Source organism: Enterobacter sp. SM3 (assembly GCF_009811935.2).
Classification (GTDB): Bacteria; Pseudomonadota; Gammaproteobacteria; order Enterobacterales; family Enterobacteriaceae; genus Enterobacter; species Enterobacter asburiae_D.
Genome location: NZ_CP099971.1, coordinates 3669198 through 3725320, shown reverse-complemented (window position 1 = coordinate 3725320; position 56123 = coordinate 3669198). Strand labels below are relative to the sequence as shown.

Annotated in this window: 54 protein-coding genes and 4 pseudogenes (2 of these 58 cut by a window edge); 26 read left to right on the top strand and 32 right to left on the bottom strand. The window is 53.2% G+C overall.

Features of this window, described 5'->3' with window-relative positions; all coding sequences use genetic code 11:
- Positions 1-74, bottom strand: partial view of a DUF883 domain-containing protein gene (locus GVO84_RS17415; protein ID WP_023333166.1) — the beginning only. It extends 253 nt beyond the left edge of the window; 74 of the gene's 327 nt are visible here — the first part of the coding sequence; its start codon is at positions 72-74; its stop codon lies off the left edge, out of view.
- A 160-nt stretch (positions 75-234) separates the two neighbouring features.
- Between GVO84_RS17415 and GVO84_RS17410 the strand changes: the two genes are divergently transcribed.
- Entirely contained in the window at positions 235-579 is a 345-nt protein-coding gene (locus GVO84_RS17410) for a DUF2002 family protein (RefSeq protein ID WP_023333165.1), read from the top strand.
- A gap of 32 nt (positions 580-611) precedes the next feature.
- Here GVO84_RS17410 and alaE read toward each other — a convergent pair whose 3' ends face one another.
- The gene (alaE, locus tag GVO84_RS17405) at positions 612-1061 is read right to left on the bottom strand and encodes an L-alanine exporter AlaE (protein ID WP_121424489.1); all 450 of its coding nucleotides are present in this window, start codon (positions 1059-1061) and stop codon (positions 612-614) included.
- A gap of 494 nt (positions 1062-1555) precedes the next feature.
- On the opposite strand from alaE, the gene stpA reads away from it, so the two are divergent.
- The gene (stpA, locus tag GVO84_RS17400; RefSeq protein ID WP_159514763.1) at positions 1556-1960 is read left to right on the top strand and encodes a DNA-binding protein StpA; all 405 of its coding nucleotides are present in this window, start codon (positions 1556-1558) and stop codon (positions 1958-1960) included.
- Between the two features lie 38 nt (positions 1961-1998).
- Here stpA and GVO84_RS17395 read toward each other — a convergent pair whose 3' ends face one another.
- The 4 genes from GVO84_RS17395 to GVO84_RS17380 all read right to left on the bottom strand — a co-directional run bounded on the left by GVO84_RS17395 (position 1999) and on the right by GVO84_RS17380 (position 4064).
- Positions 1999-2178 (bottom strand): hypothetical protein, encoded by a 180-nt coding sequence (locus GVO84_RS17395; protein WP_121424487.1) that lies wholly within the window; start codon positions 2176-2178, stop codon positions 1999-2001.
- Between the two features lie 79 nt (positions 2179-2257).
- Entirely contained in the window at positions 2258-2779 is a 522-nt protein-coding gene (locus GVO84_RS17390; RefSeq protein ID WP_159514762.1) for a rhodanese family protein, read from the bottom strand.
- A 9-nt stretch (positions 2780-2788) separates the two neighbouring features.
- Positions 2789-3088: an ArsR/SmtB family transcription factor gene (locus tag GVO84_RS17385; protein WP_121424485.1), complete on the bottom strand. Its 300-nt coding sequence runs from the start codon at positions 3086-3088 to the stop codon at positions 2789-2791.
- A gap of 37 nt (positions 3089-3125) precedes the next feature.
- Positions 3126-4064: a LysR substrate-binding domain-containing protein gene (locus GVO84_RS17380; protein ID WP_121424484.1), complete on the bottom strand. Its 939-nt coding sequence runs from the start codon at positions 4062-4064 to the stop codon at positions 3126-3128.
- Positions 4065-4384: 320 nt separating this feature from the next.
- Between GVO84_RS17380 and GVO84_RS17375 the strand changes: the two genes are divergently transcribed.
- The 7 genes from GVO84_RS17375 to GVO84_RS17345 all read left to right on the top strand — a co-directional run bounded on the left by GVO84_RS17375 (position 4385) and on the right by GVO84_RS17345 (position 12928).
- Positions 4385-4990 (top strand): ankyrin repeat domain-containing protein, encoded by a 606-nt coding sequence (locus GVO84_RS17375; protein ID WP_121424483.1) that lies wholly within the window; start codon positions 4385-4387, stop codon positions 4988-4990.
- Between the two features lie 107 nt (positions 4991-5097).
- Positions 5098-6639 (top strand): acyl-CoA synthetase FdrA, encoded by a 1542-nt coding sequence (gene fdrA, locus GVO84_RS17370; protein ID WP_159514761.1) that lies wholly within the window; start codon positions 5098-5100, stop codon positions 6637-6639.
- Positions 6639-8054: a DUF1116 domain-containing protein gene (locus GVO84_RS17365; RefSeq protein ID WP_201283072.1), complete on the top strand. Its 1416-nt coding sequence runs from the start codon at positions 6639-6641 to the stop codon at positions 8052-8054. Before fdrA ends, GVO84_RS17365 begins: the two co-directional genes overlap by 1 nt.
- 11 nt (positions 8055-8065) lie before the next feature.
- Positions 8066-9610 carry a xanthine permease gene (locus GVO84_RS17360; RefSeq protein WP_159514760.1) on the top strand — a complete coding sequence of 515 codons (1545 nt, stop codon included), beginning with the start codon at positions 8066-8068 and terminating at the stop codon, positions 9608-9610.
- 119 nt (positions 9611-9729) lie between these two features.
- Entirely contained in the window at positions 9730-10686 is a 957-nt protein-coding gene (locus GVO84_RS17355; protein WP_159514759.1) for a carbamate kinase family protein, read from the top strand.
- A 1-nt stretch (position 10687) separates the two neighbouring features.
- On the top strand, positions 10688-12067 hold the full coding sequence (locus GVO84_RS17350; protein ID WP_159514758.1) for an amidohydrolase family protein: 1380 nt from the start codon (positions 10688-10690) through the stop codon (positions 12065-12067).
- Positions 12068-12193: 126 nt separating this feature from the next.
- The gene (locus GVO84_RS17345) at positions 12194-12928 is read left to right on the top strand and encodes a class I SAM-dependent methyltransferase (protein ID WP_159514757.1); all 735 of its coding nucleotides are present in this window, start codon (positions 12194-12196) and stop codon (positions 12926-12928) included.
- On the opposite strand, the gene GVO84_RS17340 is transcribed toward GVO84_RS17345, so the two are convergent.
- A complete protein-coding gene (locus tag GVO84_RS17340) occupies positions 12922-13524 on the bottom strand; it encodes a short chain dehydrogenase (protein WP_159514756.1) in 603 nt (200 codons plus the stop codon). The genes GVO84_RS17345 and GVO84_RS17340 overlap by 7 nt on opposite strands.
- A 97-nt stretch (positions 13525-13621) precedes the next feature.
- Here GVO84_RS17340 and GVO84_RS17335 point away from each other — a divergent pair, with 97 nt between their 5' ends.
- The 3 genes from GVO84_RS17335 to GVO84_RS17325 all read left to right on the top strand — a co-directional run bounded on the left by GVO84_RS17335 (position 13622) and on the right by GVO84_RS17325 (position 16315).
- Positions 13622-14509 (top strand): LysR family transcriptional regulator, encoded by an 888-nt coding sequence (locus tag GVO84_RS17335; RefSeq protein WP_159514755.1) that lies wholly within the window; start codon positions 13622-13624, stop codon positions 14507-14509.
- Between the two features lie 20 nt (positions 14510-14529).
- Positions 14530-15711, top strand: a complete 1182-nt coding sequence (locus GVO84_RS17330) for a PLP-dependent aminotransferase family protein (RefSeq protein WP_159514754.1) — start codon at positions 14530-14532, stop codon at positions 15709-15711.
- Between the two features lie 85 nt (positions 15712-15796).
- Positions 15797-16315 carry a DUF6622 family protein gene (locus GVO84_RS17325; protein WP_159514753.1) on the top strand — a complete coding sequence of 173 codons (519 nt, stop codon included), beginning with the start codon at positions 15797-15799 and terminating at the stop codon, positions 16313-16315.
- A 2-nt stretch (positions 16316-16317) separates the two neighbouring features.
- On the opposite strand, the gene GVO84_RS17320 is transcribed toward GVO84_RS17325, so the two are convergent.
- Complete coding sequence (locus GVO84_RS17320; RefSeq protein ID WP_121424473.1) at positions 16318-16737, bottom strand: nuclear transport factor 2 family protein; 420 nt, start codon at positions 16735-16737, stop codon at positions 16318-16320.
- 97 nt (positions 16738-16834) lie between these two features.
- Between GVO84_RS17320 and GVO84_RS17315 the strand changes: the two genes are divergently transcribed.
- Positions 16835-17566 carry an AraC family transcriptional regulator gene (locus GVO84_RS17315; RefSeq protein WP_159514752.1) on the top strand — a complete coding sequence of 244 codons (732 nt, stop codon included), beginning with the start codon at positions 16835-16837 and terminating at the stop codon, positions 17564-17566.
- On the opposite strand, the gene nudI is transcribed toward GVO84_RS17315, so the two are convergent.
- From nudI to GVO84_RS17290, 5 genes are all read right to left on the bottom strand, one after another.
- Entirely contained in the window at positions 17538-17963 is a 426-nt protein-coding gene (gene nudI / locus GVO84_RS17310) for a nucleoside triphosphatase NudI (protein ID WP_121424471.1), read from the bottom strand. The two genes, GVO84_RS17315 and nudI, sit on opposite strands and share 29 nt — an antisense overlap.
- A 731-nt stretch (positions 17964-18694) precedes the next feature.
- Positions 18695-19864: an HlyD family efflux transporter periplasmic adaptor subunit gene (locus GVO84_RS17305; RefSeq protein WP_121424815.1), complete on the bottom strand. Its 1170-nt coding sequence runs from the start codon at positions 19862-19864 to the stop codon at positions 18695-18697.
- 10 nt (positions 19865-19874) lie between these two features.
- Positions 19875-22073, bottom strand: a complete 2199-nt coding sequence (locus tag GVO84_RS17300) for a type I secretion system permease/ATPase (protein WP_159514751.1) — start codon at positions 22071-22073, stop codon at positions 19875-19877.
- The gene (locus GVO84_RS17295; RefSeq protein ID WP_121424469.1) at positions 22070-23473 is read right to left on the bottom strand and encodes a TolC family outer membrane protein; all 1404 of its coding nucleotides are present in this window, start codon (positions 23471-23473) and stop codon (positions 22070-22072) included. Before GVO84_RS17295 ends, GVO84_RS17300 begins: the two co-directional genes overlap by 4 nt.
- An 80-nt stretch (positions 23474-23553) precedes the next feature.
- Complete coding sequence (locus GVO84_RS17290; RefSeq protein WP_159514750.1) at positions 23554-33642, bottom strand: BapA/Bap/LapF family large adhesin; 10089 nt, start codon at positions 33640-33642, stop codon at positions 23554-23556.
- A 760-nt stretch (positions 33643-34402) separates the two neighbouring features.
- Here GVO84_RS17290 and GVO84_RS17285 point away from each other — a divergent pair.
- Genes GVO84_RS17285 through GVO84_RS17275 form a run of 3 tightly spaced genes read left to right on the top strand, consistent with a single transcriptional unit; the run spans position 34403 to position 36256 of the window.
- Positions 34403-34930, top strand: coding sequence for a tetratricopeptide repeat protein (locus GVO84_RS17285; protein WP_159514749.1), 528 nt, complete (start codon positions 34403-34405; stop codon positions 34928-34930).
- Positions 34931-34937: 7 nt separating this feature from the next.
- Positions 34938-35468 (top strand): sigma-70 family RNA polymerase sigma factor, encoded by a 531-nt coding sequence (locus GVO84_RS17280; protein ID WP_159514748.1) that lies wholly within the window; start codon positions 34938-34940, stop codon positions 35466-35468.
- Positions 35465-36256 carry an anti-sigma factor family protein gene (locus tag GVO84_RS17275; RefSeq protein ID WP_159514747.1) on the top strand — a complete coding sequence of 264 codons (792 nt, stop codon included), beginning with the start codon at positions 35465-35467 and terminating at the stop codon, positions 36254-36256. The genes GVO84_RS17280 and GVO84_RS17275 overlap by 4 nt, the downstream gene beginning before the upstream one ends.
- On the opposite strand, the gene GVO84_RS17270 is transcribed toward GVO84_RS17275, so the two are convergent.
- From GVO84_RS17270 to GVO84_RS17240, 7 genes and pseudogenes are all read right to left on the bottom strand, one after another.
- Positions 36248-36805 carry a YceI family protein gene (locus GVO84_RS17270; protein WP_159514746.1) on the bottom strand — a complete coding sequence of 186 codons (558 nt, stop codon included), beginning with the start codon at positions 36803-36805 and terminating at the stop codon, positions 36248-36250. The genes GVO84_RS17275 and GVO84_RS17270 overlap by 9 nt on opposite strands.
- A gap of 174 nt (positions 36806-36979) precedes the next feature.
- Positions 36980-37336, bottom strand: coding sequence for a hypothetical protein (locus GVO84_RS17265; RefSeq protein WP_029740047.1), 357 nt, complete (start codon positions 37334-37336; stop codon positions 36980-36982).
- Positions 37337-37831: 495 nt separating this feature from the next.
- Entirely contained in the window at positions 37832-38299 is a 468-nt protein-coding gene (locus GVO84_RS17260) for a hypothetical protein (RefSeq protein ID WP_159514745.1), read from the bottom strand.
- 2 nt (positions 38300-38301) lie between these two features.
- Positions 38302-38487 (bottom strand): hypothetical protein, encoded by a 186-nt coding sequence (locus GVO84_RS17255; protein ID WP_045370413.1) that lies wholly within the window; start codon positions 38485-38487, stop codon positions 38302-38304.
- A gap of 61 nt (positions 38488-38548) precedes the next feature.
- Positions 38549-39157: a hypothetical protein gene (locus GVO84_RS17250; protein WP_233465277.1), complete on the bottom strand. Its 609-nt coding sequence runs from the start codon at positions 39155-39157 to the stop codon at positions 38549-38551.
- 67 nt (positions 39158-39224) lie between these two features.
- A pseudogene (locus tag GVO84_RS17245) lies at positions 39225-39486 on the bottom strand (integrase arm-type DNA-binding domain-containing protein); the annotation flags it as partial.
- Positions 39487-39907: 421 nt separating this feature from the next.
- Positions 39908-40135, bottom strand: a pseudogene (locus GVO84_RS17240) (LysE family translocator); the annotation flags it as partial.
- Between the two features lie 344 nt (positions 40136-40479).
- Here GVO84_RS17240 and GVO84_RS17235 point away from each other — a divergent pair.
- The 3 genes from GVO84_RS17235 to GVO84_RS17225 are packed head-to-tail and all read left to right on the top strand — an operon-like array spanning position 40480 to position 42896.
- Complete coding sequence (locus GVO84_RS17235) at positions 40480-41127, top strand: hypothetical protein (protein WP_159514743.1); 648 nt, start codon at positions 40480-40482, stop codon at positions 41125-41127.
- Positions 41124-42347, top strand: a complete 1224-nt coding sequence (locus tag GVO84_RS17230; protein ID WP_159514742.1) for a helix-turn-helix domain-containing protein — start codon at positions 41124-41126, stop codon at positions 42345-42347. The genes GVO84_RS17235 and GVO84_RS17230 overlap by 4 nt, the downstream gene beginning before the upstream one ends.
- Positions 42348-42401: 54 nt before the next feature.
- The gene (locus GVO84_RS17225) at positions 42402-42896 is read left to right on the top strand and encodes a hypothetical protein (RefSeq protein WP_159514741.1); all 495 of its coding nucleotides are present in this window, start codon (positions 42402-42404) and stop codon (positions 42894-42896) included.
- Positions 42897-43256: 360 nt separating this feature from the next.
- Here GVO84_RS17225 and GVO84_RS17220 read toward each other — a convergent pair whose 3' ends face one another.
- The gene (locus GVO84_RS17220) at positions 43257-44249 is read right to left on the bottom strand and encodes an ankyrin repeat domain-containing protein (protein WP_159514740.1); all 993 of its coding nucleotides are present in this window, start codon (positions 44247-44249) and stop codon (positions 43257-43259) included.
- A gap of 174 nt (positions 44250-44423) precedes the next feature.
- On the opposite strand from GVO84_RS17220, the pseudogene GVO84_RS17215 reads away from it, so the two are divergent.
- Positions 44424-44571: pseudogene (locus GVO84_RS17215) on the top strand (ATP-binding protein); the annotation flags it as partial.
- A 65-nt stretch (positions 44572-44636) separates the two neighbouring features.
- Here the strand turns inward: GVO84_RS17215 and GVO84_RS17210 are convergent.
- Positions 44637-44765: pseudogene (locus tag GVO84_RS17210) on the bottom strand (IS3 family transposase); the annotation flags it as partial.
- Positions 44766-44991: 226 nt separating this feature from the next.
- Here GVO84_RS17210 and GVO84_RS17205 point away from each other — a divergent pair.
- The 3 genes from GVO84_RS17205 (at position 44992) to GVO84_RS17195 (ending at position 46653) form a co-directional block, all read left to right on the top strand.
- Positions 44992-45846: a DUF6387 family protein gene (locus tag GVO84_RS17205; RefSeq protein ID WP_159514738.1), complete on the top strand. Its 855-nt coding sequence runs from the start codon at positions 44992-44994 to the stop codon at positions 45844-45846.
- Positions 45847-45968: 122 nt separating this feature from the next.
- The gene (locus GVO84_RS17200) at positions 45969-46175 is read left to right on the top strand and encodes a helix-turn-helix transcriptional regulator (protein ID WP_159514737.1); all 207 of its coding nucleotides are present in this window, start codon (positions 45969-45971) and stop codon (positions 46173-46175) included.
- A gap of 202 nt (positions 46176-46377) precedes the next feature.
- Complete coding sequence (locus GVO84_RS17195) at positions 46378-46653, top strand: hypothetical protein (protein ID WP_159514736.1); 276 nt, start codon at positions 46378-46380, stop codon at positions 46651-46653.
- A gap of 173 nt (positions 46654-46826) precedes the next feature.
- Here GVO84_RS17195 and GVO84_RS17190 read toward each other — a convergent pair whose 3' ends face one another.
- On the bottom strand, positions 46827-47132 hold the full coding sequence (locus GVO84_RS17190; protein WP_159514735.1) for a hypothetical protein: 306 nt from the start codon (positions 47130-47132) through the stop codon (positions 46827-46829).
- Between the two features lie 68 nt (positions 47133-47200).
- On the bottom strand, positions 47201-47764 hold the full coding sequence (locus tag GVO84_RS17185) for a helix-turn-helix domain-containing protein (RefSeq protein ID WP_159514734.1): 564 nt from the start codon (positions 47762-47764) through the stop codon (positions 47201-47203).
- A gap of 1037 nt (positions 47765-48801) precedes the next feature.
- Here GVO84_RS17185 and GVO84_RS17180 point away from each other — a divergent pair.
- On the top strand, positions 48802-49227 hold the full coding sequence (locus tag GVO84_RS17180; RefSeq protein ID WP_159514733.1) for a hypothetical protein: 426 nt from the start codon (positions 48802-48804) through the stop codon (positions 49225-49227).
- 136 nt (positions 49228-49363) lie between these two features.
- On the opposite strand, the gene GVO84_RS17175 is transcribed toward GVO84_RS17180, so the two are convergent.
- From GVO84_RS17175 to arsH, 8 genes are all read right to left on the bottom strand, one after another.
- Positions 49364-49684 carry a cell wall-binding protein gene (locus GVO84_RS17175; protein WP_159514732.1) on the bottom strand — a complete coding sequence of 107 codons (321 nt, stop codon included), beginning with the start codon at positions 49682-49684 and terminating at the stop codon, positions 49364-49366.
- 26 nt (positions 49685-49710) lie between these two features.
- A complete protein-coding gene (locus GVO84_RS17170) occupies positions 49711-50097 on the bottom strand; it encodes a hypothetical protein (RefSeq protein ID WP_159514731.1) in 387 nt (128 codons plus the stop codon).
- Between the two features lie 36 nt (positions 50098-50133).
- The gene (locus tag GVO84_RS17165) at positions 50134-50412 is read right to left on the bottom strand and encodes a hypothetical protein (RefSeq protein ID WP_159514730.1); all 279 of its coding nucleotides are present in this window, start codon (positions 50410-50412) and stop codon (positions 50134-50136) included.
- A 189-nt stretch (positions 50413-50601) separates the two neighbouring features.
- Positions 50602-51879, bottom strand: a complete 1278-nt coding sequence (locus GVO84_RS17160; RefSeq protein ID WP_423297023.1) for a relaxase/mobilization nuclease domain-containing protein — start codon at positions 51877-51879, stop codon at positions 50602-50604.
- Positions 51876-52283: an ATP-binding protein gene (locus GVO84_RS17155; RefSeq protein WP_159514728.1), complete on the bottom strand. Its 408-nt coding sequence runs from the start codon at positions 52281-52283 to the stop codon at positions 51876-51878. The genes GVO84_RS17160 and GVO84_RS17155 overlap by 4 nt, the downstream gene beginning before the upstream one ends.
- A gap of 201 nt (positions 52284-52484) precedes the next feature.
- Complete coding sequence (locus GVO84_RS17150) at positions 52485-53435, bottom strand: ankyrin repeat domain-containing protein (RefSeq protein ID WP_159514727.1); 951 nt, start codon at positions 53433-53435, stop codon at positions 52485-52487.
- 13 nt (positions 53436-53448) lie between these two features.
- The gene (locus GVO84_RS17145) at positions 53449-53889 is read right to left on the bottom strand and encodes a hypothetical protein (RefSeq protein ID WP_159514726.1); all 441 of its coding nucleotides are present in this window, start codon (positions 53887-53889) and stop codon (positions 53449-53451) included.
- Between the two features lie 949 nt (positions 53890-54838).
- Positions 54839-55537 (bottom strand): arsenical resistance protein ArsH, encoded by a 699-nt coding sequence (arsH, locus tag GVO84_RS17140; RefSeq protein ID WP_023479795.1) that lies wholly within the window; start codon positions 55535-55537, stop codon positions 54839-54841.
- Positions 55538-55622: 85 nt separating this feature from the next.
- On the opposite strand from arsH, the gene GVO84_RS17135 reads away from it, so the two are divergent.
- Both GVO84_RS17135 and GVO84_RS17130 read left to right on the top strand, forming a co-directional pair.
- Positions 55623-55943 (top strand): transcriptional regulator, encoded by a 321-nt coding sequence (locus GVO84_RS17135; protein ID WP_023479906.1) that lies wholly within the window; start codon positions 55623-55625, stop codon positions 55941-55943.
- A 42-nt stretch (positions 55944-55985) separates the two neighbouring features.
- On the top strand, positions 55986-56123 hold the start of the coding sequence (locus GVO84_RS17130; protein ID WP_159514725.1) for an arsenic transporter. The gene runs 1152 nt beyond the window's last position; the window shows 138 of its 1290 coding nt (coding positions 1-138); the start codon lies at positions 55986-55988; the stop codon falls past the right edge of the window.

Here is a 56123-nt window from a genome sequence, read left to right as displayed (position 1 = left end):
GCTAATTGGCTGACATCATTACGAATATCCTGAGCGTCGTCATTAATATCGTTTCGGTTCGGTCTGTTAAACATACGATCCTCCGTAATTTTGTGTTCCCGTTCAGTTTAGTTCAGAAATTTAATATCTGAAGCGCGTCACGCGTTATCTGGCAGTTTATGGATTATTCTGAAAGCCCTGCTAATGCTGAATACTGTAAGGTGGCCGGGCAGGAAAAGATAACGAGGAAGAGATATGTATTTACGACCTGATGAGGTGGCGCGCGTTCTTGAAAAAGAGGGATTCACCATGGATGAGGTGACATCAAAAGCGTATGGATATCGCCGTGGCGAGAATTATGTTTACGTTAATCGCGAAGCAAGAATGGGACGTACCGCTCTCATTATTCACCCGACGCTGAAAGACAGAAGTCTGTCATTTGCTGAGCCTGCCTCGGATATTAAAACCTGCGATCATTATCAGCAATTTCCGCTCTATTTAGGCGGCGAACGGCATGAGCATTATGGTATTCCGCATGGCTTCAGCTCACGCATGGCGCTGGAGCGGTTTTTGAAGGGACTGTTTGGCGACGTACAGTAAATTCGCGACTGGCTTTCGCCAGTCGCTTCACATCACGCTTTTGCCTGGCTGTACTGGCTGACCTTAAACAGGCGGCGGCAGTAGTCGAGGAAATAGCCGTATACCGCACCCATCAGCATTGAAATCACAATATTCGAACTGACCGCCGCTGCGATCTGGTGCCAGTCTGCACCCACTGTCAGCAGTATGGCCACGTAAACCGGCGACTGGAACGTCACATACGCCAGGACGTCCGCCAGGTTTTTCGCCCAGCCTGCGGGGCTGATACGACGCGCGAAACGCATTACCGCATCGCGGTATAACCCGTAAGGCCATGCAATAATAATATTGACCGGGATTGCCACCAGACGAGAGGAAAGTGACTGCTCGAAGGACATTCCGGAGAGGAATATTTCGATCAGCATGTTCACAACGGAACAGTAGACAACCATCGCGAAAGTATCCGCCACGGCATGGCGAAGGCGTGATTGCGGTGAGAACATGTCTGAACTCCTTGAGAAGAACACAAAAGAAACGATTTTCCTGAAGCGGTCAGTGCTTTAGGTTGGTTTGTTTGACGTGTATAGCGTATATCTCTGGGTTTGAACTAACAACTAGTGATTAATTTTTATTTAATCGCCTTTTGTCCACAAAATTCTCTAAAGTTGGTTGTTTTTTGCCCGGTTCGTTATAATCTGTCTCGTTTGGTAATTTTTGCATGAAAATCAGCAGGTTGATGTTTATGGCGTCGAGGTGGGATTTGCTGCTTTTGCGTGTAGCGTAGGATGCTGAAATTTTGATTAAGGTTGACCATTTATATTGATGTGATGATTGAATCTTTGCGTATTCCACATTCGTCATAAGTTAATATTCACGGTGGAGTTTAACTATATTTACACTACTGGCAGAACGGCCTCGCGGGTAGATATTTCTATGGAAATGAATTATTCTGTCGGCGATTTATCTATTTACCCTAAAGAGAAGGTTTGCAAATAATATGTCTTTGACGTTACAGAATCTTAATAATATCCGAACTCTGCGCGCCATGGCGCGTGAATTAACCCTGGACGTTCTTGAGGAAACGCTGGAAAAGGTCAGGGTCGTTACTGAAGAGAAACGGAGTGAACAGACGGAATTAGAGCAGCAGCGTGCTGAGCAGCAGGAAAAAATTAATGCCCTGCTGGAGCTGATGAAAGCCGATGGTATTTCACCGACTGACCTGCTGGGCTCTGAACTGGCGCAGACGGGTAAGCCCGCGAAAAAGCGCAAGCCGCGTGAAGCAAAATATCGTTTTATTGACCAGAACGGTGAAGAGAAAACGTGGACCGGCCAGGGCCGCACGCCGAAGCCTATTGCCAGCGCGCTGGCAGACGGTAAATCACTGGATGATTTTCTGATCTAACAGGTTAGCCGGGCGGAACACGCCGCCCGGCTGGCTGTTCAGCAGACGCCGAAATCGCCTTCTTCGGTATACGGCGCCAGTTCGGCAGCTTTCAGGGTATATTTCTCGCCTTGCTCATTGCTGGCCTGGACCGCCACAATGCTGTCACCGTTCACTTCGAGCACTTTCAGTTTCGGGCCGCCTTTACGCGGTTGCACATAATCACCGACAGAAAACATATTACCTCCTCATCGTTTTAGCGATCTTCACCTTAGCCCACGCGTGACGCCGGGTACAGCGTATTTCACCGATTACTGCTTATGAGGTACGCCGGTTCCAGGGCATCACCTTGAGCAGTCGCGCCATACCGCAAAAGCCCGTCACACCGGCGAACAACAGCCCGGCGCCGACAAAACCGCTGAGCAGGAAAAAGCCGCTGGAGACGCTATAGCCCAGCACTACGCCACAGAGTATCAAGAGCCCGGCGGCAATTTGCACCTGACGCATCAGCGGCAGCGGCTGGGATTTGTCTTCGACGGTCGGCAGCCCGGCCTGCTTCCAGCCCTGAATGCCCCCTTCGACCACAAAAGCCTGCGCGGGCGCGGCGGCCTGAGCAAGGCGGTCAGCATTCCCCGACGTCCGGGCGCCGGACTGGCAGTGAAAAATCACCGTATCCCCCGCCTGCGCGTTAAGTCCGCCGGGTAAGGTATCCAGCGGCACGGAGCGCGCGGCGGGAATATGCTCGCGGGCGTACTCATCGGCATCACGAATATCAATCAGTTTTGCGCCTTCAGCGACGCGGGCACTGGCCTGGCGTGGTGAAAGAAGAGGAAGAGACATGGCGGCTCCTTACGGGCAATAAAGGGTTTTCAGGGTGCTGATCAGCTGATGTACCGCATCGTTTTTGATGAAATAGAGAATGCGCTGCGCGTCGCGGGTGCTGTCGATAAGCCCTTCCTCACGCATGCGCGCCAGATGCTGCGACGTGGCGGAAGGGCTTAGCCCCGTGGCTCGCGCCAGTTCCCCCGCGCTGGTGCCGGGCGCTCCGCACAGGGTGCAGAGGATCAGCAGGCGACGCGGGTTGCTCATCGCCTTTAAGAGTGTGGCGGCCTGTTCGGCGCTGGCCTGAAGTTGTTCAAGTTCGGTCATAATAGTTTAGCATTTGCTTAATTAAGAAAATGCTAAACTAATTTGTGGCCTCGCGCCAGAGGAGATCGCTATAGATGTGGGTCAGCACCCCTGCAGGGCCAAACTGCTGTTTGATCCACCGCGTGACCTGGCCGGTTGCGGCATGCTGCGTGGCGAGCAGCATACGCGAGTCCTGACGCGGGTTATTAATACGTCGGGTAACCAGCAGCCCCGCGTCTACCGCCTCGCGGGTCATATATTCCGGTAAAAAACCTATCCCTTCGCCCAGGATCTGACACTGACATTTGGTGTTAAAGTCCGGCACCAGAATAGCCTCCTGCCCATGCAGCAGCCAGCCGACCTTTTTGTTAATGGTGTGCGCGGTATCTTCCACCATGATGTTGGGATACAGGCGCAGCTGGCTTTCCGCTATCGGCTCCGGGGCGAACGCCAGCGGGTGTTCCGGCGCGATGGCAAAGACCCAGCGGATGGCGCCGATCTCGGTGTAATCAATCCCGCCGCCGTCGAGCAGCGTGTCCGGCGCGCCAATCGCGATATTGGCCTGGTTGTTGATGATGGAGTCCCAGACGCCGTTGTACACCTCTGTGGTCACGGTGATCTGACAGGTCGGAAACTGTTTTTTCAGCACCTGCAGCAGCCTGGCGGTGTGGCGCGGCGTGTATAAAAGCTGATTAATACAGATGCGTACTCGCGCCTCGATGCCCTGCGAAATGGTATCTATCCCGCGCTTGATGGCGTGGAAGTCGTTTAGCAGGTCGGTGGCCTTACGGTAAAAGTAAAACCCGGACTCGGTCAGCTCAATGCTGCGCGTGCTGCGGACAAACAGCACCACGTCCAGCCCTGTCTCCATACGCTTAATGGTGTAACTGATGGCGGAGGTCGTCACGCCCAGCTCGGCGGCGGCTTTGCTGAAGCTGCCGAAGCGTGCGGCGGTAGTAAAGGCCAGCAGGTTCTCTTCGGTAAAGATGGAATTCATATCTCACTCCCTTCAGCCATCAGTTTTGAACATATTTTAACAGCGTTGTTACAACACATTTGAAGCCGATCACAGTTCTGACTCTTTGTCGAAAGCCGCACGCAGTAAGGCTTCGTCAGGCATAAGCATAATGCAGTCTCGAGCGCTAAAACGTGGGGAAACATAAGAAAAAGGTTGCACAGACGCACGTTTTGGCCGGTTTGTTGAATTTAACTCAACAATGAATTGACTGTCGATGAATCATTTTTAAGCGGATTCTTTTATGACCAGGCTGTTGCTATTCTCAGGTCAACAGAAATAAAAACATCGGGAGTCTGAATATGTCTGCGAACGAACTCGTTACTGAATTTCTGCTGGCGGCAGAAGAGGGCAATAGCGATGCGTTAAAAGCCTGCCTGGAAAAAGGCGTGGATATTAACGCCACCAACCGCCAGAAAAGAACCGCCGTTATTATTGCCAGCCTGAAAAAACATTATGCCTGCGTGGAGTTATTAATTGCCGCCGGAGCGGATATTGATAAACAGGATCAGACCTGCTTTAACCCTTTCCTCATCAGCTGCCTGACCAACGATATTACCCTGCTGCGCATTGTCCTTCCGGCAAATCCGGATCTCGACCGCCTGACGCGTTTTGGCGGCGTGGGCATTACGCCAGCCAGTGAAAAAGGGCACGTGGAGATCGTGCGCGAGCTGCTGGAAAAAACCGATATCAACGTCAACCACACCAACTTTGTCGGCTGGACGCCGCTACTGGAAGCGATCGTGCTCAACGACGGCGGCGCGAAGCAGCAGGAGATCGTCAAGCTGCTTCTGGATCACGGCGCAAACCCGCACATGACCGATAAATACGGCAAAACCCCGCTCGAACTGGCGCGGGAAAAAGGCTTCGATGCGATAGCTGACCTGCTGCTGGCGGCGGGCGCATAACGTATTCGGCCAGCCTTTTCCGGCTGGCCGTTAATTCAAAAATATTTTTTACCGACGTGCATTTTGCACGACGGCGGCCCCCTTTTATCCGCTTTCAGGAGAAAATAATGCCAACCAAAATCGTCATAAAAAAGAACACCTATTTTGACTCCGTCTCATTAATGTCCGTTTCCACCAAAGCCAATAAATTGCCGGGCGTCGATCAGGCGTTTGTGGCCATGGCAACGGAAATGAACAAAGGCGTGTTAAAAAACCTCGGGCTATTAACGCCGGAATTAGCCGAAGCCAAAAACGGCGACCTGATGATCGTGATTAAAGGCGACGCGGCGAATGATGAAACGCTGGCCGCTATTGAAGCGCTGTTCACCCGTAAAGAGAGCGCTGGCTCCCATGAGGCGCGCTACGCGACGATTGCCAGCGCCAAAACCCATCGCCCGGACAGCAACCTCGCGGTCATTTCCGTCAACGGTACCTTCGCCGCCCGCGAAGCGCGCCAGGCGCTTGAAAACGATCTTAACGTGATGCTCTTCTCCGATAACGTATCGCTCGACGACGAGCTGGCGCTGAAGCAGCTCGCGCACCGGAAAGGGCTGCTGATGATGGGGCCGGACTGCGGCACCGCCATCATCAACGGCGCGGGGCTGTGCTTTGCTAACGCGGTGCGCCGCGGCTCGATTGGCATCGTCGGCGCATCCGGCACCGGCAGCCAGGAGCTGAGCGTGCGCATTCACGAATTCGGCGGCGGCGTGTCGCAGCTGATTGGCACCGGCGGGCGCGATCTCAGCGAGAAAATCGGCGGCCTGATGATGCTCGACGCCATCGATATGCTCGAAGCCGACGAGGGCACCCAGGTTATCGCGCTGATCTCCAAACCAGCGGCCCCTGCCGTGGCAGAAAAGGTGCTTGCCCGCGCCCGCGCCTGCCGCAAGCCCGTGGTGGTTTGCTTCCTCGGCCGCAGCGAACCGCCCGCCGATGAAGACGGCCTGCAGTTTGCGCGCGGCACTAAAGAGGCGGCCCTGAAGGCGGTCCTGCTCACCGGCGTCAAAAAAGGGTCCCTCGATCTGCATCCGCTCAACTGGCCTTTGATTGAAGAGGTGCGCGCCCGCCTGACGCCGCAGCAGAAGTACATTCGCGGCCTGTTCTGCGGCGGCACCCTGTGCGACGAGGCGATGTTCGCGGCGCTTGCGAAATTCGACGACGTCTACAGCAACATCCAGCCGGATCCGTCTAAGCGCCTGAGCGACATCAGCGTCAGTAAAGCCCACACCTTCCTCGACTTTGGCGACGACGACTTCACCAACGGCAAGCCGCACCCGATGATCGATCCGACCAACCGCATCAGCCGCCTGCTGCAGGAGGCGCGCGATCCGGAGGTGGGCGTCATCGTGATGGACTTCGTGCTGGGCTTCGGCGCGCATGAGGATCCGGTCGGCGTGATGATCGACGCCATCAAAGAGGCACAGGCGATCGCACAGGCCGATAACCGTCCTCTGGAAATTCTCGGCTACGTGCTCGGCACCGACCAGGATCCGCAGTCGCTGGCGCAACAGTGTCAGCTGCTGACCGACGCAGGCGTCATCTGGGCCAGCAGCAGTACCAATACCGGATTACTGGCACGCGAATTTGTTTGCAAAGGGGAGAAAGCATAATGACGACCTTATTCAACCAGCCGCTGAACGTCATTAACGTCGGCATTGCGATGTTCAGCGACGACCTCAAAAAACAGCACGTTCCCGTGACCCAGCTCGACTGGACGCCGCCGGGGCAGGGCAATATGCAGGTCGTTGAGGCGCTCGACCAGCTGGCGGAAAAACCGCTGGCGGAGAAAATCGCCGCCGCTAACCAAATCGCCCTTGAGCGCATTATTCAGTCCCATCCGGTGCTGGTGGGCTATGACCAGGCCATTAACGTTGTGCCGGGGATGACCCGCACCACCATTCTGCACGCCGGTCCGCCCGTCTCATGGGAAAACATGTGCGGGGCGATGAAGGGCGCGGTCACCGGAGCGCTGGTGTTTGAAGGGCTGGCGAAAGATCTGGACGACGCGGCAAGGCTGGCGGCCTCTGGCGACATTACCTTCTCGCCGTGCCACGAGCACGACTGCGTGGGCTCGATGGCGGGCGTCACCTCCGCGTCGATGTTTATGCACATCGTGGAAAACAAAACCTACGGCAACCGCGCGTTCACCAACCTCAGCGAGCAGATGGCGAAGATCCTGCGCATGGGCGCTAACGACCAGAGCGTGGTCGACCGCCTGATCTGGATGCGCGACGTGCTCGGCCCAATGCTGCGCGATGCGATGAAGATTATCGGCGAAATCGACCTGCGCCTGATGCTGGCCCAGGCGCTGCACATGGGCGACGAGTGCCACAACCGCAACAACGCGGGCACGACGCTCCTTATTCAGGCGCTAACGCCGGGGCTGATCCAGGCGGGCTATCCGGTTGAACAGCAGCGCGAGGTGTTCGAGTTCGTCGCCAGCAGCGACTACTTCTCCGGCCCGACGTGGATGGCGATGTGTAAGGCCGCGCTGGACGCTGCTCACGGCATTGAGTACAGCACCGTCGTCACCACCATGGCGCGCAACGGCTACGAGTTTGGCCTGCGCGTTTCCGGCCTGCCGGGGCAGTGGTTCACCGGCCCGGCGCAGCAGGTGATTGGCCCGATGTTCGCAGGCTATAAGCCGGAAGACTCCGGGCTGGATATCGGCGACAGCGCCATCACCGAAACCTACGGCATCGGCGGCTTTGCGATGGCGACGGCCCCGGCGATAGTTGCGCTGGTGGGCGGGACGGTGGATGAAGCTATCGACTTTTCCCGTCAGATGCGCGAAATCACCCTCGGCGAAAACCCGAACGTCACCATTCCGCTGCTCTCGTTTATGGGCATCCCAACCGCCATCGACATCACCAAAGTCGCGGGCAGCGGCATTCTGCCGGTGATTAACACCGCCATTGCCCATAAAGACGCGGGCATCGGCATGATTGGGGCGGGCATCGTTCACCCGCCGTTTAGCTGTTTTGAAAAGGCGCTGTTGACCTTCCGCGATCGCTACTTTTTATAAGGCAAGCATCCATGAAAAACATGAAACTGGAGTGGAAAAGAGGTGACTGGGCGGCCTATTTCGGGTTGATGACCAACAACCTGACCAATTTGCTGACCATGATGGGGCTGCTCATTTTTGTCGTCGGCATCCCGAAGGAGATTGTTTATGGACGCATCGCGCCAGCCTTCGGGCTGGCGGTGCTGGTGGCGAGTATTTGCTACGCCTGGTTCGGCATGCAGATGGCGCGCGCCACCGGGCGTACGGATGTGACCGCGCTGCCGTCCGGCCCGAGCGCGCCGTCAATTTTTACCGTGACCTTCCTGGTGCTGATGCCGGTTTATCAGCAAACGGGCGATGCGGAGTTCGCGATCCAGATTGGCCTGGTGTGGTGCTTCGTGGAGGCGATGATCCTCGCGGGCGGTTCGTTTTTAGGGGAAACCATCCGCAAGATGATCCCGCGTACCGTGCTGCTGTCGTGCCTCTCCGGTTTGGGCCTGCTGCTGCTGGCGATGAACCCGATGCTGCAGGCGTTCGAAGCGCCGACCGTGTCGTTCATCGTGCTGTTGCTGATTTTCATCAACTGGTTTGGCAAAAAGCCGATTTTCGCCCGTATCCCGACCGGCCTGCTGCTGCTGATAGCCGGTACCGCACTGGCGTGGATCTCCGGCCTGCAAAGCCCGGAAGCGATTAAAGCGTCCATGTCATCCTTCGGCTTTAACCCGCCGCAGGTGCACGTAGAAGGCTTCCTGCAGGGCCTGCCGCACGCGCTACCGTATCTTGCCTCTGCCGTGCCGCTGGGGCTGGCGAACTACATCTTTGACCTGGAGAACATCGAAAGCGCCCACGCGGCGGGGGATGAATACCCGACGCGCAAGGTGATGCTGGCAAACGGTCTGGCCTCCATGCTCGGCTGCCTGATGGGCAACCCGTTCCCGGTCACGGTCTACGTCGGCCATCCCGGCTGGAAAGCGATGGGGGCGAGCATCGGCTACACGCTGGCCTCGGGCGTGACCATGTTCATCGTGCCACTGTTCGGGCTGGGGGCGTTTATGCTCGCCATCATACCGATGACCGCCATCGTGCCGATTCTGGTGTTTATCGGCGTCGTGACGGCCAACCAGGTGGTAAGGGAAACGCCCAAAGTGGAGGTGCCCGTTATCTTCATCTGCCTGTTCCCGTGGATCGCCAACTGGGCGCTGACCATGATGAACAGCGTGATGGGGGCGGCAGGCACCAGCGCGGCCAAAATCGGCACCGAGGTGCTGCACAGCAAGGGGATTTACTACGAGGGATTAGTCCATCTGGGGAACGGCGCACCGCTCGCCAGCATGTTGTGGGGCTGTATCGCCATCTTCGCCATCATCAACAAACCGCTGCGCGGGGCCGTTGCGGCTGCGGGTGGGGCGCTGCTGGCGCTGTTTGGGGTGATCCACGCCCCGGTGGTGGGATTTGCCGAAGGCAGTTCGCTGATGTTCGTCACCGCGTATCTGATGATGGGCGGCATGTTTGTGGTGAAGCATTTCCTCGATAGCCGGGAAGCTGCGAGCGCTGCGGCACCGGTTTCTGAAGCTTAAAACATTTCCCCTCACCCTAACCCTCTCCCCAAAGGGGAGAGGGGACGTTACTCCCTCGCCCCTTTGGGGAGAGGGCCGGGGTGAGGGGAAACATACCGCACCGATGTGAAGGAAAGCATATGAAAGAGCTTATGGTCGTCGCCATCGGCGGCAACAGCATTATCAAAGACAACGCCAGCCAGTCGGTTGAACATCAGGCGCAGGCGGTGAAAGCGGTGGCAGAGTCGGTGCTGGAAATGCTGGCCTCCGACTATGACATCGTGCTCACCCACGGCAACGGCCCCCAGGTGGGGCTGGATCTGCGCCGCGCTGAAATCGCCCACGAGCGGGAAGGACTGCCCCTGACCCCGCTGGCAAACTGCGTGGCGGACACCCAGGGCGGCATCGGCTACCTGATCCAGCAGGCGCTCAATAACCGGCTGGCCGCACGCGGCGAGCAAAAAGCGGTCACGGTCGTCACGCAGGTGGAGGTGGATAAAAACGATCCCGGCTTTACCCACCCGACGAAACCTATTGGTGCGTTCTTCACCGAGGCGCAGCGCGACGAGCTGCAGCGCGCGCACCCGGACTGGCGTTTTGTTGAGGACTCCGGCCGTGGCTATCGCCGCGTGGTGGCTTCACCCCAGCCGCTGCGGATTGTTGAGGCGGATGCCATTAAGACGCTGACCCAAAAAGGGTATGTCGTGATCGGCGCGGGCGGCGGCGGGATCCCGGTCGTGCGCAGCGAGCAGGGGGATTACCAGAGCGTCGACGCGGTGATTGATAAAGATCTCTCCACGGCGCTGCTGGCGCGGGAGATCGGTGCCGACGTGCTGGTGATCACCACCGGCGTGGAAAAGGTGTGCGTCAACTTCGGCAAGCCAAACCAGCAGGCGCTGGACACCGTTAACGTGGCGCAGATGACGCGTTATATGGAAGAAGGCCACTTCCCGGCGGGCAGCATGCTGCCCAAAATCGTCGCCTCGCTGGAATTCTTAAACCACGGCGGCAAGCGGGTGATCGTCACCTCGCCGGACTGCCTGCCCGCCGCGCTGCGCGGGGAAACCGGCACCCATATCGTTAATGAAGGAAGATAAGATGAGTGAAAATAAAAGCCGCCGCGAGTTTATTAGCCAGAGCGGCAAAATGGTCACCGCCTGTGCGCTGTTTGGCGCGACCGGATCCGTCGCGTATGCTGCTGACTCCGCAAAGCCAACCTGCGAGACGGGTAAACCGATGAACATCACCGCGAAACATTACTATCTCGACAACGTGCTGCTCGAAGCCGGATTTAACGTCGACGGCGGCGTGGCGACGAGCACCCGCACCGAACTGAAAACGCTGGAAATCAAGGACGGGAAGATCGTCGCCCTGCGCGACAACAAGAGCCACGCCGACGCCACGCTGCCGCACTATGACGCAGGCGGCAAGCTGATGCTTCCGGCGATGCGCGACATGCACATTCACCTGGATAAAACCTTCTACGGCGGCCCGTGGCGCTCCCTGAACCGTCCGGCGGGCACCACGATTCAGGACATGATCCGCCTTGAGCAGAAGCTGCTGCCGGAGCTGCAGCCCTACACCCAGGAACGCGCGGAAAAGCTGATCGATCTGATCCAGTCCAAAGGCTCCACCATCGCCCGCAGCCACTGCAACATTGAGCCGGTTTCTGGCCTGAAAAACCTGGAAAATTTGCAGGCGGTGCTGGCGCGCCGCAAAGCGGGTTTTGACTGCGAAATCGTCGCCTTCCCGCAGCACGGGCTGCTGCTGTCGAATTCTGAAAAGCTGATGCGCGAGGCGATGCAGGCGGGGGCGCACTACGTGGGCGGGCTGGACCCAACCAACGTTGACGGCGCGATGGAGAAATCCCTCGATATGATGTTCCAGATTGCGCTGGACTACGACAAAGGGGTGGATATTCACCTGCACGAAACCAGCCCGGCGGGCGTGGCGGCGGTGAACTATATGGTCGAAACCGTGGAGAAAACGCCGGAGCTGAAGGGCAGGTTAACCATCAGCCACGCCTTCGCGCTTGCGACGCTCAACGAGCAGCAGGTGGATGAGATCGCCATCCGCATGGCGGCGCAGCAGGTGACCATCGCCTCCACGGTGCCGATTGGCACCCTGCATATGCCGCTGAAGCAGCTGCGCGAGAAGGGCGTGTTCGTGATGACGGGGACCGACAGCGTGATCGACCACTGGTCGCCGTACGGTCTGGGGGACATGCTGGAGAAAGCGAATCTCTATGCGCAGCTCTATATTCGCCCGAACGAGCAGACGCTCTCCCGCGCGCTTGGTATCGCCACCGGCGACGTGCTGCCGCTGAACGACAAAGGCGAACGCGTGTGGCCAAAAGCGCAGGACGACGCCAGCTTTGTGCTGGTGGATGCCTCCTGCTCCGCCGAGGCTGTGGCGCGCATTTCACCGCGTACCGCGACGTTCCATAAGGGAAATCTGGTCTGGGGTACTGTGGGCTAAAAGCGAGCCGGGTGGCGGCTTCGCCTTACCCGGCCTACTGAAACCCTCAAATCGTAGGCCGGGTAAGCGCAGCGCCACCCGGCAATGTTTTATACTGGGAGTCACATTCTTAAAGAGGGATCTGCCATGGCACAAAACATCTACGACAACCCGGCGTTTTTTGAAGGCTACGCCCAGCTTCCGCGCTCGGTTCAGGGTCTGGACGGCGCGCCGGAGTGGCCCGCGCTTAAGGCCATGCTGCCGGATTTAACCGGCAAATCGGTTGTCGATCTCGGCTGCGGCTACGGCTGGTTCTGCCGCGCAGCCCGTGAGCTGGGCGCGTCTGAAGTGACCGGCGTTGATATCTCAGAAAAGATGCTCGCCCGCGCGGCGGAGCTTACCGCTGACCCACAGGTTCACTATCAGCGTAGCGATCTGGAATCTCTCAAGCTCAGCGAGAACAGCCTCGATCTGGTCTACAGCTCGCTGGCGCTGCACTACCTGCCGGAGCTGGACTCCCTGTTTGCTAAGGTTCAGCGCGCGCTCAAGCCCGGCGGCAGCCTGGTCTTTTCGATGGAGCACCCGATATACACCTGCGCCTCCCGTCAGGGCTGGCTGACCGACGATAGCGGCGCGCGGTTCTGGGGCGTGAACCATTATCAGGAAGAAGGCAAGCGCGTCAGCAACTGGCTGGCGGACGGTGTTATCAAGTATCACCGCACGCTGGGCACCACGCTTAACGCGCTGATCGGGGCCGGATTAACGATAAGCAACGTCAACGAGTGGGGGCCAACGCAGGCGCAGATTGACGCCTGGCCCGCGCTGGCCGAAGAGGCAGAGCGACCGATGCTGGTGCTGATCGCCGCCCGTAAGGCTCAGTAGCCCACCTTATACACCCGCCCGCTCTGCACGCCTTCCACGCTGCGGCGGTAGGCCTGCGCCACGGTCGCGGCGGGAACGCTTTCAAAGCCCGGGAAGAATCCGTCGTACGCTTCAGCGGATTCGGTGAGTACCGTCGGGCTAATCAGGTTGATGCGGATCCCGCGCGGCAGCTCGCAGGCGGCAGCGCGGACAAACCCTTCCAGCGCCGCATTTACCGTGGTGGCATTCACGCCCTGCGCAATCGGCTCGTGAGCCACAATCCCGCTTATCAGCGTAATCGAGCCGCCTTCGTTCAGATAGTGCTGGCCGGTCAGCGCCAGGCGCACCTGTCCGAGCAGCTTATCCTGGAGGCCCTGGTTGAAGTCGCTGTCCTTCATGGTCGCGAGCGGGCCAAAGTAAAGGCTGCCGCTGGCGGACACAATCGCATCCACCGGACCGATTTTCTCAAACAGCGCCTGGACGCTCGCCTGGGAGGTGATATCTACCTGCTCGTCGCCCTGCGTGCGGCCCACGCGGATGACTTCGTGACGACGACTCAGCTCTTCCGTTACTGCACGACCGACCGTACCGCTGGCACCAATAATGACGATTTTCATAGCCGACTCCTTATGTTGTGAGCCTTTATTCTTTAATAAATAAAAATGCAGATAAACTGGACTAAAGTTAGAAGATTGATAACCAGAGGTTCGGAATATGGATAAGCTTCGCGGTATGGAGACGTTTATTGCGGTGGTGGAAAGCGGCAGCTTTACCGGCGCGGCGTCACGTCTGGAGATGTCGGCGGTGATGGTGGGGAAGTATATTGCTCTGCTGGAGTCCCAGCTCGGCACGCGACTGCTGGAGCGCAACACGCGCCGTCAGAGCCTGACCGATGCCGGACGGGTCTATTTCGACGAGGCGAAGCGGGTGCTGGAGCAGGTCGTGATTGCTGAAAGCGCGGTGGAACGGCTGCGCGCCGCACCGTCTGGCACCCTGCGCGTCACGGCCCCCACGTCGTTTGGCGGCTGCGTGATTGCCCCGCTGACGGCAACCTTTTTACAGCGCTACCCGGAGGTACGCATCGAGCTGGATCTCACCAACCGGATGGTCGATCTGGTGGAGGAGGGGGTCGATCTGGCCATCCGCATTGGTGACGTTCGCAATGACGATCTGGTGGCGAAATACCTGTGCCCCTACAACATGGTGATCTGCGCCGCGCCGGATTATTTAGCGCGACACGGCACGCCGCAAACGCCAGACGATCTGGTGGATCATCTGTGTCTTTCGCACACCGTGTGGACCGCGCGTAACGAGTGGCGGCTGCCGGGCGTGGAAGGGGAGGTGCGCTGGAAGCGGGATGCGATCTTAAGATGTAACGACGGCTACGGCTTACGCATGGCGGCGCGAGCCGGGGCGGGGCTGTTGCTGCAACCGGAAGTGCTGGTGGCGGAAGAGCTGGCAAGCGGCAGGCTGGTGCGGGTGCTGGAGCAGTACACGCCCGCGCCGAGGCCGGTGCATTTATTGTGGCGTCAGGATTTACGTCAACTGCCTAAGCTTACGGAATTTATCGCCCATATTCTGCTAAGATTGGGCACAATATAAAAAAAGAAGGTAATCAAAGAATGTCTGCAAACAAACTCGCCAGCAGCGCGCAGGGCCTGCAATCATCTGCCATCCGTGAATTATTAAAACATAGCAAAATGGCCGGCGTCATTTCGCTGGGCGGGGGTATTCCTAATCCCGATCTGTTCGATCACGAAGGGCTTAAAATTGCCGCCGATGCCGTCTTATCACAGCATTTTGGCGAGGCGTTCCAGTACGGCCTGACGGAAGGCGTCCCGGGGCTGCGCGAAGAAATTAAACGCATCTGCGAGGGGCGCGGTATTGCATGTAAGGCCGATGATGTGGTCGTGACCTCTGGTTCACAGCAATCGCTTGACGTGCTGGCGCGTGCGTTAATCAACCCAGGTGACACCGTTGTGGTTGAGCGTCCAACCTATCTTGCCGCGCTGCAGGTCTTCGGTCTGGCGCAGGCCAACTTTGAATCCGTTGGCACCGACGGCGACGGTATGAAGGTCGACGAACTTGAGGCTCTGGTGGCAAAGAAAACCATCAAAGCGGTTTATATCGTTCCAACCTTTGGCAACCCCGGCGGCGTGACGCTGTCCGAAGCGCGCCGTAAACAGCTGGTGGAATTATCAAAGCGTTATGACTTCGTCATTATTGAAGACGACCCGTACAGCGAAATTAATTATACCGATGAAGTCTTCCGCCCGTTAATTGCCCATGCCAAAGATATCGGTAATGAAGAGAACGTGGTGTATACCTCCACCTTCTCTAAAATACTCGCGCCGGGGACTCGCGTGGGTTGGGTGCTGGTGCCGGAATGGCTGAAGCGCGCGGTAGTAAACCTTAAGCAAACCACCGATCTGCACACCAGCACGCTGTCGCAGCTGATGACGTATGAGTACCTGAAAACCGGTCGTCTGGCCGATCAGATTAAAATGATCCGCGAAGCCTATCGCCAGAAATACCAGACGTTCGCCACCGAGCTGGAGGCCGAGCTGGGCGATGTGATGTCGTTCCACAAGCCGAAGGGCGGCATGTTCCTGTGGGCGAAGATGAATAATGGGTGTAACACCACCCGCTGGCTTGAAAAAACGTTAAGCAACGGCGTAGTATTTGTGCCTGGCGAGTTTTTCTACTGCAATGAGCCAGACCCAACGACGCTGCGCATGTCATTTGTGACGCCAACGGATGAAGATCTGAAAGAGGCGGTTCAACGCCTGAAAAAATCGCTCTAAAAGAGCTGCGCATAATGGCTTTCCTGCCGTTATGCGCAATACGCGTTCAGGGCGGCACGGGCCGCGATCGTTCATGGTGAGTTCCATGTTTGAATTTCTGATCGGTGTCGTTACCCACACGCCCGTCTGGGTGTGGGTGCTGTTTATCTTCCTCATCTCTCGCGGCATTAAAGCACGCAGGCCCGCCACCGTTACGCTGGAGAGGCTTGCCATCATTCCGGCGATCTTTCTTATCTGGGATATTTACGATCTGGTGGTCTACCGCACGTTAACCCCCGGGACTGTCGCATCGTGGACGGCGGGGATCCTCGCCGGGGCCGCGCTGGGGTATTTCCTGATTAAGCAGGCGGTTATCACCCGTACAGAGGCGCCGCGCACCCTTTTCCGCCAGGCAGACTACACCGCGCTGCCGTTTATGATGCTGGCGTTCGGGGTGAAGTATGTGCTGGGCGTGATGAGCGCGGTTTCTCCCCAGACGATGCAGCAGCCCGCCATGAGCGCGCTGGCGATCGTCTCCGGCGGCGTGTTTGCCGGCGTGTTTATCGGAAAATTTGTGCGCTATATTGGCGTGTATAACAGCGCCGCACCGCGCCCGGCGGAGTGACGTTATTCTGTCGCGTGTGCCAGCGTGCGGTCTGCAGCATTGCCGCTGAGGGCTCGCGTGACTTCATGGATCCGCCAGATTTTCCCTTCACGCAGCGCGGCAAACAGGTAAACCTCGATCTCTGCCTGACGACCGTCGGGATACGTGACCGTCACGATATGCCGGTCTGCCAGAAGTTCGCTATGACAGGCTATCTCCGCCACGGTAAAGGCGATCGCGCGGATCTGTGAGCTTACGTGGCTCAGATGCTGGACAAAACCCCGGTAGTCAAGCGCGTGACCGTCCGTAAGTTGCTGGTAATCGGACGTAAATATCTCTGCCGGATCGATATCGCCGTTGAATAAGCGGGTTAACAGGCACGCCATCTTTTCGCGCTGTGCGGCGTTGTCGGTGTCGGCTATCAGGGACGTGATAATGCTCATGCGGACTCCTTATGTGGTTGAATCACCATTATCCTTGACAGCCGAAGACGTAGTTTCTGTAATGCGTCGATGAATAACGATTTTCGGTCAAAATGATATGGTCAGTGTTGAAACGCTCCTTCATCCCGGCGGGTACCGAACGCCCTGGCACAGTCATCGCACCGGCCAGCTGTGGCGTATTGCAGCGGGGTTGCTGGTCATTGAGACGCAGCAGGCGCGCTCGGTTGTACCGGCAAAACACATCGGCTGGATCCCTCCGGGTCAGCAGCACGCCGCTTTTTCTGAAAGTGCGATAGAAGGCTGCGCTATCTATCTGGACCCCGCCTGGTGTGAAATGCTTCCCGATTCGCCCGCGCTGTTCGAGCCCGACGATCTGACCCATGCACTGTTTAGCCGTTTATGTGGTGAAGAGAGTGAGTTCGATCCACGAAAGCTGACTTTGCTGCTGGATGAGCTTGCCCTCACGCCCCAGGCTCGCTTTTCTCTTCCCGTGCCGACGGATCCGCGTCTGAAGAACGTGGTCAGCCATTTGCTGCAGTTTGTCGATGATAACCAGACGGTCGAGAGCCATGCTATTCATGCCGGGATGAGCGTGCGTACGTTCAACCGTCGGTTTAGTGCCCAGACCGGAATGAACTTTGTTAACTGGCGGCAGCTGGCACGCGTCATGCGGGCAATGGAGTGGCTGGCGGCGGGGAAGCCGGTAGGGTGGATTGCACTGTCCTGCGGCTACAGCAGCGTCAGCGCATTTATTGAGGTTTTCAGAGCCTGGACCGGTAAAACGCCGGGGCAGTGGGCAATTAAAGAAGGCCCTTTTGGGCGAAGGTAATACGCGTGGCTTCGTTGAGATCCAGCTCTTTTAACGATTCCGGATTAACCCAGGCGATCTCCTGAAACTCGTCATTAAACGTGACGGCCCGGTTGGTGCTGATGCAGTCGAAGATCAGATAGATCATGTAAATCTCCTCTGTGGTGCCATCGGCGTAGGTTTTCACCCTGATGTCATCGCGAAAAGCCCATGGCGTGATCGAAGCGATCTCCAGCGCTTCGCCCAGCTCTTCGCGGATCTCACGGCGCAACGCCTGTTCCATGGTTTCGCCCGGCTCCATTCCACCACCGGAGAGAGCCCACTGGCCGGGGAACACGCCGCGATCGTCAGCCATTTTACATAGCAGGTAGGCACCGTCGTTCTGGATGATGGGGCAGACAATGGTTCGTTGGCGCATGATTTCTTCCTGAAAAATGAATTTGGGCTACTTTAGCAGAAGAAGTGGGGAGGCTATGTTAGGGGTGTTCGATTCTCATTCCTTTGTTTTCTGCGTTTTGTTGCAGATTCAGCCAGAATTCAATGCTGGTATCGAATGCGTTTGCCAGTTTTAACGCCATAACGGCGGTGAGTTTTATTTTTCATCCGCATGCAGGTGGTGTTGCGCTCTGATGCCCTCACCCCAACCCTCTCCCACAGGGCTGAGGGATCCCCAGTTATTTTTTAACCCAAAGCGATGAATGTTGCTTAAAAGAAATAAATAACTTACAGCGATGCCCTGGTCCGGCTGTAAATCGCTGAGGCGTTTCCTGCAGGCCGGGGCGAGGCGCAGGGATGCGCCGAGAGGGCGGGCTTTACAGGGATGTTACCTCCGCCCGTCCCCGATAAGCCGGAAGGAATAAGCTGAGGGTACCGCGAAGCGGCGGTTTACCGCCGGAAGCCCGGGTCGCCAGGGTGGTGGCGATTGAGCCACCCTGGCACGTTCACCGGTCATGTCGTTACAGAGTAGCAAGGAACATGAAGTGAACGGAATGACCACCAGAGCCGTATGTTCCCCCTCACCCCAGCCCTCTCCCTCAAGGGAGAGGGGGTCGTCCGTGCAGGCATTATTTTGTGGAGATACCTCGACCCATAGGGAGAGGGAGATTAGAATGTAGGTCGGGTAAGGCGAAGCCGCCACCCGGCGATTGACTACCGCTCCCTCAGCGCCTCTTTCGCCCGGTTAAACGGCTTAATCAGATAATCCAGCACCGTTTTCTCGCCGGTCTTAATGTCCACCGTGGCAATCATCCCCGGCACAATCGAGAAATGTCTGCCCGCCTTATTCACCAGGTAGTCCTGGCTGGTGCGAATGAACACCCGGTAATAGAACACCTCCGGCTTGGCCTCATCCTGAATGGTATCCGGGGAAATCGTCTCCACCACCCCGTGCAGCCCGCCGTAAATGGCGTAATCGTAGGCGGTGATCTTCACCAGCGCCTCCTGGTTCGGGTGGATAAAGGCGATGTCGCGCGGCGACAGGCGGGTTTCAATCAGCAGGTGATCGTCCACCGGCACAATCTCCATCAGCTCGCCGTTGGGTGGGATCACGCCGCCGATGGTAGTGACCTTGATGTTTTTCACGATCCCGCGCACCGGGGATTTTACCGTCAGACGGGTGACGGAATCCTGGCGGCCCTTGAGGATCGCCGAAACCATATCCACCTCCGCGTTGGCTTTGGAGAGTGCCTCGCGCGCCTGAACGTAATATTGCGAGCGCACGTCGGTGAGCTTCAGCTCCAGGTCGCTTTTCTGCCGCTGCAGGCGCAGCACCTCCACGTGGCTGGCGGCGCCGGTTTTGACCAGCCGCTGGGTGATGGCCAGCTCCTTGTTGGCGAGATCTAACGCGGCGCGCAGCTCCCGCTGGGTATCCTCCAGCTGCGCGCGGCGGGAGTTGTAGAGCCGCGTTTCGTCAGCCATCAGATCCGGCCATTGTGCCAGCGAGGGGGGGAACTTCAGCGGGAGATCGTTCACCTCGGCGTACAGGCGGGCGCTGGAGGCCAGTGAGGCCCGGTAGCGCGCCGCGCTTTCGCCGACGTTCGATTCGGAACGCGTCGGATCGAGCCGCGCCAGCACCTGTCCGGCCTGCACCTGATCGCCCTCGTGGACGTTCAGCTCGGTGAGGATCCCGCCGTCGAGAGACTGTAAGACCTGCTCGCGGGAGCTGGGGATCACTTTACCCGAGCCGGTTGACACCTCATCCAGCATGCCAAACCACGCCCAGATGCCCAGCGCCACGAACATCAGCAGCGAGAAGATCACGATCCGACGCGCGCCGGTGTAGCCGCTTTCGGAGTCGAGGGCGTTATCCAGATCGTCCATTGCCGCCACGTCACGCTGACTGATTTTCATTTTTCCACTCCCGTCCGGTTGCTGCCTGCTGCTGCTGTTGCTGCATACGGCTGTTGTTCAGCGCCTGGGCTTTTGGCGCGTCCATTACCAGCATCCCCTCTTTCAACACCACGACGCGTTCCACCAGTTCCAGCACCGGCACGCGATGCGTGGCGACAATTAGGGTGCGATGCCCGAGCCAGTCGCCCAGACGCTGGATGAATTCCCGCTCGGTGTGCTCGTCCAGCGACGCGGTGGGTTCATCCATCAGCACAATATTCGGATCGCGCAGGAGCATTCGCGCCAGCAGAATCGACTGGCGCTGCCCGCCGGATAACCCCACGCCGTTTTCCATGATCGGGTAGTCCAGCCCTTTGGGGAGTTTCTGCACAAAGCCTGCCGCGCCGGTCAGCTCCAGCGCCTCGAAAATTTCTTCGTCGGTGGCGCGCGGCATGCCGAGGGTGATATTTTCGCGCAGGGTGCCGTAAAACAGCCGGGCGTTCTGGGTCATAAAGCCGACGTTGCGCCGGACGTCGGCGACGTCGAGATGCGGCAGGCTGAAGTTATCAAGCCGCAGCTCGCCGGCCGCCAGATCCATCCCACCCGCCATGGCCTGCAGCAGGGTCGATTTGCCCGCGCCGTTGCGCCCCAGAATCGCCACTTTTTCACCCGGACGGATCTCCAGCCGGTTAATGCGCAGCGCCATGCGCGGATCGTCCGGCTGATAGCGGAACTGCGCCTGCTCGAAGAGGTAGTGTCCGCGCAGCACGTCCTGGCGGATCGGCGTCTCCTCGCGCTGGTTTTCGGTGGGAAGCTGCATGATGCTGTCCAGCCCCTCTTTTGCCGCTTTGACCTGCTGCCAGCGCGCCAGCACACCGCACAGCGTCGCCATCGGGGCGATCATGCGGGAGGCCAGCATCGACGCGGCGACCACCGAGCCGGTGGTCAGGGTGCCGTCGATCACCATCGGGGCGCCGACCACAATCACTCCGGCGTAGACCAGGCTCTGAATGGTCATCCCCCAGCTGATCAGGTTCTGCGTCAGCTCGCGGGTGCGCAGGCCGGATTCCGCAGTGATCTGGATATAGCTGTTCCACTGCTGCAAAAAGCGGTTTTCCGCCTGCATCAGCTTGATGTCCTCCAGCCCCTGCACGCTCTCCACCAGCACCGCGTTGCGCAGGGTCGATTCATGGGCCGACTGTTTCGCCAGCTCCGCCAGCTTCTTCTGCAGCAGCAGGCCGGGCAGGACCATGATCACCGCCGCGACCGGGGCGATCCACGCCAGCTGCGGGGCGATGATCGCCAGCACTACCACAAACAGTAAAAAGAAGGGCAGGTCGACAATCGTCGAGATGGTGGACGAGGTGACCATCTCGCGGATCTGCTCCAGCTCGCGCAGCTGAGAGATAAAGCTGCCGGTGGAGCGGGGGATCGCGCTGTTGCGCAGCCGCAGCGCGTGGCCGAAGACGCGATCCGAAACGCGCATATCCGAGCGCTTGCCCAGCAGGTCCATAATGTGCCCGCGCGCCACGCGCAGCACGAAGCCAAACAGGGTGGCGATCAGCACCCCGATGGTCAGGACGTAAAGCGTCGGATAGGACTGGGCGGGGATCACCCGGTCATAGACCTGCATGGAAAAGACGATCCCGGAGAGCGACAGCACGTTGATAAAGAGGGCGGCCAGCATGACCCAGCTGTAGGGGCGCAGGTCGCGCATGACCAGCCGGTAGAGCCAGTCAGGGCGGTATTTTGAGATATAGGCATCCACGCGGCTGTCCTTCAGCGCGGCGAGAGGACGCAGGGCAATAACGTGGCGGATAGCGGGCAGCATCGCCGTCATCGACAGCCGGTTGGTGTAGGTCTCATCGCCGAAAAAGCTGACCTCCAGCGTATCGTCTCCGTCGAAATGCTCGATCACGCCGATCCTGCCGTCATGCATCGCCACCACCACCGGCAGACGCCAGCTGTTGATCGCCTGCCGATCGTCGGTAAGGAGCTGAAACGACAGACCCGCCTCGCGGGCCAGCTGGGTGAGGGCGGGTACCATCGGTTTGCCTTTCAGCCACGGCGCACCCGCCAGCAGCGCGCCGGGAGAGCAGGCGACGCGGTAGCGCGTGGCGACAAAACCAAAGGCCTGCGCCCACTGCGCCAGCGCCTCATCCGTCATGTTTTCACCTTGCGGGATATCACGCTGCTTCATGGCTGGATCTCCACGGTCTGGATGGTGCGGTTATCAAGATCGAACGCATGACGCAACTGCCCGGTGTTATACAGGCAGTTGAGCTGCAGCTGGTGCAGCTGACCGAGGGTCTGCTGCTGGGTGAAACGCGCCTGATAGACCTCCTGCTCGGCGTTGAGCACGTCGAGCAGCGGGCGCGAGCCGAGATCGAGATACTGCTGCTGGTACAGCTCGCGGGTGCGGGCGCTGAGGGCTTCCTGGCGGCCCTGGATTTGCAGCGTGCTTTGCAGGCTCATCACCTGGCTGCGGGCTTCCAGCAGCTTCTGGCGGACGTCAAGACGCGTACGCTGAATGGTGGACTGCGCTGCCTCCACCGCATGTCCGGCAGCGTTACGCCGGGCGGTGAGGCCGCCGCCCTGGTAGAGCGGCATCTGCACTTTCACCCAGGCGGAATACTGGGTGCGATCCCGCGTTTCACTCCCCGCGTAGCGATCGTTCATGTAGTGACGCACCTCCGGCTCAAGCGAGACGGTTGGCGTCATCTGCGCGTCGGCGTAGTCGAGGTTTGCCTGGGCGACGTTAGCCTGCGCCCAGGCGGCAAGCACCGCGGGAACCAGACGGTCATCCGGTTCGGCTATGTCGCAGCTCCGGCCCAGCTTTTGCGGAAAGTCATTGCTGATGGCGTTCAGGCTGTTCCAGCCGAGAAAGCTCATCAGCGTGGCGCGGGCGCTGTCCAGGCTGGCCTGGTACTGCATCAGCTGGGCGCGCGCGCCTTCAATGCGCGCATCGGTCTGCACCACGTCAGAGAGCGATGTGGCCCCTTCGTCGTTACGCTGGCGGGTCAGCGTGCCAATAGAGGAGAGGGCGTCGAGCTGCTCTTTAGCGGTGTCGACCATCTGCTGCAAGGTTTGCACCTGCACCATGGCGATGGCGGTATCGTGGGCGATAGTGTCGATACTCACCAGCACGTTGGCCTGCTGCTGGGCAACGCCTGCGCTTTCGGCGCGCACCTGGCTCGCCACTTTGCCAAAGTCGTAGAGCATCTGTGAGAGAGAGAGCACCAGCGACGGCGTAAAGCCGTTCTGGTCGCCGTCATGGGAATAACCGCTGTCCACGCCGGCATTAATCTGCGGATAGTATTTTGATTTAGCGACGTCCACCTCTTCGCTCTGTTCATAGAGTTTCCCCACGGCTTCGCTGATGGCCGGGTGCCAGGTGACGGCGCGGTTGACGGCCTCGCCAAGCTGCAATGAACCGGGTGCGGCTTTGCCAGCCGCAGGGGCGACGCGGCCATTGAGTGAGGGGAGTTCCTGCGTTTCACGAAGCTGGCCGGTATTGATGGTTGCCGCCGGGTTCGCGCAGAGAGCGGGCACAGATATCAGGCAGCACGAGAGCCACCAGTAAGGCATCTTCATTCCCATGTCATGTCCCTATTAAAAAAATATAGCTTTATTATTTATGCCCGGGCGCTGTGCGCCCGGGTCATCTCTTGCAGGTGCTATCAGGTAATGATGTGTTGCTGGTTAACAAGCTCGTCGTAGGTGGTCTGAACGCCATCAAGCGTAACGAGAGTAGTATTAGTGTAGGTGGCTCCTGCGCCGTCACGGTCGATGGAGATCACGGTATTGCCATTACTATTAGTGACATGGATATAATTCCCCAACGAGGCGGTATTGCCGTCCCAGCCCACCAGCAGATCGCCGATGTCGATCTTGTCTCCCTGCGCCAGCGAGAAGCCGGTCCAGTGATCGCCCGCGGTGCTGCTGACGTTACCCGCCGTGGCATTCCCCACCGTACTGTTCAGCACCTGGTAAATCAGCGTATCGCCGTAGGCCGTACCGGTGATGGCGTCGTTATGCTCCGAGCTGATGAATTGCGGCGCCATATTGATGGTCAGCGTGGCGGTATCCGTGTTGCCGTTGGCATCGGTCAGGGTGTAGTTGAAGGTCTCCTTCGAGGTCATGGATGAGAGCGATACCCCGCTGTTGAGGGTATAGGTGTAATGACCGTCAGCGCCGATCGCCAGGATGCCGTAATGGCCGGTGATGTTCACCGTTGCGCTACCGGTATACGGATCCAGCGTGGTGGCCACGCCGTTGTAACCGGTCACGCTCAGACGGGTATCCACCGAGTGGAGCTGATCCAGCACGCCGCCAGAGTCGGTGCCGTCAAAGATATTGCCGTTGACGGTGTGGCTGCCGGTGACGTCGAAATCACTCAGCGAGTAGGTGGTGCCGTTCACGCTTGGCGTGATGGTGATGGTCCCCACGCTCAGCCCCGGGACGCTACCGGTAAAGTTCAGCGTATAGGTCCCGGCGTTGAGATCCAGCCCGGTCAGCGGGACGTCGATACTGCCGCCCAGCAGCGAGCCGCCGCTGAAGGAGCCGCTGCGGATCACGCCCGAGCCGTCGCTGATGGACCAGTTTACCGTCAGCCCGCCCAGCGACAGCAGCGAGGCCACGTTAAAGTGCAGCGACGCGTTGTGCAGCGCGGTGTTCGGGTCGACCACGAAGGTTCCGCTGCCGGAGCCCTGGGTTGATGAAAACAGCGCCGTCGTCCAGTTGGCGACACCCACGGTAGTATCCGAGTAGACCGACGTGTGGTGCACCGAGGTGAGGTCCATCGTGGTGCTGACATCGTTAACCGCATTCATCGCCTGCGCGGTTGGGGTGATGTTAAGCGATGCCGTATCCTTTGAGCCGTCAGGCGCGGTAACGGTGTAGACGAAGGTGTCAGGCGTGCTGATATGGTCCGCCCCCACGCCGCTTCTCAGGGTATAGGTGTACTGGCCCAACGAATTGATGGTCAGCGTGCCGTATTCCCCCTGAATGTCGGTTGTGCCGCTGCTGTTGACCGTCACGCCGTTCACTTCCGTGACCACCGTGCCCGTCGGAACAGGGTCATTCGCCAGCACGTCGCCCGTAGTGGTTTCGCTGATGCTCGCCACGCTGTAGACATGATCCTGCAGGACGCTCAGCGTATACCCCGTCAGGACGGCGATCCCTGAGGCGGTATTGAGTAAGAACAGGTACTCCCCGGCAGGCAGATTCAGCGTCAGCTGGGATGACGTTCCTCCCAGCAGCGGAGCGCGCAGCCAGCCCGACTCGACGCGAACCTGCTCGAAGGTCTGGGTGGCGTTGTTGAACTTATAGACGTACAGATCGAATACCGACGCCAGCGCCACGCCGCCCACGGAGGCCTGGATGGTCATGGTGCGGGTCGTGCCTTCCTCCACGTTGTAGATAATCGGGTTGGTCATGTCGTCCAGCAGGTTAAGCCCCAGCGTGCTGCCGAGATTAATGCCCACCAGGGTAAAACCGTTCTGAGACGAGGCGCCGTTATTAATCTCACTCACTGTGGTGTCAAAGGTCAGCGAGGCCGTGTCGTCCACCGCCACAATGCCGTTGATTACCGTACCGGCCCCCAGAGACAGCACCAGGTTTGCTGACGCGCTGACGCCGTTATGGGTGATGGTGTAGGTGAAGCTCTCCGTCCGGCCAATGACTGCGGCGCTGGTGTCGGTCAGGTTGTAGGTGTAGCTGCCGTCGCGGTTAATGGTCAGCGTACCGTACTGCCCCTGGATCACCGTGCCGTCGGCGTTCACGCTGGTGGTGACGCCCTGGGCGTTAGTGACCGCGGAGATAGTGGTTCCGGCCGGCGCGTTGTCGCTGCCGGCGGTCGGGTCCGTATCGAGGATCACGTTGCCGTTGAGGCTGGTATCGCCTGTGACCGTACCCGGACCGGTCTCTTTTACCGCCACGTCGAGGCTGGTGTAGGAGCCAGTCGCCAGCAGGTTGGTGTTGTAGCTGAGCACGCGATAGTCGCCGTCAGCCAGCCCGGACAGGTTCAGCGATACGCCGGTTGCGCCGAGGGTCAGCAGATCGGCAAACTGTGGCTGGCCGGTATCCACCACGGTGGTCCAGGCGCCGTTGACGTAATGCTGAACCACCAGCTCCAGGGTATTGAGCAGAGAAAGCACCGCCCCCGTAGCGTTGGCGTTCACCACGATATCCGCGCTGCCGCCGCTGCCCACCGTGAAGTTCACCTGGGCGGTATCATTGCCCAGCAGCGTCAGAACGTTGCCTACGGCGCCGACCAGCAGGAAGCCGTAATCGCTGTACTGGCTGTTGGTCACGGTCGCCGTGGTGCTGAGGTTCAGCTCTTCGACGTTATTGCTGGCGGAGAGCGGCACCACCGGCGCAAGGGCGGAGCCAGGCAGCGAGGTGTTACCTGCGACGTCGGTGGCGGTGATTTGCAGCGTCTGGCCTTCAGTTTGTTTGTTAATGAAGGTGTAGCTGTAGGTGCCGTTGCTGCCCGCAATGGCGGTCACCGTCGAGCCGTCCGCAAGGCGGATAGAGACGGTGCTGCCTGCCTCCGCGGTCCCGGTCAGAACGCTACCGTCGGCGTTGAAGGTCCCGGTCGGCGCCGTTGGGGCGGTTGTATCGACGATAATCGTCGTCACGGCTGACGCCACGCTGGTGTTGCCCGCCGCATCGGTGGCCGTAGCGGTGAAGTTATGGGTGCCTTGCGTCAGCGTGGTGGTGGTTTGCGGCAGGGTCCAGTTGCCGCTGCCGTCGGCGGTCACCGTGCCCACCAGCGTGATGCCATCGTAGATCCGCACCGTGGCATTCGCTTCGGCTGTGCCGCTCAGCGTTGGGCGCGTGTCGTTGGTCGGGTTCGTACCGGTCACCGGCCCGGTGACGCTGCCGACATCATCAATGACCGAGCTGATGACCGGTGCGCCCGGCGCGAGGGTATCGACGTTAATCACATACCCGGCGGTAGGCGCGCTGGTGTTGCCCACCGCATCGGTGGCGGTAAAGGTTAAATTGTGCGGACCGTTGCTGAGCGCCGGAGAAGGCGTATAGCTCCACGCTCCGCCGGTGGCCGTCACGCTGCCAATCTGCACGCCATTATCAAAGATTTTCACCGTAGAACCCGCTTCCGCCGTGCCGCTGAGGGTTGGCTGCGCGTCGTTGGTGAACCCGCCGTTCGCAACCGGCGTCGCCGCATTGCCCACGTCATCCAGAATGCTGGTCAGCACCGGCAGCGCAGGCGGCGTGGTGTCGACGGTGAGGCTGAAGCTGGTGGACGACACGCTGGTGTTGCCTGCCGCATCCGTCGCCTGCGCGGTGAAGCTGTGCGCGCCCGCCGTCAGCGTGGTGGTGAGCAAGATACTCCAGCTTCCGCTGCCGTCCGCGGTGCCCGTTCCGACAAGCGTAGTTCCCTCATAGATCTTCACGGTGGCAAACGGTTCGCTGGTCCCGACAAGGCGCGGTACCGTATCGTCGGTTGTTTGCCCGGACGTGAGCGGACCGGTAATGCTGCCGACGTCGTCAATCGCCTGGCTGATAACCGGCGCGTTCGGTGCCGCGGTATCAACAATCAGGGTAAAGTCCGGCGAGGTCGGGCTGACGTTGCCCGCTGCATCGGTAACCGTGGCGGTCCAGGTGTGGCTGCCGCTGGCCAGCGGCGTTGACGGCGTAAAGCTCCATGCGCCGGTAGCGTCCGCCTGCACGGTGCCGACCGGCTGCCCGTTCTCATACACGGTGACCGTGGCATTGGCGGTCGCGGTACCGTTCAGCGTCGGCGTGGTGTCGTCGGTGCTCTGCCCGGAAGTGAGCGGGGTTTGAATGCTGCCCGCGTTGTCACCCGCGGTCGAAATGATCGGCGCCGACGGCACGCCCGTATCCACCGTCAGGTTAAACGGCGTCGTCGTGCTGCCGGTATTGCCAGCCACGTCGGTGGCGTTGAAGGTGATGGCGTGTGGTCCGTCGGGCAGATCGGTACCCGGCGTGAAGGTCCAGATGCCCTGGGCATTGACCACGGCAGTGCCAATTTCGTTGCCATCAACGATCACGTGCACGGTAGAACCCACGTCGCCCGTGCCGTTGAAGGTTGGACGCGCGTCGTTGGTGCTGTTGCCTGTCGTGAGCGTCCCGGTGACCGGACCGACATCGTCAATCACGCTGGTCACCACCGGTACGCCAGGGGCCGCGGTATCAATGGTGAAGGCGAAGACCGACGAGTTCGCCGAGGCGTTGCCTGCCGCATCCGTTGCATACGCGCGCAGGGAGTAGCTGCCATCGCCCAGCGGTGTGGTCGGCGTAAAGGTCCAGTTGCCGCTTCCGTCAACAACCGCAGTACCAATCTGCGTGCCGTTGTTCATGACGTGAATGGTGCTGCCCGCAAGCCCGGTGCCGCTGATGGTTGGGGTGCTGTCGTTGGTCACCTGGCCGCTGGTGAGGTTGCCCGTGACGCCGCCAGGGACGTTGTCGTTCACCGTGTCAAGCGTCGGAACCGTCGGTGCCGTCAGGTCAACCACCACGCTCCATGGGGCTGACACCGCGCTGACGTTGCCCTGCGGATCGGTCGCCCGAACGGTGAAGCTGTGCGAGCCTTCGCCGAGCGCGGTGTCAGGGGTAAACGTCCATGCGCCGTTGCTGTCAGCCGTCACCACAGCAATCTGCGTGCCGCCGTCGAAAATGGTCACCACGCTGTTTGCGTCCGCAGTCCCCGAAAGGGTTGGCGTGGCGTCGTTCGTTTCGCTGCCGCTAACCACCGTAGTGGCGGCGTTACCGACGTTATCCGTGACGTTGGTGATAACCGGCGTGGCGGAAACGGAGTCCACCACGACGGTGAAGCCCGCCGAAGGACCGCTCTGGTTCCCCGCCGGGTCTGTCTCGCGGATGGTCAGGACGTTATTACCCTCTGCCAGGGGCGACGTGGTGTAGCTCCAGGTGCCGGTATTGCCGATTACCACGCTGTCCAGCAGCACGCCGTTGTTGTAGATGGAGATGGTATCGCCCACCGCGCCGGTGCCGGTGAGGGTCGGCTGATTGTCGTTGGTGGTCTGGCCGCTGGTCAGCGGGCCGGTGCCCGGACCGACGTCGTCAATCACCGCACCGATAGTTGGTGTGCCCGGCGCGGTAAGGTCGACGGTGACGCTGGCCGCCGGAGAGCGGCCGCTGGTGGCACCGTTGAGGGTCGCGGTCACCTCAAAGGTGTGCAGCCCCTCGCCAAGCGCGGCTGGCGTATAGCTCCAGTTGCCGCTGCCGTCGGCGGTCACCGTCGTCAATGGGGTCGCGCTACCGTCCTGATAAATGGTGATCAGGCTGCCCGCTTCGGCCGTACCGGTAAGCGTTGGCGTGGTGTCGTTGGTGGTTTTGCCTTTCACATCGCCGGTGACCGGGTCCACGTCATCGACGATCGCCGTGATGACAGGCACCTGCGGCAGCTCAAGCGACGAGTCGGTGACGACAAAAGGCACGCCCGCGCTGGCATTCCCTGCGGCGTCCGTAGCGTTCACGGTCAGCGTGGTCGGATCCAGCTGAGCCGGACTCAGCGCAATGGAGAAGCTGCCGTCGCTGCCGACAACGCCGGTACCAATGACGGTACCACCGCTGTCTTTCACGGTAATGGTACTTCCTGCCTCGGCGTTACCGGTCAGCGGTGTTCCTTCCTGAGCCAGGGCCATGTTGATCGGGTCGGCAGGCGCGGCGGTATCCACCGTCACGCTCAACGGTGCTGAATTTCCTGACGTGTTACCGGCAGGATCGACAGACGAGACGGTGAACGTATGCGGACCATCCGGCAATGTTGTACCGGCAGTCCAGCTCCAGCTGCCGTCCGGCTGTATCGTCACCGGCACGCCAGACGGGTTACCGTCGACGGAGACGATAACGGTAGTGCCGGGTTCGCTGGTTCCGGTGAGCGTCGGCGTGCCGTCTTTCGTGTAGAGCACGTTATTGGACAGCTGGCTGTCAGCTACGGCGCTAATGACCGGGATCTCTGGCGCTACGGTATCGAGCGTGACGGAAACGACCGGGCTCAGCGCGCTGACGTTACCTGCGGCATCCACTGCTGCAACGGTGATGTTCAGCAGGCCGTCCGTTTGTTGTGGCAGGACAAGGCTCCATTCTCCGTTAACGACATCGACACGTCCTACCTCGACGCCGTTGTTGTAAACGATGACCGTCTCACCGTTAACGCCGGTTCCTCCGACGGTTGGCGTCGCGTCGGTGATAAAGCCACCATTCGGCTGCCCCCCGACGGCGTCAAATACCGGCGTATCCGGTGCTACGGTATCTACGGTAATCGTAATCGCTGGAGATGGGTCAGAGACGTTGCCCGCCTCATCGGTGGCGGTGGCGGTATAAACGTGGCTGCCCTCGCTAATATTACTGTCAGGACGCCAGCTCCAGTTGCCGTTACTGTCTACCGTGACGGTGCCCACGACGGTCGGTGTGCCGTTAACGGTATCAGTGATGTTGATAACGTCATTCGCCGTGCCGGTGCCGCTCAGGACCGGACGCGGATCGTTGGTGGTTCCGCCATCGGGAACGGGGCCGGTGATCTGACTAACGCTGTCGGTGATCACCGGTGCCGCAGGCGTAGCCGGTGCATCGGTGTCAATGGTGATGGTGACCGGCTGCGACGGGGCGCTTTCGTTGCCCGTGCCGTCCATGTTGGTCACGGTCAGGGTAATGTCATAGGTGCCGTTAGGCAGCGGGGTAGCGGGTGTCCAGGTCCAGTTGCCGGTACCGTCCACGAGCACATCATCAAGTTTGACGCCGCCGTTGTAGATCGTCACGGTATCGCCCGGATTGCCGGTACCGCTAAGGGTCGGCGTGGTGTCGCGGGTGGTCTCGCCCGGGTTCAGCGGTATTTCTGTGCCGCCAGGATTGACGGTAATTGTCGGGATATCCGGTGTGGCAGGCGCGACGGTATCTACCGTCAATACAAACGGGCTGGAGATGGTGGTATTGCCAGCGGCATCCGTGGCGTGAACCGTCAGGGAATGCGGGCCGTCGGTGAGCGGGGTAACGGGTGTAAAGCTCCAGCCGCCGCTACCGTCGAGCGTAGCGGTGCCGAGCAGGGTGGCACCGTCATAAATGGTGATCACCGCATCCGCCGGGGCGGAGCCCTGCAGCAGCGGCTGGGTGTCATCCGTGGTATCGCCGCTGCTGAGCGTGCCCTGAACGCCGCCGACGTCATCCGTCACGGTGGCGATGGTGGCTGCTGCTGGCGGTGTGGTATCGACGGTCAGAGTGAAGCCGCTTGACGGCTGGCTGGTATTACCCGCCCCATCGGTGGTAACGGCGGTAAAGGTATAGGTGCCGTTAACAAGCGGCGTGGTCGGGGTATAGCTCCACGTGCCGCTGCTGTCGATCACAATCGTTGTGACATCGACGCCGTCCTGGCGGATGGTGACGGTTGAGCCCGGCTCCGCGGTGCCGTTGAGCGTTGGCGTGGTGTCGTTGGTACTGTCACCAGAATTGAGCGCGCCGAGGCGTTCTGGCACGTCATCCACAACCTGGGTAATGACCGGCGCTCCCGGGGCCACGCTGTCAATAGTGATGCCCCAGCTGTTGGAGACGTTGCTGGTGTTGCCCGCCGCGTCAGTTGCGACGGCGGTCAGGGTATGTGGACCTTCAGCGATCGGGGTGTCTGGGGTAAAGATCCACACGCCAAGACCATTGGCGACGGTGGTACCAATAGCAACACCGTCCACGCGGAGGGTAACCGTTGCGTTTGGTTCGGCGGTACCGCTGAGGGTCGGGGTGGCGTCGTTGGTGGTCTCATTAATATCGAGCGAGCCGGTACGCCCGGGGACATCGTCCACGACTTGTGAAATCACCGGGGCGCCAGGTGCCGTGCCGTCGACGTTAATTGTCCACGCGGTTGATATTCCGCTCGGGTTACCGGCGGGATCCGTCGCCGTTGCCGTCAGCACGTACGTGCCATCGGTCAGCGGTGTGGACGGCGTAAAGCTCCACAGGCCGGAGGAGGGAACAACCGTCGTACCGAGGACATCGCTGCCGTTATAAATCGTGATGGTCGAGCCCGCCTCGCCCGTTCCGTTCACGGTCGGCGCCCGGTCGTTGGTGATCCCGTTCGGGCCCACAGGCCCGGTGGTGGCCTGCACATCATCAATCACAGATACGATAATTGGCGTCTGCGGTGGGGTAATATCCGGTGACGCTGCGGCGGTTGCAGGCCCGGTGTTGCCCGCAGCGTCAGTGGCGTCAGCGGTCAGGATTTCGCCGTTGATCTTCGGCGGGCTCAGCGTCAGGCTGAAGTTCCCCTGGCTATCGGCAACAACAGTGCCAAGGGGGACGTCGCCTTCACGGATGGTTACCGTGCTGCCTGGCTCAGCGGTGCCGGTGATGGTGCCGCCATCATTCGAAACGACGAGGTCGCCGGGGGCCAGCGGCGGTGTGGTATCCACGGTGAAGACGATAGGTTCTGATGCCGTACTCTGGTTTCCGGCGGCATCGGTTTCAACGACGGTTATCGTGTGCGTCCCGTCCGGGAGCGGGCCGTCTGGCGTGACGCTCCAGGTGCCGTTCGGCAGCACCGTTGTGGTTCCAACCGCGACGCCGTTATCGTAGATAGTGATTGTTCCACCGGGTTCGCCCGTTCCCGCCAGGATCGGCTGTGAAGCATCGGTAGGGGTGTCTGAGGTAATGGTCCCTCTGATAACGCCCGTATCGTCGGTCAGCACAATCGCGGTCGGTGCGTCTGGCGGGGTAAGATCCACCGTCAGGGTAAACACCGGTGAGGCTGGCCCGGTGTTGCCTGCGGCGTCGGTTGCCCGGACGGTAATCTGGTGAGTGCTTTCACTCAGGTCAACCGACGGGGTAAAGGTCCAGGTGCCGTTGCTGGCGACCACCGCCGTACCAATAGCGACGCCGCCGTCATAAATCGTCACGGTCGAGCCCGCTTCGCCGGTGCCGCTAAGCTGCGGACGCTGATCGTTGGTGCTGCCGCCGTTGCTGACTGCCCCCGTCTGCGGGGCAATATCGTCCGTTACGCTGGTGATTGCTGGCGCATCGGGCGCGGTGATGTCCGGCGCGTTGAGCGTTGTGCCCGGGCTGGTATTCCCGGCGTTATCCGTCGCGGTGGCGGTCACCTGCTCGCCGTTGGTCAACGGTGTGCCGAGGGAGACGGTAAAGTTGCCGTCGCTGCCCGTTTTTCCTGTACCAATAACATTACCGTTCGCGTCTTTCAGCGTAACGGTACTGCCGGGTTCGGCGGTACCGGTGAGGGTTTTGCCATCTGAAGAGAACTTAAGACCGGAAGGCGCATTCGGCGGTGTTGTATCCGGATCGACAGGTGTGTTGGGGTTGGTGCTATTGTTATTGCCGTCATCGCCACCCCCGCCGCCGCCACCGGTGCTTGCCGCCGCCGCGATGCCGCCCGCTGCGACAATGCCGCCCAGTGCCCACGGCCAGATGGCGGCGCCGCCGGCGTCACTCCCGGAGGCTGCAAGCAGCACGTCCGTAGAGGCGATAGATTCGTACGTCGCGGCTCCGGTTGGATCTTCAATCCACCATAATGCGCCGTTGCTGTCCTGCAGTACCAGCTGGCTTACGCCCTGCGCGTCCGTGACGTAGAAATTTTTAAGGGTGATCACCTCGCCGGAGTGCAGCGTAACCAGCAGATCGTTACCACTTCGCGCGAAGTGCGAGACGCTCGCTCGCTCGACGTGAAGCTCAACGATAGAGGAATGGCTCAGCGTAACCTGTGTGCCTTCCGTGGTCGTTTCCACGCCAGTAAGTTTCGATATAACAGAGATTTGGCTCATTTAGGTATTACTCCAGCAGATGTGTCATGAACGGCGAGCAAGACGAGCCATCTCTGCAGAAGGTAAAGGGCGCCCCCGGCGCAGTCGCTGCTATCACGCAGCACTGACCGTTGTTTTTAGCGCGCACGATGCCCGCCAGAATTCAGAGTGGCAACATCAGAGCGAATCTAATTTCTTATGAAAGTGAACCGTTTTTGTTGGTATTTTTTGTCGTATAAAACCCTGTAATTAATAGAGGAATTATTTTGAGGATATAAAAATGATATAGACAGAAAACGTAAGTTGTGCAAATTAAGCTTTCGTAAATAAGTGCTGAAATAGTGAAGAGGGTATTAATATATTCGCTCCGCTAATAGTTAAATTGGTTCAACTCTATGTTTTATATTGTTTTTGTTTGACTCTCTGATGCTGATTGTTAATGTGGATTACGCAGTATGATTATTGGTAGGGAGTGTTTTTAATATAATGTAAAACGTTATTGTTTAAGTGTGCTTAATATGCATTTAAGTTAGGGTAACGTTTCTGATATAAGATATATTATGTTGCTTGAGAAATAAAATATATTCTCATATGGAGTTAAAACTCTGCTATCGCGCGAAAATAATAACGTTAAAACAAGGGTAAAATAACCTGATTCATTTTCACTGGGGCTACGACATCAGCATGGTTTTGCGACAGTAAAAAAATGACGGGGAGAATGAATAAAACTCGTCAGTCAGGCGTTTACTGACGTCACTCTCTTCTTACCCTGGAGCTTTATATGAACACGACCTCGTTTCGTTTGATCCCGGTGCTGATTTTTTCCCTGCTGTCTCCACTGGCGCTGGCCATGGGCGATAATAGTACCGAGAGCAAAACGCCCGACTGTCCTTCCGGACAGGTGTATGACAGCGCCACCCAGAAATGCGTGCCGGATAAAAGCAGCAGCCTCAGCGACCAGGACAAAACCAACTATGCGTACCATCTTGCAAAGAAAGGCGAGTACCAGGCGGCGCTGAATCTGCTTGATTCGCTGAAAAATGGCAATACGGCTGAAGCGTGGAACTATCGCGGGTTCGCCACGCGCAAACTTGGCCGCACGGACGAAGGTATTGGTTACTACCAGCGCGCGCTGGCTATCGCACCGGATTATGCCAAAGCCCGGGAGTATCTCGGTGAAGCGTGGATGGTAAAAGGACGTCCCGATCTCGCGAAAGAACAGCTGAAGGTGATTGCCGGTATTTGTGGCCAATCCTGCGAAGAGTATCGTGACCTGCAGGCCGCCATCAACGGACATCCGGAATCCTGATTTTCTCGTGGAGGGAAAACTCATCGCTACCAGTGAGGTTCGTCAACAGTTAGCGGCACACCTGTCGCGTCTCTGGCGCTATGGGCTGGTGCTGTCGCGAAACAGGGATATCGCCGAAGAGCTGGTTCAGTCCACCTGCGTGCGTGCGCTTGAAAGGAGCAGCCAGTATACGCCGGGCACGCGCATCGACAGGTGGCTGTTCGCGATACTGCACTCCATCTGGATCTCTGAGCTTCGGGCACGACACGTGCGTCAGGGGCAGGGGTTTGTGGCCAGCGACGAGCTCATGGCGCCAGACACCCGCGAACAGGATGAGACGCGCCTGCATTATCTGAAGGTGATGCAGCGCGTTAACGCGCTGCCTGAAGCCCAGCGCAACGCGGTATTTTTGGTTTATGTCGAAGGCTTTACCTACCAGGAGGCGGCGGAGACGCTGGCGGTGCCGATCGGCACCGTGATGAGCCGGCTGGCGACAGCACGGGCTCGGCTTGCCAGGTCCGCTGACGCACTGCCTCCGGTAAAGGAGAAACGCTCTTGAACTCGCACCGTTTTGCACCGCCCTATAACGACGACGCTATCGTGGCATGGATAGATGGCGAGATGTGCCGCGCCGACGCGCAGCAATTTGAAGAACAGATGAAAAGCGACGAACGCCTCTCCGGGCGAACCGCCGAACTGATGAAAAGCAGCCAGGATTTCACCGGGGCGTTTGCCTCCCTGCTGGATGACGCCCCTCTGGAGACAATGCAGGCGCGTCTGGCAGCGATTCCCGATCCCCAGTCCTCCACGCCGGTCGGCGTCAGCAGGCGGGCGCTGATTGCCGCCTCGGTCAGCTTCTTGATGGTCGGCTCCGGGCTGGGCTACCTGCTGCGGCCCGCTTCCGCGCTGGCGGATGAGAACGCCCACATTCGCGACCTCGAAGCGCAATATATGTCCCTTTACAGCGTCGAAACGCTGCTGGATATGGACAGCGCAACGCCGGTCCTGCAGCGCGGGCTGGAACGGGCCGCGCAGGACATCGGCATGAAGCTGCACATGTCGCAGCTTGTTCTGCAGGGGGCTGAACTGAAAATGGTGCGAATGCTGCGCTATGAAACCACCTCTATCGCGCAGATTGCCTGGATCAACGCCGACTACGGCCCGATGGCGCTCTGTATCTCTCCTGTTGAGGAGAAGACGGCGGCCTCTCTGCGCCAGGAGCAGCGGCACAGCATGAATCTGGCGTGGTGGCAGGAGGCGGGCTACCAGTTTGTCCTGATTGGCCGCAACCCGCCGTCTCACCTGCGGGGAAACGCGGAGCAGCTCCAGCGGCTCATCTCAGGATGAGGGCACGTCGTTCGTCTTAATCGCAATGGCGATGGCAATACGATCGTCCACGACCAGCGCAAACTTATCCATCCCGTAGGACGCGCGCGAGATCGCCGTCGTGGCATCCAGGGTGAGGGCCTGCGCGTGCGGGTCTTTCACGATGGCTTCCAGGATCACCGGGCGGGCAATGTTTCGCACGGTCAGCGTGCCGAATACCCTGAACCGCCCGTCACCCTGAGCGACTACGCGAGAGCTGATGAACTCGATAGTCGGGTAGCGCTCAGATTCAAAAAACATGTCGCTTTTCAGCTGCCAGGTGAGCAGCTTGTTTGACGCCACAAGCGTCGCGACAGGAATGGTGACGTGAATATGGTCGTCGACGTCGTTTTCCGGGTTGAGCGTCACGGCACCCGTCACGCCGCTGAACGTCGCCCAGGAGAGGATGCCGCCGAAGGCATGCCACGATAGCCGAATGTCGGTGTTATCGGTGTCGATAATGTAGCTCTTCGGGGCTGCCATCGCCCATGGACAAACCAAAACAAGCACTATCACCAGGCGTCGCAGCATCTCAGGATCTCTTTTAGGGGGGCAGGGAGTAAACGCGTTACCTCCGGGATCTATTCGGCTTTGTTGACATTATTTCAACCGGAGCGCGATAACCGGACCTGGTGACAAGTGTAGCCTTGAGAACACAGAGCTACGGGGAATAAAAAAGGCCGCGTCTGCGGCCTTTCGAAGGGATTACTCAGTGACTTTCTTTTCCAGCTCGCTGGCACCTTCTTTGGTTTTGTTCCAGCCTTTCTCAGCGCCTTCTTTGGTGGCATCCCACCCTTTCTCGGTGCCTTGTTTGGTTTTATGCCAGGCTTTTTGGGAATCTTCGCTGACCTTGCTGCCCAGGCTCTCGCTTTTGCCTTCCGCAGCATGCTTCTGTTTCAGCTTCAGCTCTTCACCTTTGTTCTGCTCTTCGTGCAGTTTTTGCTTCGCCTCGTTGGCGTTCGCGTTCGCCGCAGCGACGGTATCGTCAGTTGCATGTGTGGTCGCAGCAAATACTGGGGAAGCCAGCAGAACGGCAGATAATGCGATAATTGTTTTTTTCATAATATCCTCATTTAACGTTATCGGTTATGAGCGTGATTCAGCATGGCACAGGCAAAGCGGGATGGCTTTAGGAAAAAACTGTAATGAGATCAATGTGCCCTGATGAGGGATATTTCGCCTGAGGATTATCCAAAGGATAAAAAGCCTATTTCTGCAAGGGCGGCGAGGGTCAGGAGAATGAAGATTATGACGGTTATGGGTTTGTACATGTTGGGGTTCCTTCCGGGTTGGGCGGCTAATCCGTAGCGCTGGGTTGTGTGAGTAATTTTGCACAGGAGGGGGGAGAGGGTGTTGATGTTTGTCAAAGGGATGGGGAACGGTGGGGTGAGGTACTAAAAAGCCCGCAGGGGTTGTACCGTGCGGACTTTTAGGATTTCATCAGATTAATAGAGTTATTACTGATGGATCTTCTGGTTAGCTATCCGGGGCTGCATAATTATCAGGTGCATTTATCCAGCTCAGCAGAAAGCCTTTTCATTCTGTTAAATAATGACTTCAATTTACGTTTTCCGACGCCGGTGTGGCAGAAATCGTTATGTACTTTTTCAGACCAGACTCCCGTTTAACACCTTTTGGATCTGAAACAAAAGGAAGCCGCAGGCGAGGTGAATCTGATACTTTCAGTGTCCAGATATAATCCCCAATAAACCTGAAATCCACGCTATCGTCAGTGACCAGGAGATCCGCAAAACTCCCTGTCGAGTACTCATTTCCCAAACGAACAATTTCTTTAAGCCCGTCATGAACGTCAATAAGGGCAATCGTCAGGGATTCCTCGAAAATAATGTCATCCGTCAGGAACAGGATGTAACGCTGCTCGTTAACCTGGACCGCTGCTTCAAGCACTTGTCCCGGTACAATAATGCCGGTGCTTTTACCATTGAGCACAACGTCAGATTGAGCCTGGGATACATCGGTAGCGTCGTGAACCCTAACCAGAAATATTGAATTAACCTGTTGCATAATCAATTCCACAAACGTCCCATTTCCCATGCAGCAAGAGCGCCGCCGACGAAGCCGCCGATAAGCACGCAAACAGGTGCGCCTGGCCCACACATTAATCCCGCCATGGCGCCGCCTGCAGCAGCACCGGCAATACCTGCACCATTAATCGCTATCTGCCTGCCTGATTCTGAAACCTTATCGTCCATTTACGCATTTTTAATGCTCTGCCGCCATTTCGTCGCCAGGTTTCTGACACGCTATGAGGCATCATCGGTTAGATTTGATGGTCTTTTCTGCGATGTTTATGGTCGAAAGTTTATGTAAGAAAAACAGCCCGGTACTGATTCCCATTAACACACAATATGCAGCCAAACCAAATTTAAGCATTGCTGATGACTTGTTTATTTTTTCAACCAAACCACTGCTGAACATGGTGCTATACATGAACGGCATTGCAACAACAAAGCCACTTATAAAATAAATGATGAGGCTAACTATTTCTACGGATTTTCTCCAAATCCAAAATCGATATCTTTTTTTAGTCCACTGAAATATTGTTGAGTTGTCACTAATGTACAAAAGTTTTTGACACTTACTGTAATTATCAATATCTCTTACCGGATCTTTGGAACGCAAAAGTATTCTCCTCTGTTCTGGTGTCAGATTTGAGTCTTTTGTTAATGCTGAAATGCCGTATTCTTCAGCAATTCGCTTATAATTTTCATCGTTTGTGTTTTTATAGAGGTTGTACGAAAACTCGCTAATAGCTTTTCTGGAGTTAAAAACTTTGTCCCTTTTATATATCCAGCCCGCTCTCAATCCAATGATTGATACTATCACTGGAAGCAAAGGGGATAAGTTTTTTAATACTTCCATAACGCTTAGAACCATCCTAACTACTCCGAGTATAATTTAAATTAGTTAAGGGATTTTTAGTTACGGCATCTTCCTGTTTCGCCAGGAGATAGTGAGAACCTGCCTGGTAGTTTCTGGCATCGTCAAGCGTAACTGATGGGTAAGGGCCTATGCTCTTCTTCGCACGTTTCTTGGTGACAGGGCGAATGTAGCGAAACTGCCAGATTTTTACTCCCGCTGGATTTGAGGAGTAGCTCAAGGCTATCGCCATCATAGAGAACGTAGTCCGCTTCCTTGGGTTTAGCAGATTCGATTTCTTTAACGGATAGAGGTTTGGTTTGTCTTGCCATTGCCGGGTTTCCATAGTTTTAGGCACCCAAAAACAATAAAGCTTTATGAGGTACCTAACAAGGTGCCTAAAAGATTCGGATTTAATTAGTTGACTTCAGACTTCGCGGGACAAATTGAGGGCACAAAAAAGCCCGCAGGGCTTGCGCCATGCGGGCTTTTAGGACTTCATCGGATGACTCTGGTAATCACCGATGGAGAATTTTGGTGGGCTGGCGTCTCTGTGCTTTGAATTTTATCTTGTTGATATTTAATATTTTAATTTAAATTTATTTCGTGGAGGGTTCCAAAAAGGAACCTTAAAATATAACCATAGCACGTTGAATGGTTCCAGTACGCCAAGTGAATTCAAAATAACATGCCAGTGTAATCATGTCTGCTATGAGCTAGGTGCGGACACTGGGTTTACCGTTTCGGCAAAACTTAACTGGCAGATATCGATACGACACCAGACCCGCTAAACAACATGCGGATACCGAGGCTTATCATGACAACGCCTGGGTTTTTACCTAGCCAGTTTTCAAATGTTCCTGATGCCTTCACGACTGACCTCAGGGAAACAATTCCAGCCAGCTTCTGGATACTGCTCAAGACAAGAAATTGCAGCCAGACAGGATCCGGGGCGGGATCGACAAACTGAGGAAGAAAAGCAACTCATTACAGTTGAGCAGTTGAGCCGCAAGAGACAGAGGATAGTATTCCAACAGGTTTTCTAGAGCACTCATGCATGTTCGCCTTACACGTCACCGCCTTGAGAAAATAGGTGAGGCAAGCTGCAAGGCGTGAGCACTTTTCTCCCCGTCGGGATAGACTCAATTCTCTTATTATACCGCTTTATTTCAGAGCAAAAGTACAACTTCGGTACTATCGGGTCGATAAAATAAATACCATCATCAATGTCATTTTCCGCGTAAAGGAAATTTTTTGATGTTTTTTTGTGGACACACGAAAAAATATGGGTGTAAAATCACGCCTATCAGTGACAGTGATAGGAAATGGTCGTGAAAAAATCAAAAGTGGCAGATCTCATTGTTCAGCATGTTCAAAAACAACTCTTCATGGCCCTTTCTGACGCGATTTACGCGGCATCAAAGCGTTCTTACGATTATGCGCAAAAGAAGAAGCTAGACCACAGAGCGACCGCGCTTGGTTATGATCGTCATTTAAACCTGAATGAAACTATTTATGAGGTGTTTGAGGCCAACTGTTGTAATCCCGGCAAGCTGCGTGGTAACCGTATTGTAGAAGGCCATAGCGGTATTTTCACGATTGTTCGTGAAAGCTACAATGATAACCAGTGGAAGAGACTATTTCGCAGCAAACGTAAGCAAGAGCTCATTGCCGAAAACGTTTCTGTGGAAAAAGTGGTGCAACCGGATTTATTCTCCGATGGTTCTGATGTACCGAAAGCTACACTGTTCGTAGTATGCCGTTTTTCCGGTTCATTGCAGAATCAACCCGAAGCCCCGATGTCTATAGAGCTTGTCGTTCCAAGTTCTGACGGGAAGAGCTGGGTTTTCCATGAGCCACTTGAACTTTTTTTAACCCGATATGATGTAGTTCCATTCCAAGAAGATAATGCATTCTCTGCACTCAAAAAGGGCATTATCAAAAAAGATGGAACCGAGGAAGATGATGTATGAGCCGAGGCATCGCTGAATTTCAACCGGATAGGTTAGTGCAAGTACTAGCCGCCCGGCGGCTATCCCAAACTCAATTAGCTACGATGGTTGGCGTATCGCCAGCTACCATCAGTAAATGGCGTTCTGGCCAGCAGGCTCCAGAATCCGAGGCCTTAGAACGCTTGGCTACAGTCGTAAATGTTACTCCTGAATGGTTTACGCGCCCTCTGTTGCCGGGTATGTCAAAGCCCCTGTTCAGAAGTAATGCATCAGCTCATGTAGCAGCACGAGCAATGTTAGAAACTCGAATCCATTGGGCTAATGAGTTGGTTACTAAGCTGACTGAGTTTGTAGATCTGCCGGAGCTAAAATTACCGCACCGTAGTTTTACAAACATCGATGAAATTAGTGATGCAGATATCGAAGATGCCGCTAGTGAGTGCCGTGCCCTTTGGAATCTTGGTACAAAGGAAATACCGGACCTTACTTTAGCCGCAGAGAGTAACGGTATTATCGTTGTCAGAGAGGAAACAGGTGTCGCGCAGATTGAAGGGCTTTCCGCTTGGAGTGAGACTCTAAGTGTTCCTTTTGTTCTCCTCTCTTCGGATAAAGGTAATGCTTTTCGCAGCAGATTTGACCTTGCTCACGAAATTGGGCATCTAATCCTTCACCGCTACGTTGGTAACGAGCTCGAAGCTGAACGTTATAAGCTGAAGGAAAGCCAGGCTCATAAATTTGCGGGGGCGCTGCTGCTTCCTGCCGAGACGTTTGCCGAAGAAATTAGAACCCCGGTCACATTAGATAGCTTGCTTTTAATTAAACAACGCTACGGTATTTCTGTCGCGGCAAGCATCATGCGTTTGCATGTGCTGAATATTATTACTGAAGAAGAGAAACAAAATCTTTATAAACGCCGTTCAGCACGTTGGGGAGTGAAATCAGAGCCGGGAGATGATTATCGTGAGCCTGAAAAACCACGTTTGTTGAAACGTACTATTGAATTGTTGGCGTCTTCTGGAATTATTTCAGTTGAACGGCTTGCTGCCTTTGCGGGATTGTCTGCTATCGATGTCGAAATGATGGTTGGTTTACCAGAGGGCTATCTGACCGGCAAGAAAGCTGCTGTTGTGCATCTGGCAAAATTAAAATCTATGCTGGCCGAGCGGCGTGAAGAGCAGGCTAACGAGCATAAAGGAGCTTTGGTACAATTTACGAGACCACCTAAGCGCTCTAATTCTTAAGTTTCACGTAGCCATGCATGTTAAATGCATGGCTTCTTTATAGTAGAAACAATCATGGACGGGTTAGTTACAAAGCTTGCCAAAGACCTGCGGAATGTCTTTGAAGAAAATTTCGATTATTTTGATGAGTCGGGTGTGCCATTCTTCGGCATGTTTCCTGAGAATTGTTGCCAAGGTGCATCTGTATTTCTAGGGATGCTTCTTAGCCACTTTTTTACCCGCGATATCATAAAAGTAGTACATGGCTCTACTCGTAATAGGCTATATCATCATTTTTGGGTAGAGGTTGATTCAAAGATCTATGATCTTACCTTGGACCAATTCTATAAAAATATGGGGGATAAGTATACTGGGATCGAATTTCCAGTATATGGCGAAGATAAACATCCACTAAGACAATACTTTTTCTATAAAGAAAAAATGAGTGCGGTTCTGGCTTTTTCAATCTTCGTACAAAAACATGCGAATCTGGAAGAGATACTACCTGCATACCAATTCATTAGTAGAGAACTCGAAGTTATGGGATGGAAAATCCCATCCCCAGAATAAATTTAATACTTATGGCGGTATTTATCGTTAAACGCTTTCAGATTGCGCCGTTCATAGCGCATCCCCTTCGCAGAAAACCGGAACGGTGCGAGCAATTGGCGTTACCGGTGCATATTGCTCCGTTCACAAATTGTCTTTTGGGTTATCCGTAGGAGCCCGCATACCTCGTCTGGAGTGAGTAGATCATCATCTGTTTCACCGGGTTTTGTCATGATGTCCATCCCTTTATGTTCAGAGGGTAATTGTATATTTCACCATCAATGGTAAAGGTATGGCCACATGTATAAAGACTTAACAACGGATCTGGATACCCTCAACGCCTTCAATTCGGTGGTTCAGACAACACTCTGCGAATAAATATCACAGCCTTCCACCGTTTTTGACTTTTGCAATTTTATTTTTAGCATGTTTTAAATTTCTGGATAATTCATTTTGCTCGTAACTGATTTTGTATTTTAATATATGATCATGATTTTTATCATCAGAAATTTTTGTAAGATCAATGAGAAAATTATTTCTTATCATCCACTTTACAATTCGCTCATCGATATCTTTGTAAAGAGGATCACCGCCATAATTATAGAAATTAACATCTTGAATGTCACTAATACAATCAAGAGTGCTTAAAATATCTTTGTAATCGCTAATGTAACTGTTAATTACGGAACGGTCTTTATTGAGCTCTATTTTGAATCCATATTCAGAGAGTTCATATAAAAATAATACTGAGTTGGTATTGCAAAAATCGACATGCAACGTTCTTCTTTCGAATTTATCAATATGGCGGAGAATGATCTTGTGTAGTTCATCATCATATTCTTCTTCGATGAACCCTTTTCCTGCATGATTAATATGGTTGACATTGCATCCGGCATCTATTGCTATGGATAAAACATCAGGGGAGAGGGGAAGGAAGAGAATATTTCTTCCTCTGTTATCGACATGATTTATATCACAACCTGCATTAAGTAATACTTGTAGTCCTTCAGCATCCCTGTAATGCTCAAAAATACAGGTATAGCCTTTAGCATCTGTATGCGAAGTGTCTAAACCTAGTTCAATCAGCTTCTTTAGTATTTCGGGATTTTTTTGATGGAAGAGAGCATTTTGTCCCTGCTCGTTAATATGGTGTGCATTAATTTCATGGCTGAGCAGAAAATCCAGTGCTTCAAGGGTTCTACAGCCAAAAATGGCATTGTTGCCGTTACTGTTAACAGCATTAATATCATACCCAGCTTTTAAAGCATGCTTTATATCATCAGGTGATCTTGAATTGAAGAATGATTCAGAAATGGCAAGGTCTAATGCCCTTTCTAATAATCCCCTTTGTAATAATGACGTAACTAAGTCCATAAACACCCCCATAAAAAAATGTTTAAATTCATTAGATATCAGAAATTCTGAGAAATGCAACAGAGAGGACAGGCGTTTCTGATGTAAGGAAGTAAAATTTTAACAAACCACCCATGGAAACATCAGAAACACCTGCTGTAAATTTACGTCTGTAACCTGCCGTCCGGACTATAGGACCAAACCTTCGCGGGAGATGCTACCATTACATCGGCAATGTTGAACTGGATTTTACATCACACACGTCGTGCAAATAAAAGGAGAAGGCTATCGACTGAAGCAAAAACGGAAAGCCGGGGTTATCGCTGAAGCTAATACTGAGTAAACAAGGTGGATCAACAATAGACTGTCGGTGGTGCGGTATGTGGATCACTTTTTACCCGTTGTTAACCCATGGCGCTCCCACGCCATTTCCAGTGCTCTGATGGCAAGTTTGCTCGCAGGTGAGAATCGAATTTCATTGCCCACCCCTCTGGGTTTTCTGGCGAACAGGTCGAGAACAACGACAAGATACGCCCAGAGTAAAGTAAGAGGCAGGGTGTAGTCGGGCCATTTCCCTGCTAGGACGTAGAACTTGGCAAGATGCATCAAAAGATAACAAATTTCTCAGTTCAACTTCCTTCTGTCTAGGTTAACTCGCAAGCAGGAACTGCTTTTCATCGATAAGTGAATACGGTAGTTTTTTCAAACTAACTGAACTCTATTCGCATGACTTAAATCTTTAAGAAGGCAGGAGATTTGAATTTTGAAAAACTGGTCACCAGAGCATACTAAAGAAATCAAAGCTTGGCTTGACATAGATAACTATCGCAAGCTCGAAGACATCAGTTTAAATGCCTTGTATCACGAACTTTGGGCAAGAGCACTTCTGTACAAGCCATGGCCTACTGAAGAAGAAAAGAAAGGGCTGTGGGTGTACATGACTGAAATTTTCAGTGGTAACCCCCATCTATTCAAAGGGAAGCAACTCGATTATCCAACCGTTAACGATACCCTCTACAGTCCTCCACACATTTTTATCACCGATATCACCAGACTTGCTGAACTTAGTGTAATGGCCCTTAGTGTCAATCTTTTCACCTGGGAGGAAGGAAACGATGAATATTGTGTTAATGCGCCTCATCACGAAGCTTATGTGTCACAACTCTTGTCCCCCTTATGCGAGAAAACGGTGTTGCTTGAAATCGATCTTGGTAGTGGTACTGACGATGAAATAGCCGAATCGATAAAAGCGGCTCTGCCACAATGGAGAACGGTAAAAGAAGTGGAAGTTAATGAAACTGGTATCGTTCGTTTCGGCTATGGAACCATTAAAAAAATCATAAATTACAGGTTGGTTGCGATGCTGGACATCTTACTTTGGGCAAAAAGGAAAGGACTAAGAATCTCAGATGATCGCCTCTCCCGGCTTCTTTATACTGATGAAGATGAAGAAACAACCATCCGTTTAGGGTATCACATTAAAGACTCAGATCGTCCACTTGCGATGAAAGCTGCAACGATAGACTTCATTAGGCAGTTCAATTTTTTCATGAACCGAAATCCCCACCTGAAAAACATGAGAGTTTCAGATGTGATGAAACTCTCTGATTCTAACTGATCCCAAATTCCCGAAGTCTACTACTGCAGGGCAGACCATGACCCTGCAGTTAGGAAGCTCGCTCCTTTCTTTTCCCAACTGTTCGTATAGTGACCCCATTACAACGACAAAGGGAAAACAAAATGAACAATAAAAATATACGCCTGCTCAGACTTCCTGAAGTTATGAATAAAACCGGTTATGGTAAAGCCTGGATTTATCGTCTAATCAACGAAGGTTTATTTCCACAACCAATAAAAATTGGTTCGCGTGCAATTGCATTTGTTGAAAGTGAAGTTGATGAATGGATCGCATCTGCAATTGAGCGCTCACGTAATAATGCAGCCTGATTACGGGGTTAATGATGAATATATTAATTCCAGCATGTGAAAACAAATGGCGCTATTCAGCAATGAGCAGAGGGCCGCCTGATACATCATAAGTAGTATTAGGTCAGACTTGAGTGTTAAGAAGTAATAAAAAAGTCATTGGTGAATGTTATTATGACAGTTTACCGTGGCACTATATATTAATAAGTACAGGAGGTTTAAAATGAATAATTCAATCAGAGTGCCAGAAGATAAAGATTTTGTATGTGCATTTGTAACTTCACCGAATAGCTTATATGAGGCTATTGAGGCCTATTGTGATTATGTAGATCCGGTCGAAGAGATAGCTTTTGAGCACGTCCTTCTTTATGTGTTGTGTTCTATACTGGTCGAGGGTGGGACAGATGTTACCATTAATGATGAGTTACGAAAGTGTATTGAGCACATTGTCAATGAAAAAAATAGTGTCAGAAATAGTAACGCAGATAAAAAGATGTAAGGTCTGTAGTAAAATATCATGGGTACAGACAGCGCATGTCTGTGCCCTCTATTTTAATTCAACTGGTAATAATATATAAAAATAATGTTCTTTTGGTAGTGGTCATCAGGTTTTGCTATAAAAAACATTACAGGGATAATAATGTTCTGGACTGTTATCTCCTGCTCTTTGTTTTATTTTGGAAAACTGAAAAATATAGGGTTTAAACGGTGATGATATTTAAATTTAGTAGGTTTAATAATATTCATATCAATCAGTTCATCGATGGTCTGATAAAAGCAGCCGGGTGTGATATGTATCCATTCTTGCTGTGCAATATACGTAATACGATAAAAAATAGGGAAAAAAAATGCTCTGTCTGGCGTATGCGAAGCGGTTAATGTAAGCAACCAGAATACATTGTAAATAGTATTATTCATATTCAGTCTTTCAACAGAAGATTTATTCTTTTGAAGAAAAGTGGAGCGTTTTTGTTTCATAAAGATATCCTTTTTTTGGTTAAATTTATTACTCGTGTGGAGAAAAAAGTTACCATGCTGTAATGTTTTTAAAATGGAATTCCGTCTGCAGGATATTTTCTTCTGGAGTTTTTAACCGGCTTTGTTTTACTTTCTGCACGATAAAAGTTAAACGAATTGGAAAAGTCTTCTGTCTCCAGTCTGGACTTCCTGAATTTATCCATCAGATCTTCATTGAAACGACGAGGGATTCCCTTAACGCATAAATTTGAATTCAGGTATACCTCATTATCTATGGTGTCACGAATAAGTATTTTCCTCCCAAATAATTCTTTAAATGCACGTGAAACATTAGATTTATTAAGTCCAAGCTCTCTGGCTGTACGAGACTGTGAAAAATCAGGAATAATATTGCCATAATCAATGGCTGAGAAGAGATAAAGAACAATTCTAAATGCTGTGGGCGTCAAATCCATTCTGGCGAGTGTCGCCATATTACCTTTAAAGATCATTGAGAAATCGTCCCTGAAGGACGTCTTTTTATAGCTGGTTGCTTTAATTTTTATTTCTTCCAGATCTTCGGGCATAACCTCTAATGCTTCTGCAATAATGGATTTTTGTTCTTTAGTTAATACAACACTTGTGATTGACATAATGGCTCCTTTTTTATTGTTATGATTACAGATATGGCATATTTAATTTATTTGTCAACGGCTTTGGTAGTATTATTTTAATTATATTTTATTTGAATTTTTTATCCGTTATTTGGTGGTGGTAATAGGTTGTAAAATTTAAAAAAAGGGGTGCTAAATTTAACCATCACCTGTTATGTGATTGATAATTTTTGGTGCTGAAATTAATAACGGCAGATTTTGTGTAATTATATGATTTTATTTGGTAATTTTCGATTTTGATCTGCAAGATAAAAGAGTGATAAAGAAATAAGAAACCACAGTTTTGCAATAGATCGATACTCAAGGCCTTGGTGTACCTGATGAAAACACTTTTATTATTGCTTTTCTTAAATAATATCATTTCTTAAGTGAAGCCTGCGCAACTGTGTGTTGTGCCATTGGGCTTCAGAACATTGCTATAGTGTTTTCTGTTAGTATAAATACGCTTCGCGCACGAGTTCACAGTACTGAGGTTAACTGTCATTACAAATACGCTTCGCGCAGAAGTTCAGACGAATGGGGTTAGCTGTCAGCACAAATACGCTTCGCGCAAAAAAATCAGGAGGCTGAGTTGATCGGGAAAGCGAACACAGATACATGATTTGCCCGTTTGCTGACTACGGCTCACGCCGGGACCCTTCGGAAAAACCCTTTCTGCTTCAGCGAGTGAGTGCTGCGTGCACTCAGCGGCGCTGCCAGGGAGATAAAATTACGGTTTTTCAACTGTTTGGTAAAAATAATTAAGATTTATCGGTAGTCGGGGCGTAAGCCAGTGCGTAGCAAGCTCTCAAAAAATATTCCTGTGGGTTTCTTATCTGCAATAGGGAAATAACTCAGATAATTGAAATATGAAATAGTAATACAGTCGGGAAGACACAACATTAGCACAGTAAAAGCTATTTTTATTTATGGGAGAATAAAATATATATCAATAATAAAATATTTTCATTTTACTATTGATTTTAATTTTTAAGATGATATTACTTAATTATAAAAACAAAAGTATGGAGGGAATTATGAGTGCTATTAATGTTTTATCTCAGGAGGAAAAATTTATACATATTGTTGATAAGTTTATAACCCATAATCACAACAGCGTTAATAACAATGTCTTTTATAAAAAACTTTATGTTCTCTTCGCAGGGTATCATCTGAAGTATTTTTATTCACGGGCGCAGTACCGCAATTCATGTTATCACGTTGATAATATTATGCAGATGTTTACAGGAGTCGTTTCAACCCTGAACACAACTCTGCTCAGGAAGCTTGCAAATAGCGACACGTTGCTGCATTGCCTGAATTCACTCGTGAATTATATTTCAGGCAATCTGGATGAAGCAGAGCATATTTATGCTGATTTGCTGGCACAGTATGAAAAGAAACGCATTACAGGCTCTCTGGCTTATACTCCTCCTGGCTCAGTGATCAGGAAAAGACTTTGACAGCGACAGCGGCGTGGATAGACATGGGATACTGGAGATAAATGGAGCAGGCGTATCCGGCAGGACACCAGATGCAATAAAAAAGGCAGGGCCATCCATTCGGTGTCCCGCCTGTCGTGATGGTTTTACGGTGGGTTTACTTATCAACGATCTGCCAGCCATCATCCGTTTTGACAAGGGTTACAGCAGCAGTACGCTTTTCGTTATCGACAATAGCTGTCACATTGCATTTATAGCTTTTATCAGATACTTCTACGCAGTCATGCTTTTTGACTGATTTTAATTCGCGCAGTGCGTCTTTTGGGACATCTTTGCCTGCTATAGATTTCACGAAAGCATTCGTCTGTTCCACGACCTTATTCATGGCCGTGTAAATATCCTGTTCGGAGGGTTCGCTGTTACAGCCACTCAGCAACAATGCAGCGGCAACAAGTGTGATAACGGCATAGATTTTCATAAATAGATCCCTGGCTGTAAGGTGAGTTATTGAATCAGACCCGTATTCATTCTGCTTTTATTTTCAGAGAACGACCACTTGCTGACCGTTTCTCCTTTAAATTCTATTTCCAGCGTTTTGGCTTGCGTCTGTGAGCCTCCTGTCAACAGCCCGACAACGGGAATGAATGTGGTGGCATCAAACTGATTGTTATCCATTGAATAAGTCCATTCTTCATTACCACTGTCCAGGGTAGTTCGGGTGTTCGGTTCACCTAAGCGGGCAGTAATTTCAGATTTCGTCGTTTTGTTTTTAATGATTTTTGATTGCAGACTTTGTGATGTTTCATTTTTAAGAATCTGGTTTCCTGAGTTAGAACAACCAGAAATAAAGAAAGCAGAAATAAAAAATGCTGTAGCAATGAATCTGTGCATAAACTCCCTCATTTTATTGTTTTATAAAGCGTTAAATCAATCTCGTTGAATAAACAGAATTCTGTCTGCATAAACTTTTTTAAGCTGGTACTTAAGAATAAATATACTGCCAAAAAAAACGATGACAGAGACGATAAAATTTTCAGTCCATGAGCCTGCGAAGTAAGCCAGGAGCATCACAGCGATCCCGAACAGAATGGCTACAGTGACAGGGCATTCACCGTAAACCACTTTTGCATGGCACACGGTGCAAATTTTTACACCGTGAGGACTTTCTTTAAAACAAAAGGGGCACTGCACGGTATGGTTACTCATTGCGACTCCCGGAGTTGATTTAAGCTGATGTCTTTTTGAGCATTTTCGATGAAAGAATCGCTTTAGTAAAATTGCTTGTACCGATCGATGATTGTTGTGTGATAGGTGGTAGCTATCATATGCAAATTATCGATCTATAAAAACGATCAATAATTTATTGACTATCATTGGGTTATGGACTAGCAAACTTTATGGTGTGAGAAGCTGGTTATTGCTAACTGATTGTTCTTGAGGAGAATGAGATGCTGTCACAGGAACAGGTGTCAACAGTTGCAAATGAAGAATCCTGCGAAAAGGATGGGCAGTGGCATGCAGCAGTGACATTCCTCTGCGTCTGAGAAGCACAACAAGATGGCCGAGCAATATAAGCCACGAATACAGACGACGCTGGCGGGGTATCTTACGAGCTGTATTGTGCAGTTTGCTCCTGAGCTGGATGAGGCCCACTGTCTCCTGTTGTCTTTCCAGACTAATTTTTTCTTCAAGCTGATGGATTTTCTCCAGAATCGTTTCCCGGTTTGCAACCTGTTCTTCAGACTCGCATGATGGCACTGGCACTGGCACTGGCACTGGCACTGGCACTGGCACTGGCACTGGCACTGGCACTGGCACTGGCACTGGCACCGGCACCGACGCAGTTGTGGGTTCTGTTGGCTTCCGTGCTTCTTTCAGTAAAGTCAGATGTTCCGGCGTAAAATCAACCAGTGCTTGCAGGGAAGACCAGCCATATTTTTTACCCAATTGAGAGGCTTTAAAGGCGATGCCCTGGTACTGAAATGAAAATCCATTCATTTTACCCGTTGTGGCGATATTGGGTTTGCAGCTCACGCCTTCCTGTTCCAGTAAGCGGACAAATGTTAGTAAATCGGGGCGGTGGGTTAATGCATTGTCGATAAGGGCCTGCAACTGTGACTTAGGGCAGGGAGCCGCAGTTCGTTCAGCCATCATCAGTTCGTTGCGGGAGGGCTTCCTTTTATCCTGACGGCGACTACCGGTTACACCCGTAGTTTCGGTGAGACCGTGTACTCTCTCCAGCTCGCTGATAATCCGGGTACTGATGAGGTTTTCATTTTTACCAAGGTATAATTTCCCACCGACCATGTTAATTCTGTTAGCTATTATATGGATATGCTGCCCGTCAGAATCATCGTGCATGATATAGCAGCGAAGATGGGTTTCAGTGAATCCCATGCGGGTCATATAATCGTCAGCGAATGCCGCCCATTGTCTGACTGACAGTGTTTCTCCCTTTGGCAGACGAAGCGAATTATGCCAGACAGGTTTGGCGACATCGGGACGCAGCAGTCGGGTGCCTTCAAATTCACTGATAAGCTCAGCAGCAGTGCTGCCCGTCATATTGCCACCGATAACATAAGGCGTAATTTTGTGGTGAGAACCTGACTTCAGGCTATAGAGAACCACACCTGTGAATTGTTTACCCCTTTTTATTTTCTGCATGCCTTTCATCGGCCTGGCTCCAGAAATGTTGAAGGAATAAGGTGATCCCTGAGAGTTTTGATTTGTCTGCGCAGGGCGAAGAGTTCTGTACGGGTCAGCTCGCTGTCAGGGCTTTTGCTGTCGAGATGATTCAGCAGGTGGTTTAAATCCTGTGAAAGGCTGCCAAGTTTAATCCATGCTTCACGATTGATTTCTGGCAGAACCGGCGGGAGTTTATTCAGGGAAGCCATCCTGAGCCATTCTCCTTTTTTATACTGACCTCTTTTACTGTCGAGAATAATTAACTCTTCTTCATTTAATCTGACACTGATGCAGTGATGTCGTATTTCATTCTCAGGAAGGTTGTCAGTATGGAATTTTCCGCGTTTTGATACTCTGGTTATATCATCATCATTACTCATGTCACTGTTCATAGTTATCCTTTTATTTCATCTTTATTACTACAGATAACCGATGAAGTGAATAAGTCAAGATGTTACGGGGTAAATAATTTAATTATTTGGATTAAAAAAGGTATACCATTTGACAAATAGTATACCCACGAGGACATATCAGATTAGTGGTCATTAAATGAAACCTTTCAGACTAAGAAAAGGGTTGTTTACTCCAGATTTTTAGAGTCTTTTTCGCACAGGTGCACGGGGGATCTCAGGCTTCATTTCTTTTAACAGGTCTTTTTTCTCTCTTCCTGCGATATAAGAAAAAATCTTATCGGAGTCAGAACGCTGTCTGAGTATATCGTCGTCCATTCGGATTCCATTTCGAATAAACCATTTCACTCTCTCTATGCCGGTGTAGATACCAATATGCTCATTGCGACAATTATAAAACTGTGTGTGCTTGATTTCGATATGTTGTTTTATTTCGTTAAAGATTGATCTCATGTCTTTAACATATAATTCAACTGTACAATGCTCTGCAAGCATGAAATTAATACCATTTTGTTTGAGGAATTTAATAAGCTCTAAAGAGTCATAAGTGATATGTCTGATTAAAACAGGTGTGCTATCGATTTTTTCTATATGTCGGATAAGAGCACTGACGTTTGATTTGTAATGCCACTTTCCATTGTCCACAGACAAATCGAGTACTGATTTACCATTATGATCAGTGTGATTAATATTACAGCCTTTTTCTATCCAGTAGTCAAAAGCATCTATGGAATAGAGGTTGTAGAGTACAGTCTGGCCTTCAATATCAATACTGTTGATATCAGCACCTGCATTAATAAGAATTTCTGCACATTTTATATTATAGCGTTTCTGGTGAAGGCAGGATTGGCCTTGATTATTCTTGTGCTGAATATTAATGCCTGAATGGATTAACAATTTCAGAACGTTTGGATTAGTGTTACAAAACAGTGCATTATTACCATAACTGTCTATGTGGTTTAGTTCTATGCCTGCTTCAATCATTGCTTTGACAGCGTCTAATTGGTCGCAATAGAAAAGGGCATTTCTACCACAATAATCAACAGCATTAATATTTATTCCTGAATTTATGCAATTCATAACTTCCTCTCTCGTCTCACTTTGGATTAATATGTTTATCATTTGTTTAGTCATGTTTCTCTCCTTTTTAGGCTGCGAATTTGTTATAAATTTCATTGTTAGCACTATACTCTTTGATTTTTACGATATCGTCATAGATCCGTGAGAATGAAAACCATGAGATCTCTTTAACTTCTCTCTTCTTGTTTTGATAAATGATATTGCACCCGCGAAACTGAAATGCATTGTTGAAGGTGTCATTGTTTGCGTTTCTGAGAAAATGTACAAATGATTTAATTGTCTCTTTCTTGCTTACGTTGTAAGAGAGAAAGGTATGAATAGAAAAGAGGGTTAAGATATTTCTCTGAGTAATCATATGCCTGGAAAAGTAACAAAAGTAAAAATCCCGCTCTTCACTTACTGGTTTTCCGAATACAGAAAATTGTGGGTTATATAATCTATAGAGATCTGCATTCTTTTTGGTTTTGGCAAGGTAGTTTGTCAGTGTTGGGTAATTGTGTTTTTTCATTTTTATTCTCCTTTATTGTTTTGGTGAAATGAATATATATTATCAAATAAATATAAATCAAATTTATTTTTTAATGATGAAAAATACGCAAGCGTTTTCTTTTTATTTAATTAATTTAATTTGATGTTTTATATAAGGAATATAATATTTGTCAAAAAGTGCTGTTTTTATTTATCATTAATAAACTTATTTGTTTATGGGTGAAATTACATGATTGTCAGGAATAGAGGCTGAAAATATCAGGTGTTGATAGGAGTATAAATTGTGGTATATGCTCTTCAGAGAGCGGGGTAGTATTTTTTCGAGATTTTATATTGCAGGAATATTTTCAGTAACAGTGTTCCATCAATAAAAAATTGCTTCAACTCTATCCATATTATGATTGTTAGAGTGAGGAGGGAAACTGGCTCATATCATCTCAGTTATTCTGTGCTCAGGTATAACTTTTAATTCGAATAAAACTATTGTTCATAGGTGTACCAATAAAGCTAAGAAATTCATATCTGAGAAAACATTTACGGCCTGCTTTCTCCGCTGTTCTGATCGATAGTTGATTTTCAGGGACAATAGTTCCTATAAAAAAGGAGGTATTTTCGGCATGCTGGCAAAGAGTCTACTCCCTTACTCGCGTGTCCAATATTCGCAGGTAAGATCAGTCTCAGCCCGGAACAGTTTGAAAGTCAGAACCTCGCTTAGGGCCGCGTACACATTATGTGGATAGGATCAGAGCACCTACTGGCTCGAAAGAAAAGCGGCGATCATCACGTGATTCTCGCTCAATATTCGTAACCAGTAAGCGCATGCCCTGAATCACTTCAAAGTGTAATTCTCAGGGAGCGAATGACTATATCTCGCTTACATCAGATCTTCAGCTCACTAAGCTTGTCCGCTTAGTGCCAATAGCGGACGTTGTTAAGCTCATGCAGTATGGATTCACGAAGAACAGACGTTATATTTTGTCCTGATTGACACGGGATGAAAGCTCCTGATGGCTCTCTTTTCGCTCGCTGTAACGATCCGCAAGATAACCGGTTTGTCCCTTAAGCAGCAGTGTGATTTTAAACAGCTCCTCGGCTACATCGACGATGCGGTCATACCATGACGAAGGTTTCATTCGGCCGTTTTCGTCGAACTCTTGCCATGCCCTGGCTACGGAAGACTGGTTGGGTATCGTAAACATCCGCATCCAGCGGCCCAGAATACGCATCTGGTTCACTGCATTGAAGGACTGGGAACCACCGCAGACCTGCATTACCGCAAGTGTTTTGCCCTGCGAAGGACGAACCGCGCCTTCACTTAAGGGTATCCAGTCAATCTGCGCCTTCATAACTGCGCTCATAGCCCCGTGCCGTTCCGGAGAACTCCACACCATCCCGTCACACCATCTGACCAGACCGCGCAGCTCGGTGACTTTAGGGTGCATGTCCGGCGCATCATCCGGCAGGGGTAAACCGGAGGGGTTAAAGCGTTTTACCTCCGCGCCCATCGCCGTCAGCAGGCGACCAGCTTCTTCCGCGGCAAAACGGCTGTAGGAGCGCTCTCTTACTGAGCCATACAGAATCAGAATCCGTGGTGGCTCCTGCAGGTGCAGACGTTCAGCGATGTGTTGATCAAAGCATTCGGTGTTCAGGGCAGGAAATTGTTCCATTTTTCTCCTCCGGACAGACCAGATGATTTCAAAGTTAATACATATGATTTACCATATGTATATTCTAAAGGGAATGGAGTGACAAATGCTACAACCTGTTCAGCTTTTCAAAATCCTGTCGGATAAAACACGGCTCACCATCGTCATGCTTCTCCGGGAGTCCGGTGAACTGTGCGTCTGCGATATCTGCGCGGCCACCTCTGAATCACAGCCAAAAATCTCGCGACATATGGCTATCCTTCGTGAGGCCGGGCTGGTACTTGACCGTCGTGAAGGCAAATGGATCCACTATCGTCTGTCACCCCACATACCAGCGTGGGCAGCTGAGACAATCACAACGTCCTGGCAGTGTATGCGGGAGGATGTGCGTGAATGGCTGGATAAATCAGCCTGCACCTCCTGCTGAGGCAGGAAGATATTTACATAATCATATATGATGGAGTCTGAGATGCTTCTGGCAGGGAGTATATTTTTACTGACGCTGGTACTGGTGATCTGGCAACCCAGAGGCCTGAGTATTGGCTGGAGCGCGAGTATCGGGGCAGTGCTGGCGCTGGGAACCGGTGTCATCCATGTCGCTGATATT

Coding starts and splice junctions, on each gene's coding strand:
- GVO84_RS17410 (WP_023333165.1), top strand. CDS start 235: ATGTATTTACGACCTGATGAGGTGGCGCGCGTTCTTGAAAAAGAGGGA.
- alaE (WP_121424489.1), bottom strand. CDS start 1,061: ATGTTCTCACCGCAATCACGCCTTCGCCATGCCGTGGCGGATACTTTC.
- stpA (WP_159514763.1), top strand. CDS start 1,556: ATGTCTTTGACGTTACAGAATCTTAATAATATCCGAACTCTGCGCGCC.
- GVO84_RS17395 (WP_121424487.1), bottom strand. CDS start 2,178: ATGTTTTCTGTCGGTGATTATGTGCAACCGCGTAAAGGCGGCCCGAAA.
- GVO84_RS17390 (WP_159514762.1), bottom strand. CDS start 2,779: ATGTCTCTTCCTCTTCTTTCACCACGCCAGGCCAGTGCCCGCGTCGCT.
- GVO84_RS17385 (WP_121424485.1), bottom strand. CDS start 3,088: ATGACCGAACTTGAACAACTTCAGGCCAGCGCCGAACAGGCCGCCACA.
- GVO84_RS17380 (WP_121424484.1), bottom strand. CDS start 4,064: ATGAATTCCATCTTTACCGAAGAGAACCTGCTGGCCTTTACTACCGCC.
- GVO84_RS17375 (WP_121424483.1), top strand. CDS start 4,385: ATGTCTGCGAACGAACTCGTTACTGAATTTCTGCTGGCGGCAGAAGAG.
- fdrA (WP_159514761.1), top strand. CDS start 5,098: ATGCCAACCAAAATCGTCATAAAAAAGAACACCTATTTTGACTCCGTC.
- GVO84_RS17365 (WP_201283072.1), top strand. CDS start 6,639: ATGACGACCTTATTCAACCAGCCGCTGAACGTCATTAACGTCGGCATT.
- GVO84_RS17360 (WP_159514760.1), top strand. CDS start 8,066: ATGAAAAACATGAAACTGGAGTGGAAAAGAGGTGACTGGGCGGCCTAT.
- GVO84_RS17355 (WP_159514759.1), top strand. CDS start 9,730: ATGAAAGAGCTTATGGTCGTCGCCATCGGCGGCAACAGCATTATCAAA.
- GVO84_RS17350 (WP_159514758.1), top strand. CDS start 10,688: ATGAGTGAAAATAAAAGCCGCCGCGAGTTTATTAGCCAGAGCGGCAAA.
- GVO84_RS17345 (WP_159514757.1), top strand. CDS start 12,194: ATGGCACAAAACATCTACGACAACCCGGCGTTTTTTGAAGGCTACGCC.
- GVO84_RS17340 (WP_159514756.1), bottom strand. CDS start 13,524: ATGAAAATCGTCATTATTGGTGCCAGCGGTACGGTCGGTCGTGCAGTA.
- GVO84_RS17335 (WP_159514755.1), top strand. CDS start 13,622: ATGGATAAGCTTCGCGGTATGGAGACGTTTATTGCGGTGGTGGAAAGC.
- GVO84_RS17330 (WP_159514754.1), top strand. CDS start 14,530: ATGTCTGCAAACAAACTCGCCAGCAGCGCGCAGGGCCTGCAATCATCT.
- GVO84_RS17325 (WP_159514753.1), top strand. CDS start 15,797: ATGTTTGAATTTCTGATCGGTGTCGTTACCCACACGCCCGTCTGGGTG.
- GVO84_RS17320 (WP_121424473.1), bottom strand. CDS start 16,737: ATGAGCATTATCACGTCCCTGATAGCCGACACCGACAACGCCGCACAG.
- GVO84_RS17315 (WP_159514752.1), top strand. CDS start 16,835: ATGGTCAGTGTTGAAACGCTCCTTCATCCCGGCGGGTACCGAACGCCC.
- nudI (WP_121424471.1), bottom strand. CDS start 17,963: ATGCGCCAACGAACCATTGTCTGCCCCATCATCCAGAACGACGGTGCC.
- GVO84_RS17305 (WP_121424815.1), bottom strand. CDS start 19,864: ATGGACGATCTGGATAACGCCCTCGACTCCGAAAGCGGCTACACCGGC.
- GVO84_RS17300 (WP_159514751.1), bottom strand. CDS start 22,073: ATGAAGCAGCGTGATATCCCGCAAGGTGAAAACATGACGGATGAGGCG.
- GVO84_RS17295 (WP_121424469.1), bottom strand. CDS start 23,473: ATGGGAATGAAGATGCCTTACTGGTGGCTCTCGTGCTGCCTGATATCT.
- GVO84_RS17290 (WP_159514750.1), bottom strand. CDS start 33,642: ATGAGCCAAATCTCTGTTATATCGAAACTTACTGGCGTGGAAACGACC.
- GVO84_RS17285 (WP_159514749.1), top strand. CDS start 34,403: ATGAACACGACCTCGTTTCGTTTGATCCCGGTGCTGATTTTTTCCCTG.
- GVO84_RS17270 (WP_159514746.1), bottom strand. CDS start 36,805: ATGCTGCGACGCCTGGTGATAGTGCTTGTTTTGGTTTGTCCATGGGCG.
- GVO84_RS17265 (WP_029740047.1), bottom strand. CDS start 37,336: ATGAAAAAAACAATTATCGCATTATCTGCCGTTCTGCTGGCTTCCCCA.
- GVO84_RS17260 (WP_159514745.1), bottom strand. CDS start 38,299: ATGCAACAGGTTAATTCAATATTTCTGGTTAGGGTTCACGACGCTACC.
- GVO84_RS17255 (WP_045370413.1), bottom strand. CDS start 38,487: ATGGACGATAAGGTTTCAGAATCAGGCAGGCAGATAGCGATTAATGGT.
- GVO84_RS17250 (WP_233465277.1), bottom strand. CDS start 39,157: ATGGAAGTATTAAAAAACTTATCCCCTTTGCTTCCAGTGATAGTATCA.
- GVO84_RS17235 (WP_159514743.1), top strand. CDS start 40,480: ATGGTCGTGAAAAAATCAAAAGTGGCAGATCTCATTGTTCAGCATGTT.
- GVO84_RS17230 (WP_159514742.1), top strand. CDS start 41,124: ATGAGCCGAGGCATCGCTGAATTTCAACCGGATAGGTTAGTGCAAGTA.
- GVO84_RS17225 (WP_159514741.1), top strand. CDS start 42,402: ATGGACGGGTTAGTTACAAAGCTTGCCAAAGACCTGCGGAATGTCTTT.
- GVO84_RS17220 (WP_159514740.1), bottom strand. CDS start 44,249: ATGGACTTAGTTACGTCATTATTACAAAGGGGATTATTAGAAAGGGCA.
- GVO84_RS17200 (WP_159514737.1), top strand. CDS start 45,969: ATGAACAATAAAAATATACGCCTGCTCAGACTTCCTGAAGTTATGAAT.
- GVO84_RS17195 (WP_159514736.1), top strand. CDS start 46,378: ATGAATAATTCAATCAGAGTGCCAGAAGATAAAGATTTTGTATGTGCA.
- GVO84_RS17190 (WP_159514735.1), bottom strand. CDS start 47,132: ATGAAACAAAAACGCTCCACTTTTCTTCAAAAGAATAAATCTTCTGTT.
- GVO84_RS17185 (WP_159514734.1), bottom strand. CDS start 47,764: ATGTCAATCACAAGTGTTGTATTAACTAAAGAACAAAAATCCATTATT.
- GVO84_RS17180 (WP_159514733.1), top strand. CDS start 48,802: ATGAGTGCTATTAATGTTTTATCTCAGGAGGAAAAATTTATACATATT.
- GVO84_RS17175 (WP_159514732.1), bottom strand. CDS start 49,684: ATGAAAATCTATGCCGTTATCACACTTGTTGCCGCTGCATTGTTGCTG.
- GVO84_RS17170 (WP_159514731.1), bottom strand. CDS start 50,097: ATGCACAGATTCATTGCTACAGCATTTTTTATTTCTGCTTTCTTTATT.
- GVO84_RS17165 (WP_159514730.1), bottom strand. CDS start 50,412: ATGAGTAACCATACCGTGCAGTGCCCCTTTTGTTTTAAAGAAAGTCCT.
- GVO84_RS17160 (WP_423297023.1), bottom strand. CDS start 51,879: ATGAAAGGCATGCAGAAAATAAAAAGGGGTAAACAATTCACAGGTGTG.
- GVO84_RS17155 (WP_159514728.1), bottom strand. CDS start 52,283: ATGAACAGTGACATGAGTAATGATGATGATATAACCAGAGTATCAAAA.
- GVO84_RS17150 (WP_159514727.1), bottom strand. CDS start 53,435: ATGACTAAACAAATGATAAACATATTAATCCAAAGTGAGACGAGAGAG.
- GVO84_RS17145 (WP_159514726.1), bottom strand. CDS start 53,889: ATGAAAAAACACAATTACCCAACACTGACAAACTACCTTGCCAAAACC.
- arsH (WP_023479795.1), bottom strand. CDS start 55,537: ATGGAACAATTTCCTGCCCTGAACACCGAATGCTTTGATCAACACATC.
- GVO84_RS17135 (WP_023479906.1), top strand. CDS start 55,623: ATGCTACAACCTGTTCAGCTTTTCAAAATCCTGTCGGATAAAACACGG.